Raw genomic sequence first — 57,671 nt, 5'->3', positions numbered from 1 at the left:
CGTCGCGGGAATGTGCGACGACGCTATGCGCGATGGCGTCGGGCAGCGAGCCGTCCGTGGTGGCCGCGCCGTCGATGATGCGAGAGGCGGGGATGCGCGTGAACACGATGCGCGAGCCGATAACCGTGGCCATGGGCCGGCCCGTGAGCTCCATCCCCGCGAACGGCGTGTTGCGTGCCTTGGAGTGGAAGCGCTCGGGGTCGACGGTCCACTCGGCGTGCGGGTCGAGCAGCGTGAAGTCGAGCGGCGTGGCGGTGTCGTCGGCCGACAGGAAGTCGCTGGTGGTCACACCGGTATGCGCCACGGCGGCGAGGTCGAGCAGGTCGCGGCGCGCGTGCAGCGGCTCGCGGCCATCGGCGGCATCCGCACCGTCGGCCACCGCGGCATCCGCACCAGCGGAGCCAGGCCCGGCGGGGGCATCGTGGACCCTCTCCCCCGCCTCGTCGGCGAGCGGCGCGAGCAGGCTGTCGGCGGACGGCTCGGCGGAGCCCAGGAGGCGCGCCGGGGCGACGCTCATGAGCTCGATGAGGCGGTCGTCGTCGATCCAGCCGCCCTCCACAAGAACCGTGCGGCACACGCCGTACGCGGTTTCGAGGCCGATGATGCCGTTGGGCGCCTTGAGCATGCCGAGGGCCTTCTCCTCGGCCGTGTGGGGCGCGTGGTCGGTGGCGATCATGTCGACGGTGCCGTCGGCGATGGCGCGCAGCGTGGCCTGGCGGTCCTCCTCGCTGCGCAGCGGCGGGTTCATCTTCGCCATCGTGCCCAGGCGCTCCACCGCGGTGTCGTTAAGAGCGATGTAGTGCGGCGCCGTCTCGCAGGTGACGGGAAGGCCCTCGGCCTTGGCGGCGCGGATGAGGTCGAACGACGCGGCGCAGCTGACATGCTGCAGGTGCACGTGGCAGCCGGTGCGGCGCGCCAGGTCGATGTCGCGTTCGATGATCGCGGTCTCGGTGCTGGCGGGGATGCCGGGCAGGCCGAGCCGGCGGGAGGTCTCGCCCTCGGTCATGACACCGGACTCGTGGTGCTCGCAGTGGTCGATGAACGGCACGCCGGCCTTGAGGCAGTTGGCGGCCACTTCGTCGAGGATGTCGGCGGGCACGGCGGCGCCGTCGTCGCTCAGCGCGATGACGGGGTGGCGGAACCCGAAACCTTGCAGGCCGTGCTGCCAGTCGGCGTACTTGCTGGCCTGCGCCCCGTCGCGCCCCGTGGATGCGGCGGCGCACAGCGCGTAGCGCACGGGAAGCTGCACGCCGTTGTCTGCCTCGTAGTTCTCGAGGTAGTCGAGCGACGACCAGCGCCCGTGCATGGCCTCGATGTCGGCGGTGTCGCTGGGGGCCACGGCCGCGCCGTCAAGCGCGGGAACGGTGTTGGGCATGATGAGGACGGTGGTGTATCCGCCGGCCGCGGCGGCGGCCGATCCGGTCACCATCGTCTCCTTGGCGAGCTGGCCGGGGTCGCGGAAATGCACATGCGGGTCGTGCAGGCCCGGCGCGAGCACCATGCCGCGCGCGTCCACCACCACGGCGGAGCCGTCCGGCGCACCGGCCACGGCCCCGTCATCGTCCATGAGGCGGCCTGGGCACACGGGCACGATCGCGTCGACCGTCTGTCCCGTCTCCCACAGCTGCACTCCCAGCAGCTTGACAACGGCGGCTGTCATCAGAACTTCGCCTCCTCGTCGCAGTAGTCGCAGCGGTACTCGGGGCGCCCGCCGACGGTGACGAGGTGGAAGCCCTGGCGGATGTCGCGCTCCGTGGAGGTGACGCAGCGCGGGTTGGGGCAGCGGATGACGCCCTCGACATGCTGGGGCAGCGTGGGCGTGAGCTTCCTGACGATGCGCCCGTCGCGCACGATGCCGACCGTGGCCTGGCGGGCCACGAGGCCGAGCACGTCAAGGTCGATGCGGTCGTCGGCCATGCCCTCGATCTTGATGATGTCCTTCGTGCCCAGGCGCTTCGAATCGGTGTTCATGATCAGCGCGATCTTCGTCCTGGCGGGGTCGACGTTCAGGTACTCGAGCACCTTGAGCGCCGTGCCGGCGGGCACGTGGTCGATGATGATTCCGTTCTGCAGGCTTGTGACTTCCATTCAGGCCTGGACCTCCTGTGTTTGCGAAAAGCCGGGCAGCGGATCGCCCAGCAGGGAGCTTTCGAGCGCCATGCGCATGAGCATGCCGCGGTACACCTGCTGGAAGTACGCGGCACGCGGGTCGGCGTCCACCTCGGTGGCGATCTCGTTGACGCGCGGCAGCGGGTGGAGCACGGCCATCGTGGGCTTGGCGAGCTTCATCTTGTCGGCGTCGAGGATATACGTGTCGCGAAGGCGCAGGTAGTCGTCCTCGTTGAAGAAGCGCTCCTGCTGCACGCGCGTCATATAGAGCACGTCGAGGCGGCCGATGACGTCCTGCAGGTCGTGCACCTCCTCGTAGTCGCACGACGGCGAGGCCTCGATGCGGTCGATGACGTAGCGCGGGGTCTTGAGCTCATCGGGGCTGATGAGCACGAAATGTACGTTGCCGAAGCGGCACAGCGTCTCGATCAGCGAATGGACGGTGCGGCCGAACTTGAGGTCGCCGCACAGGCCCACGACGAGGTCGGTGATGCGGCCGAAGCGCTTCTCGATGGTCGACAGGTCGGCGAGCGTCTGCGTGGGGTGCATGTGGCCGCCGTCGCCGCCGTTGATGACGGGGATCTCGGCCGCGCGGGCCGCGACGAGCGCCGCGCCTTCCTTGGGGTGGCGCATGGCGATGACGTCGGCGAACTGGGAGACGACGCGCACGGTGTCGGAGATGGTCTCGCCCTTGGACACGGAGGTGTTCTGGGTGCCCGAGAAGCCGATGACGTGACCGCCCATGCGCAGCATGGCGGTTTCGAAGCTCAGACGCGTGCGGGTGGAGGGCTCGTAGAACAGCGTGGCGAGGATCCTGCCGTCGCATGCGTGGGCGACGCGTCGGGGGTTCGATTCGATGTAGCTCGCCTTGCGAAGAAGAAGCGAAATCTGGTCGGTCGTCAGATCGTCAAGCGTTACCACGCTTTTGCCGACCAGCTGGGATTCGAGAGCAGCGCAGTCCTGCGCCGTTTGTGATGCCATTGCACGCCTTTCGAAAGACTCTGGGAGGCGGCCACGTGCCGTGACCTCTACAAAGGTAGTCCGCAAACGCGACATGGAACCGCGTCGTTTCCGGTCGTGACGCGCCGTAACAATCGCCCAACGCGAAATCGTGCAATCGTCAAGTAATCTGAAGGAAACACCGCCGACCGCCCGCAGCCCGCCCCGCCCCAGGCCAAGGGAACGCCGACGGAACCGTCCCGACCGACCCGCACCGGTCCCACCCGATCCCCACTGATCCCCACCGATGGGAGGCGCCTTTGGAAATCCTGTCCCTTGTCATCCTCGTCGTCACGGGCGTGCTCGCATCGTCGATCCTGGAACGCTTCATACCGCGCGTCTCCCTGCCGCTCGTGCAGGTAGGGCTCGGAGTCGTGTGGTATTTCACGCCGTTCCTGCCCACCGTGCGCATGGATTCGCAGCTGTTCATGGTGCTGTTCATCGCGCCGCTGCTGTTCAACGCGGCGCGCAGCACCACGATGTCCCGGCTGCTCAAGGTGATCAGGCAATCCCTGTGGCTCGCCGTCGGCCTCGTGTTCCTGTGCATCGTCGCCACCGGCCTGACGCTGCACGGCCTGTGGCCGCAAATCGGACTCGCCGCGGCCCTCGCCCTCGGCGCGGCCCTGGCGCCCACCGACGCCGTGGCCGTCACGCAGATGAGCAGCCAGGCGCGCCTGACGCAGACGCAGACCGAGACACTCAAGGGCGAGAGCCTGTTCAACGACGCCGCATCCATCGTGAGCTTCGAATTCGCCGTCGTGGCCGCCACCACGGGGCGGTTCTCCCCCGCCCGCTTCGCCCTCGAGGTGGTTATGAGCTTCGTCGGCGGCATCCTGTTCGGCCTCGTCATGGGCTGGCTCATCGACCGCATCGTCATGCTCCTGCGCAACCACCGCCTCGAAACCACCACGAACCGCATCACCATCGAGGTGCTCACGCCGTTCCTGACCTATTACCTCTCCGAGCGCCTTGGCTTCTCCGCCGTGCTGTCCGTCGTGGCCGCGGGCCTGACCATCCAGTTCCACCGCCGCGGCTTCGGCGCCGACATCGCCAGCGTGAACCTCGTGTCGAACTCCGTGTGGGAGTTCCTCGAGTTCAACCTCAACGGCGCCGTGTTCGTGCTTCTCGGCATGCAGCTGCCCATCATCTTCCTCGACGCCTCGCAGGGCCTCGTCCCCGACGTGCCCACGATCATCGCGGCGGCGCTGGCGCTCACCGTGGTCTCGCTGCTTGTGCGCTTCGCGGCGGTGACGGCGATGCAGCGCATGCAGCCCGACCCCGCGTGGGCGGTGGCCGTCGGCGCGGATCCGCGCGGTGCATCCGATTCCACGGCTTCGCGTCCCTTGGACGCGCAGATCAAGGCCGCGCGCAAGGAGCGGCGCCGCTCCGCGCTCGTCATGACCTTCGGCGGCGCGAAAGGCGCCATCACGATCTCCCTGGCCTTCACGCTGCCCGCGATGGGCGCCACATCGCAGGGCGAGAGCATCCGCTGGATGCTGTGGGCCATCGCCGCCGTCTTCGTCATCGTGTCGCTCGTGCTCACGAACATCATGCTGCCGCTCCTAGCGCCGCGCACCGACCTTAACGCCGCGGAGCTGACCGAGGCCAAGCGCCTCGTGCTCAACACCACCATCGAGCGCCTCGCGCAGACCGACACGCCGGAAACCCACCAGGCGCTGCAGCGCGTCATGAACTCCTACCTGTACCGCATCGAACGCCTCGAGGACACGCACCACTCCACGCTGCAGATCGAGGCGGACCAGCGCCTGCGCCATGACACGCTGACATGGCAGATCGCGTGGCTTCACGATTACGACGAGGCGCATCCGGACGCGCACGAGGCCACCGGCGACATCATTTCGAATATCACGTCCACGCTGGAGAAGAACAAGGATTGCTCGCGGTTCCATCGTCTGCCCGCGCGCATCAAGCGCACCGTCATGCACCTGCGCGTGGCATGGCACCGCCTGCGCAGCCGCCTGCACCCCTCGCTGGCCGGAGGCGACAAGCACGCGCATGACACGGTGGTGGTGCATGACGCGCTGCTCAAGGCCACGATCAACCATCTGTTCGGGCTCGTCAACGACCCGTCCTACGACACCGAATGCGTGATGGCCCTCATGGGCGAATACCGCGCGGCGTATGTGAGCATCCCCTTCATCGGGGCGGGCATCGACGAGCGCGAGCGCATGTCGCGGCAGGTTTCGCAGGTACGCGCAGACGCATTCCGCATCGAGCTCGAGGTGGTGCGCGACATGCTCGACGAGCAGCGCATCACGCGCGAGCAGGCGCATATCATGCGCCAGAACGTGCACCTCATGCAGGCCGATCTCGGGTACTGACGGGCGGGGCGGCTTCTACCCCGCCCCCCTACTCCTCCGCGTAGAACAGGCGCTCGGTTACGGCGCGGCAGCGGCGCATGAGGCCCAGCAGCTCGTCGGCGAAGGCCTGGCCGGAGTTCGCGGGGCGCCCCAGGCACGCCGCGATGCCGCCGAGCGCGTAGGTGTCGTCGGGAATCACGTCGGCTCGGTTCGTGCGGCCGGTCCACAGCATATTCGCGTTCCTTGTGTTCGTGCACAGCCACCAGGTGCGGCGCAGCACGTCCGCGTCGTCGCCGGCCACGAGGCCCGCGCCTTCGAGCGCGTCGAGCGCGGCCATCGTGCCCGTCGTGCGCAGCTCGGGATGCGCGCCGGCATGCGTGAGCTGGAGCAGCTGCACCGTCCACTCCACGTCCGATAGGCCGCCCATGCCGAGCTTGACGTGCCGGTCGCGGCGCACGCCGCGCGGCAGGCGCTCGGCCTCCATGCGCGCCTTGAGCGTGCGGATCTGCTGGAGCTCGGCGTCGGTCAACGGCGCCCCGGGGTAGCGCAGCGGGTCGGCGATGTCGTGCAGGAACCGCTCTGCGAGCGCCTGGTCGCCGGCCGCGTACCGGGCGCGCAGCAGCGCCTGGTGCTCCCATGTGTCGGCCCAGGACGCGTAATACTCGCGGCAGGAATCGTAGGACCGCACGAGTGCGCCGTTGCGGCCTTCCGGCCTCAGGTCCAGGTCGAGCTCGATGGGCGGCTCGGTGGTCTGCGGGCCCATGAGGATCTGGCGCGTGCGGTCCTCCACGGCGCGTGCGAAGGCGTTGGCCTGCGCCGGATCCGCGCCGTCGGCCGGCTCGTAGATCACGATGATGTCGGCGTCGGAGCTGAAATTCACCTCGCGGCCGCCGTAACGCCCCATGCCGATGACCGCCACGGTGGCGGGGGCATCGTCGAGGCCCTCGGCCTGGAGCCTTTCCGCCGTCGACCACGCGAGCGCGGCGTGCAGCGCGGCATCGTAGACATCCGTCATGGCCCCGAGGCTGTCGGCGCTGGAGACCACGCCGTTGATCCAGCCCAGGCCGATGCGTTCGATCTCGTGGCGGCGCATGGCGCGCAGCGACGCGGAGAAGGCCGCCATGTCGCCGGCGTAGCGGTGCAGGGCGCTGGTGCAGCGCACGTCGAGGCTGGCACGGGAGCGCGGCTGCAGCTCCTCTTCTCCGCCGAGCCATGTGACGGATTCGGAGGATTTGACGAGTGCGTCGCCGAGGAAGCGCGAGTTGGGCAGCACGCGGCATACGCGTGTCAGGGCGGTGGAGGAATCGCGCAGGAAGCCGAGGTAGAGCGAGCCGGTGCCGAACGATTCGACGAGGCGGCGCCATTGGAGCAGGCCCATGTCGGGGTTCTGGCCGCGCGCGATCATCTCGAGCACGCCGGGCAGGAGGATGCGGTTGATCTTCGCGGCGCGCGAGACGCCTTCGGTCAGGGCCTGCACGTGGCCGATGGCGGCGTGCGGGTCGAGGAAGCCCAGGGACGAGAAGCGGTCCTCGATGGCCTGGGGCGTCAGGCTGATGGCATCGTCGCTCATCTGCGCGACGAGCGGCAGCATGGGGCGGTAGTAGATGTCGAGATGCAGCTGGCGGATCTCGCGGCGTGTGGAATCGTAGGCCTCGACGAGCTGGTCGCCGCGCATGCCGACGGCGCGGGCCAGGCGGCGCAGGTCACGGTTGCGGTCGAGGTCCGGCAGGCTGATCTTGCGCGGCGTGTCGAGGCCGCCGCGGCTGGCTTCGCCGAGGTCGGGGAACAGATGGGTGCGGTGGAACTGCCACATCTGCTGGCGGTGTTCCATGACGCGTTCGAAACGATAGTCGCGCGAGAGGCGTTCGGCCTGGCGGCGGCTCACATAACCGCCGGCGGCGAGGGCCTTCAGCGCGTCGAGCGTGGCGCGGCGGCGCAGCGTCTCGTCGGTGCGCCCGTGCACGAGCTGGAGCATCTGCACGGTGAATTCCACGTCGCGCAGGCCACCGCGGCCGAGCTTTATCTCGCGGTCGCGCAGAGCGGGCTGGATGTAGTCCTCCACGCGGCGGCGCATGGCCTGGCAGTCGGAGACGAAGTTGGGGCGGGCGGAGGCGGACCACACGAAGGGTTGCATGGCGGCGAGGTAGGCCTCGCACACGCCTGGGTCGCCGGCCACGCCGCGTGCCTTGAGCAGGGCCTGGAACTCCCAGTTGTCGGCCCATTTCTCGTAATAGGCGCGGTGCGAGTCGACGGTGCGCACGAGCTGCCCGGCCTTGCCTTCGGGGCGCAGGGCGCCGTCGATCTGCCACAGGGCGGGTTCGGTGACGCCGGGGATCGGGTCTTGGCAGATGCGCTGCATCTGCGTGGCGATCTTCGTTCCCAGGCGGTTGAGCGCGTCGCCATGCGGGGCGTCGTCGCCTGCGGGTTCCACGGCGTAGATGAGGTCGCAGTCCGACATGTAGTTCAGTTCGCGGGCGCCGAGCTTGCCCATGCCGATGACGGCGAACAGGCAGCCGGACGCGCCGTCCACGACGCTGCGCGAGATGGCGAGCGCCGCCTCGATGGCCGCGTCGGCGGCGTCGGAGAGGGCCAGGCTCACCTGGGGCTGGACTTCGAGCGGATCGGGGGCGGAGACATCGTATGCCGCGATGGCCGCCATCTGGCGCCAGTAGCGGCGGCGCATGCCGTTCGTCGCCTCGGCCAGGGGCAGCGTGGCGACGGGATTCGCATCGGCCGGGTCGGCGCCGGCGGCCTCGAGCAGGTCGGCGCGGCGCTTCTCGCGCGTCCAAGAGCGCGAGGCGTAGGCGTCGCCCGTCACGGCGTCGAGGATGTCGGAGCGGGTTTCCATCAGGCGGCCCAGGTAATCGGATGCTCCGAGCACCCGGATGAGGCGGCGGAACGCGGAGGCGTTGCCGAAGCAACCGGGCTGCGTGCGGCCGGACTCCACAAGGTCGGCCAGGTGGCGCAGCGCGCAATCGGGATCGCAGGCGTGCTGCAGCTCGTCGACCAGCGCATCGAGGTACTCCCCCGGCAGCCCCGAGTCGGCGATGCGCCCGATCACCGCCCTCGCCTCCCCGGCATCGCTCACACCCGCGCGAATAAGGTCCATGGACGAGATTTCCGAAGCGTCTTTCATACCCGCCATTCTATTCCCGCCCCGTTATGTCCGGTCGGACAGGGCGCGGGGCGCAGGCTCGGGCATGTGCGCGGGCGGGGGGGGCATGTGCGCGGGCGGGGGCGGGACGGCGCGGTCGCAGGCGGGACGGCGCGGTCGCGCAGCGGACTGCCCACCCCCATAACAATGTGATGGCTTACGGACACAAAACGATGGAAAACGGGGCGAATCCACCCGAAAATGTCCGCAACCCATCACACTGTTGCCGAATTCATAACAATGTGATGGCTTACGGACACAAATCCACGATTTTCGGGCCTAAACCCTTCGAAAATGTCCGCAAGCCATCACATTGTTCCCGACATTGTTCCCGAAACCTCACTCCGTCCCGAGACCGCGGCGGGCGAGGATATCGGAGGCGGGATAGCGCTGGCCGCGCCATTCGCGCAGGAACATGCGCTCCGTCATCGTGTCATCGTCCACATGCGGAACGCCAATCGCGGCCAGCTTGTTCTGCAGCGCCACGCGGTCGTATACATCGGACATGCCGAAGCGCACCACAAGGATCCCCAGCATGTTCAGCGCCGTCTCCCTGTCTTTCTCCCTGATGAGCACGTCCTCGACGTCCCGACCGCCGCGCATGGACTCGTCCTTGTATTTGCGCATGCCGTCGAGCTCCCCCGCAATCGTTCTTCCCGAAGCCACGCGCCACAGGAAATCGGGCCGGATCTCGCGCCGCGTGGACGGATCGCGGAACGTGCGCTGGACTTCGGGCGCCGCGAACCCCAGCTCGAGCATCGCCGCACGTGCCCGCGACTCCCCTCCGTTCTCGCTGCGCCCGCTCGCGTATTTCAACAGCAGCCGCGCGAGACGGATGCCAGGCGTCCTGCGCTGGAGTTCGCTGCATCGGTCCATGAAGGCCTTCATGGAGCCAGGCTCCACAAGCCCCTCGCGAAACGCGGCATCCCAAATCGGCAGGGACTCCGAGAAACGCAGGTCGCGCGCACAATCGAGCAACACGCGCTCGGGATGCAGCACGCGGCATCCTTGCGCCTCGCGCAGGTCGGCAAGATCGCGCGCCGGATCAAGCACGGTGTGCACATGCACGAGGCCATGGTCCGGCTTGGATACCGCCGCGCCCCGGGAGCGCGCCACATGCACGCGCCGCTGCAGGGCGTAGCTATCGTCAAGCCCCAGCAGATACGCCGCCGTCGTGGATGAGAACACGTACTCCGGGTGCATGTCCGCCACGGTGAAGATGATACGATTCGTCCGCTCGGCATCGCTGAGCTCACGCCATTCATCGGGCAGCGCGAACGCATGCCGGATCGGTGACACGAGCAGACCGCCGCGGCGGCATCGTGCCAGATAATGTTGCTCCGTTGCATCGTCGGACCATGCGAGCCTGTGCCTGTCGCGGGCCCGAACGAGAGCGGGATGGTTCCCAACGTCCATGGCGTCCCCGTTCGTCGAAGGTTCGATTCCCCCGCGCGAACACGATGCCCGCACGGGGCACCAGTTTCACAAAGACGCCCGCCGCGCCACAAGGCATTACGCCCTGCGCGTACGGAACAGTTACGGGACAAGGGGCAACGGCTACCCACCCCCATAACAATGTGATGGCTTACGGACACAAAACGATGGAAAACGGGGCGAATCCACCCGAAAATGTCCGCAACCCATCACACTGTTCGAGAAGGGGGTGCCGGACACCCACCCCGACCCGGCTCAGCGGGACGGGGGCTCGAAGAGGTCGCCGACGTTCTGCCAGATGCGGCGGGTCACGCCGGGGTGGTTCATCGTGTACAGATGCACGCCGTCGACACCCTGCGCCACGAGGTCCGCGATCTGCTGCGACGCGTACACGATCCCGGCCGCGCGCAACGACTTCTTGTCGTCCTGCCAGCGGTCGAGCATGCGGTCGAGCGCGTGCGGGATGCGTGCGCCGCAGATCTTGCCCATGCGCCGCACCTGCCCCACGTTCATCACCGGCATGATGCCCGCCTCGATCGGCGTGTCGATGCCGGCCTCGCGCGCCAGCGAGATGAAGTTAAGGAAGTCGGAGTTGTCATAGAACAGCTGCGAAACCAGGTGCGAGACGCCCGCATCCACCTTCTTCTTCAGGTTCTCCACGTCCTGAGAGAGCGACGTGGCCTCGGGATGCCCTTCGGGATAGCACGCGCCGTACACGTCGAGGTCCGGGTGTGTGGAGCGGATGTACGCGGCGAGGTCCGACGCGTGCTCGAACACGCCGGCCGGCTCGCGGCCCTCCACGCTGTCGCCGCGCAGGGCGAGCACGCCGCGCACCTTGGCCTGCTCGAACAGGTCGAGCGCCTCGTCGGCGCCGTCCTTGTCGAGGTACTGCGCGGTCAGATGCGCCACGACGGGAATATCATATTCCTGCCGGATGGTGTTCGAGATACGCGCGGTGGCGGTGCGGTCCGACTGCTTGCCCGTGCCGTAGGTGACGGAGATGAAGTCGGGGTCGACGCCCTGCAGGCCGTCGAGGGTGTCGTAGATGGTGCCCACCGCGGCGTTGCGCTTGGGCGGGAAGACCTCAAGCGAGAAAATCGGGGAATGGTCGGTGCTCATAAAACCTCCGATGCTGGAACTACACGATGGCGCCGCCGCATACAGCAGGCCGCGGCCAAAACCGCGGCCTGCCCTATCCGCGCCGGCATGATCGCGCCGACGCGCTGCGCGCACGGCGCCATCGTGCGAAACCCGACGCTACGCGCCGAGCTCCTCGCGAACCTTCTTCGTGGCCTCCACGAGGTTCTCGAGGCTCGGCCACGTCTCCTCGTCGCCGCGGGTCTTCAGGCCGCAGTCGGGGTTGACCCACACCTTCTGCACGTCCATCTTCTTCAGGATCGCGTGGATCTTGCCGACGATCTCGTCGACGGACGGAATGCGCGGCGAGTGAATGTCGTACACGCCGGGGCCGGCCTCGGTTTCGAAATGCGCCTCGTGGATGGCGTCGAGAACCGTGAGGTCGGAGCGGGACGCCTCGAAGGAGATGACGTCGGCGTCCATATCATCGATGGAGCGGATGATGTCGTTGAACTCCGAGTAGCACATATGCGTGTGGATCTGCGTGTCGGGCTTGACGCCGGAGTGCACGAGGCGGAACGCCGGGATGGCCCAGTCGAGGTACTTGCCGTACCAGTCGGAGCGGCGCACCGGCAGCTTCTCGCGCAGCGCGGCCTCGTCGATCTGGATCACGCGGATGCCGGCGGCCTCGAGGTCGAGCACCTCGTCGCGGATGGCGAGCGCCAGCTGCGTGGTCTGCAGCTCGTGGGAGACGTCCTCGCGCGGCCAGGACCAGTTGAGGATCGTCACCGGGCCGGTGAGCATGCCCTTGACCACATGCTTCGTGCGGGACTGCGCATAGGAGCTCCAGCGCACGGTGATCGGACGGGCGCGGGAGACGTCGCCCCACACGATCGGGGGCTTGACGCAGCGCGTGCCGTAGGACTGCACCCAGGCGTTGCGCGTGAACAGGAAGCCGTTGAGGTTCTGGCCGAAGTACTCGACCATGTCGTTGCGCTCGAACTCGCCGTGCACGAGCACGTCGAGGCCCACCTGCTCCTGGTGCCTGATGCATTCGTCGATCTTGGAGGCGATGAAATCGTCGTAGGTCTTCTGGTCGATCTCGCCCTTGCGGAAGCGGGCGCGGTACTGGCGAACCTCGCGCGTCTGCGGGAAGGAGCCGATCGTGGTGGTCGGCAGCAGCGGCAGGCCAAGCTCGGCGCGCTGCGTCTTCTGGCGCTCGGCGCGGGCCGGCTGGCGGGTGTAATCGTCGGCGGTCAGGGCGGCCACGCGGTTGGCCACGGCCTCGTCGGGCTGCACGCGCGTGCCGTCGAACAGAGCCTGGTTGGCGCGCAGCACGTCGCTGCCCTGGCGCTCCTCGTCGGAGGCGTCGGCGAGGGCGGCGATGTCGGTGAGCTCGCCGAGCTTCTCGACGGCGAAGGAGAAGTGGCGCAGCACGTCGTCGCCGAGCGTCGGCTCGTTGGCCGTGGTGAACGGCACGTGCAGCAGCGAGTCGGCGGTGGAGACGACCACGTTCTTCGTCACCTGGCGCACGGCGTCGAGCGTGCCGAGGCTCTGCGCGTAGTCATTGCGCCAGATGTTGCGGCCGTTGACGACGCCTGCGAAAATCGTGACGTCATCGGGCACGGTGAAGGTGCCCAGCGCGTTGAGGTTCTCGTCGCGGCCTTCGATGAGGTCGAGGCCTACGCCGTCCACATGCAGGTCGAACAGCGTGTCGAGCGAATCGGCGATATGCCCGAAATACGTCTGGACGAGCACCTTGGGCGTGTTCTCGGCGGCGCGACGCGCTGCGAGGATGGGCGCGTAGAGTGTGCGGAACAGATCGAGGTCGCCCTCCTCCTTGTCGAGCACGAGGTAGGGCTCGTCGAGCTGCAGCCAGGAGGCGCCGAGCTCGGCGAAGCGCGTCTCGATCTGCGCGTAAGCCTGCGCGGTGGCCGACACGATGGCGTCGGTCAGCTCGAGGTCGGCGGCCTGCGGACCGCGGGCGAGCTTGAGGAAGGTGTAGGGGCCGATGATGACGGGCTTCGTATCGACGCCCTGCTCCTTGGCCTCCTGGTACTCGTCGAAGGGCTTGGTGCCGGCGAGGCGGATCTCGGTGTCCTCGCCGATCTCGGGAACCAGATAGTGGTAGTTGGTGGTGAACCACTTCTTCATGGGCTGGGCGGTGACGTCGCCCTGCTCGCCCTGGTAGCCGCGCGCGACGGCGAAGAGGGTGTCCTCGGCGCCCAGGCCCAGGTCGCGGTAGCGCTTGGGAACCACGTTGAGGAGGATGGCGGTGTCGAGCATCTGGTCGTAGTAGCTGAAATCGTTGCTCGGGATGAGGTCGATGCCCGCGTCCTTCTGGATCTTCCAGTGCTTGGCACGCAGCGACGCGGCGGTGGCGCGCATCTCATCGAGACTGGAGGAACCCTTCCAGTAGGCTTCGATGGACTTCTTCAGCTCGCGGTTCTCGCCGATGCGCGGGAATCCGATGACAGATGTGACTGCGCTCATGTGTCGACCTCTTTTCATTGGTTACGGGGAACAATGAAAAGCTAGCAAGTTTCGGCCGAAGTGCGGTAATCCACCGCTTTTGCATGTCGTTATAAACGAAGTCTATAGGTGCGGGGTTTTGCTTGGTGTGGGTTTATATGCACGATAACACCGCCCGGCCCGGTTGTCACGGGTCGGGCGGCGTGGAGGCGGCCGGCGCGAGGTAGCACGGGCGGCCGAGACGCACGGCTAGTCGAGGTCGCCGGCGCGCACGAATGCGAGCGGGCGCCCCTCATGCAGCCCCCATTCGGCGAAGGGCTTGTCGGACCCCAGGATCGCGACCGATGCGGGCGAGAAACCGAGTCGCATCTCCCCCAGCACCTGCGGCTTGCCCTGGTCGGGGTCGACGAGCCACTGGGCCGCCTCCGACACTGTCGGCTCATGGCAGACGATCAGCAGCACGCGATGCGTGGGCTTCGTGTGGTCCATCTCGTCGAGAAGCGCCTGCATGCCGCCCTCGTACAGGTCCATGTGATACGCCACGGTCGGCTTGTCTCCGAAGACCTGGAGCATGCGGTCGGTTGTCTGGCGCGCACGAGTGGCGGCCGACGAGGCGATGACATCGGGAACGAGGCCCATCTCCTCGAGCGCCTTGGCCATGCGCTTGGCCTGTTTGCGGCCCTTGTCGGTCAGCTCACGCTCCGCGTCGCCGCCCTGGGACATCGCCTCGGCCTTGCCATGCCGCATGAGAACCAGCACATGGGGCACGTCCGCCGCCTGCTTGCCGATTTTCTTGAGATTGACCATGACCGAAACAGACCTCCCGCAGGCAGCCCCCGCCTGCACCGGGCGCGTTCGCGCGCGGACCGCCCGGCGCGACATGCAGGCCGGCACGGGAACGTCGTGATGGAACGCGGTGTTGCATAAGGTGATGGCGCGAACCGACGCCGCGCCTTGCTCTATGCTACACCGTTCGACGGGTCACGTTCGGCACCTCACATGCATTCGCCGCCGCGATGGAGTCAGACTCCATCGTGTTCTTCGCCCCTTCTCCTTCCTCTTCATCCCCCTCTCTGAACAGGTCCTCTCCCTGAACAATGTAATGGCTTGCGGACAAAAATCCACGATTCCCGGGCCCGAATCGCCCGAATCGGTCCGAAACCCATCACATTGTTCGGGAAAGACCGCCCCGCACACCCCCGAGCCGCGAAAACCGCCTTCGGCGGGTGCCACGACACCCGCCCAACGGCATTCCAAGGGGAAATCGTCGAAAACCCGGCCAAAATCGTCTTCGGCGGGTGCCCGCACACCCGCCGAACACCATTCCAAAGGGAAGATCATCGGGAACCAAGCCGAAATCGTCTTAAACGGGTGTCGTCACACCCGCCGAACACCATTTCGGCCACCCAACACCCTGCAAACCACCCGAAATCGTCTTCGGCGGGTTCCACGACACCCGCCCAACGCAATCCCCGACCAATCCGATAACAATGTGATGGCTTGCGGACAAAAATCCACGATTCCCGGGCCCAAATCCCCCGAATCGGTCCGAAACCCATCACATTGTTATATGGGGGGGGAGGCGCTGGAAGCCAGAGCAGCGCCGAAGCACTCAGACCTCGGAGGATCGGCGGGTGAAGGAGACCTGCTCGTCGAGGTCGCGGATCACCTTGCGCACCTTGCGGTCGGAGATGTCGCGCAACTCGAGGCCACCCATGTCATCGACGTCGGTGTATACGTCCTTCGTGGCGCGCTCGCGCTTATGCAGCGCGGCGAAACCATTGGCCATGGCGCGCGTGACGAGAAGGAAGCCGGTATGACCGATCATCTGGTGGTTGGGGCGCACGGCCAGGCCCTCCACCTTCCACGTGCGCTCGAGCGTCTCCTGCACGTCGGGTTCCGTCCACTGCCCCGATGCGCGCACGGCCTCGGCGAGGCGGCTAAGTTGCGTAGTGGTGGTGACGTAGGCGGTGAGAACGCCGCCGGGCGCGATGACGCGATGCGCCTGCTCCAGGCGGTTCCATGGGTCGAGCATGTCGAGCACGATGCGGTCGAACGATGCGTCCGGCAGTCCGGCGGCGACGGAATCGAAATCCCCCACGAGCAAATCCCACCACAAGGGACGCTCCCCGTAGAACACCGTGGCGTTCGCCTCGCAGATATGCGCGAATTCAGGGCGCAGTTCGATCGTGGTCAGGTGTCCGGACGCCCCGACGGCCTCGAGCAGGTTGATGCCCATGGCACCGCTGCCGCCGCCCGATTCGAGCACGCGCATGCCGGGACGAATGTCACCCAGCTGGATCACCTCGGCGATGTCCTTGGGGTACATGATCTGCGCGCCGCGCGGCATGGACAGCACGTAGTCGGCCAGCCTGGGCCGCATGACGCAGTACTCCCAGCCGCCGATCGCGCGCGTGCCCTTCCACGGCTTGTTCCCGCGCGTCGCCTGGATGTGCTGCGGGTCGTCGTTCTGCTCGCCCGATGCTTCCTGCTCGCGCGCCTTGCTCCGGGTGACGATGACGGAGCCTTCCTTGACGCCGATCACGTCATTATGCACGATGAACCCGTGCTCGGTCTGCGTGACGCGACCGGGGACAAGCTGGATCGTGACCATCTTGCCCTTGCGGTCGGTGAGCTGCACTTTCTCGCCCGCGCACAGCGGTCCTCGACGAATCATGGTGTCCTTTCGAATTTGTGGACTGCCTGTCGGCCGTCTTGCGAAACCCGGCCTTGCGAAACCCGCGCGGCGCTACGCCGCGTACGCCGCCCAACGCGTGCCGGTGTGCACGACGTGCAGCGGCATGCCGAACAGGTGCGTCATGCGCTCGTCGGTGAAGCCGTGCTCGAGGTCGCCCGTGTACACGATGGTGCCGGGCTCGGGGTCGCCGTCACGCACGATGACGTTTGCGGCCTGGACCTCGGAACCGGACATACGCCCCATGATCGCCAGATGGTCGAAGCCCTCCGGGATCTCCTCGAGGCGGTGGGTGACAAGTACCATGGCGCGCGGCGAATCCTCGAAGGCGATCTCGCGCAGAGAGCGGATGACGAGCTCCCTGCCGCCCAGGTCGAGGCCGGTGGTCGGCTCGTCGAGGATGATGAGGTCGGAGTTCGCCATCAGCGCGCGGCAGATCATGACGCGCGTGCTCTCGCCCATCGATAGGCGCCACATCTGCTTGCCCGCCAGATACCCGATGCCGAAGCGTTCCATGAGGCCCCGGGCCTTGGCGTACTCCTCTTCGGTATAGGTGTCGCGCCAGCGTCCGGTGACGGCGTTGAGCGCCGTCACCACCGCGTCGAGCGGGTCCTCGTCGTAGGGGAACGAGTCGGCGAGCTCGGCCGAGGTCACGCCGATGCGGTTGCGGTAGGAGAATACGTCGACGCGCCCCAGGCGATTGCCCAGCACGTCCACGGTTCCCTCGGACGGGAAGCCGCGCGTGGCCATCATGGAGATGAGCGTGGATTTGCCGATGCCGTTGGGGCCGAACAGCACCCACTTCTCCCCCGGCTGGATGGTGAGGTTGACATGCGTGAGGATGACGCGCTTCTTGCGTCGGAACTCCACGTCCGTGAGCTTCACGGCCGGCTTGCCATGGTCAATGTCCATCTGTGTCCTTTCGCCGTCACGGTCTGTGGTCGGTTTTTGTGCGGTCTGTCGGTATCATGCGGTCCGGCGGCATGTGCGGTCGGTCTACGATTGTTCCACCGCACCCACGCGAACGGGCGGCCGAGGAATCCCCCTCCCGGCCGCCCGTCGAATCGTACATCGTCGGATCAGACGGCCGTGCCGTTCGAATCGACGTTAGGGTTGTCGGAGGGCGAACCGCTGAAAAGGAACAGCGACAGCACGCCGATGATGAAAATGGCGCTGACGGTGACGATGGCCCACATCGGCTTGTTCGGCAGGAACATGACCACGATGAACGCGATGGCCGACAGCACGATGAACAGCCAGCTGAAGAAACGACCCCAGCCGCGCGCGGTCTTCGGCGCCGGCGCCTTGGACGGGTTGCGGGAGGCGTAGTCATCGGGGGTCACGTCGTGCTCGGGCGACGACGTGCTGGCGCTCGGCTTCCACTCGTCCGTTCCGGATTCCTGGAGGTGGAGCGCGCGGTCCTGCAGGGCGGCCTCGTCGATAACCCCTGCACGGCTACGGCTGCGCGGCTGCGTCGCCGTGCCCTGTCCGCGCCTCGACCTCTTTGCCTGGGCGCGTCGTTCTGCTCTGTTAGGCATGACTTCTCCTTTGTGTCTCGAGTCTGTAGACATGATACAGCCTTTCGGCCCGGCGCGTCGGTTCCACGGCCGCGCCCGCCACGCGAAAGCGCCGCAGAAACCTCCACGATGCCCCCACAATTACTTCGCGATCCCCCGCGAAGCCGCCTTGAAGCCACCTCGAAACCGCCTTGAAACGGCGCAGGGCCGGGGTTTAGGACCCCGGCCCTGCGGAATGCGCGGAATGCGTCGACGGACTGCGCGTCAGCGGCGCGGCAGGCTCATCGGGCGCGTCGACGATTCAATCGGGCTGGCGAGCTCCGACGTACCGTTGAGGTACTCGTCCACGGCGTGGGCGCAGCTGCGGCCCTCGGCGATGGCCCACACGACGAGGGACTGGCCGCGGCCGGCGTCGCCGCAGGCGAACACGCGCGGGTTGGACGTCTGGAAGCCCTGGAGGCGCGCGATGTTGCCGCGGTTGTCCTTGTCCAGCGGCAGCTGCTCGTCGAGCGTGGCGGTGTCGGGATGCAGGAAGCCGACGGAGATAAGCACGAGGTCGGCGGGGATCTCGCGCTCGGTGCCCGGCTGGTGCGTGAACGGACCGTTCTCACCCGGCGCCACGTCGCAGATCCTCAGGCCCTTGACGTGGCCGTTGCCGTCTGAGACGAACTCGAGGGAGTCGACGTTGTAGATATAGGTGCCGCCCTCCTCCATGCTGGAGGTCTCCTTGTACAGGCGCGCGAAGGTCGGCCACGGCTGGTTGCCCGGACGGTCGGTCGGCTCCTTCGGCATGATCTGGAGCACGGTGACGTCCTTGGCGCCCTGGCGGATGGACGTGCCGAGGCAGTCGGAACCGGTGTCGCCGCCACCGATGATGACGACGTGCTTGTCCTTCGCCGTGATGTCGTTGACCGGCGTCAGGCCACGCACGCGGCGCGTGGCATCGGGCAGGAAGTCCATGGCGAAGTGGATGCCGTCGAGCTCGCGGCCCGGCAGCTTCATGTCGCGCGGCACGCGCGAGCCGATGGCGACGACCACGGCATCGTAGCGGCTGTACAGGTCGTCCCAGGTGATGTCCTCGCCGATGGTCGTATTCGTGACGAAGCGGGTGCCCTCGGCCTCCATCTGCTTGATGCGGCGGTCGATCAGCGACTTCTCGAGCTTGAAGTTCGGGATGCCGAAGCGCATGAGGCCACCCAGCTCCTCGTCGCGCTCATACACGACGACGGTGTGGCCGGCGCGCGTCAGCTGCTGGGCGCAGGCGAGGCCCGCGGGGCCGGAGCCGACGACGGCGACGGTGAAGTCGGTCAGGCGCTCCGGGGGCAGCGGCTTGACGTAGCCCAGCTCCCACGCCTGGTCGATGATGGCCTGCTCGTCGTTGTGGATCATGGTCGGCGGCTGGTGGATGCCCAGCACGCAGGCCGATTCGCACAGCGCCGGGCAGATGCGTCCGGTCACCTCGGGGAAGTTATTGGTCTGGGAGAGGCGGTTGTACGCGTCCTCCCACTTGCCCTGGCGCACGAGGTCGTTCCACTCGGGAATCAGGTTGCCCAGCGGGCAGCCGGTCATGCAGAACGGCGTGCCGCAGTCCATGCAGCGCGAGGCCTGCGTCTGGGTGAACGGCGTCAGGCCATGCTCGGCGTGGACGTCGAGCCAATCGTTGATACGCTCCTCGACCGGGCGCTCCTTGAGCTCCTGGCGCGTGCGCACCTTGAGGAATCCACGGGGATCAGCCATGTCAGCGTGCTCCTTCCATAACGTGTTCGTAAACCTTTTCCCACGCACCGGGGGCGTTGAAGTCGACGCCCTTGCTCTCGGCCTCGTCCATCGCCTCGGTCATGGCGAGGAACTGGCGCGGCACGATGCGGGTGAAGCGGGTGCGGGCGTTGTCCCAGTCGGCCAGGAGGTCGGAGGCGATCTGGCTGCCGGTCTCCTCGGCGTGCTTCTTGACGAGCTCGTGCACGACGGGCTCGGTCTCGTCGTCGAGCGGCTTGAACTGGAGCGCGCCGTTGGCGACGGACGCAGGGTTGACCTTCGACTTGTCGAGGTCGAGCACATACGCGTTGCCACCGGAGAAGCCGGCGCCGAAGTTGCGTCCGGTCCTGCCGAGCACCACCACGGTGCCGCCGGTCATGTACTCGCAGCCGTGGTCGCCCACGCCCTCGACGACGAACGAGGCGCCGCCGTTGCGCACGGCGAAGCGCTCGCCCGCCAGGCCGCGGATGAACATCTCGCCGCTGGTGGCGCCGAAGCCCGTGACGTTGCCGGCGATGACGTTCTCATGCGCGTCGATGACGGCCTCCTCGTCGGGGCGCACGATGATGCGTCCGCCCGACAGGCCCTTGCCGGCGTAATCGTTGACCTCGCCGTAGATGCGCAGCGTCTCGCCGTGCGGGATGAACGCGCCGAAGGACTGGCCGGCGGAGCCGTGGAAGGTGATGTCGATCGTGTCGGTCGGCAGGCCCGCCTCGCGGTAGCGGCGCGTGATCTCGTAGCCGAGCATCGTGCCCACGGTGCGCTGCACGTTGCGAATCGGCAGCTCGATGCGGACCGGCTCGCGGTTCTCGAGAGCGTCGGCGCTCATCTCGATGAGCTTGTTGTCGAGCGCCTTCTCGAGGCCGTGCTTCTGGTCGATGGTGTGGTGCAGCTCGGTGCCCGGCACCGGGCCGGCCTGCACAAGCACGTTGGACAGGTCGATGCCCTTGGCCTTCCACGCGCTCACGGCATCGGTCTGGTCGAGGCACTCGACGTGGCCCACGGCCTCCTCGAGCGTGCGGAAGCCGAGCTTGGCGAGGATCTCGCGCACTTCCTCGGCGAGGTACATGAAGTAGTTGATCACGTACTCCGGCTTGCCGCGGAAGCGGGCGCGCAGCTCCGGGTCCTGCGTGGCGATGCCCTGCGGGCAGGTGTTGAGCTGGCAGGCGCGCATCATGACGCAGCCCTCCACGATAAGCGCGGAGGTGGCGAAGCCGAATTCCTCGGCGCCCAGCAGGGCGGCGATGACGATGTCGCGGCCGGTCTTGAGCTCGCCGTCGCACTGCACGACGACGCGGGAGCGCAGGCCGTTGAGGATCAGCGTCTGCTGCGTCTCGGACAGGCCGATCTCCCACGGGGTGCCGGCGTGCTTGATGGCGTTGAGCGGGGCCGCGCCCGTGCCACCGTCGCCACCCGAGATGAGGATGACGTCGGCGTGGGCCTTGGCCACGCCCGCGGCGATCGTGCCGACGCCGAACTCGGAGACGAGCTTGACGTGGATGCGGGCCTTGGGGTTCGCGTTCTTCGCATCGTGGATCAGCTGCGCCAGGTCCTCGATGGAGTAGATGTCATGGTGCGGCGGCGGGGAGATGAGCTCCACGCCCGGCGTGGCGTGACGCACCTTGGCGATCCACGGCGGGACCTTCGCGCCGGGCAGATGGCCGCCCTCGCCGGGCTTGGCGCCCTGGCCGAGCTTGATCTGCAGGTCGGTGGCGTGCACGAGGTAGTCGCTCGTGACGCCGAAGCGCGCGGAGGCGATCTGCTTGATGCGGCTGCAACGCTCCGGATCGTCGAGGCGCTCGGTGGATTCGCCGCCCTCGCCCGAGTTGGAGCGGGCGCCGATGCGGTTCATGGCGATGGCGAGCGTCTCATGCGCCTCCTGGCTGATGGAGCCGTAGGACATGGCGCCTGTCGAGAAGCGCTTGACGATTTCGCTGGCCGGCTCCACCTCGTCGAGCGGAACGGACGGGCGGGTGGTCTTGAAGTCCATGAGGCCGCGCAGCGTCATGATGCGGCGCGAGGTGTCGTTGACATGCTTCGTGTACTCCTTGAACATGCCGTAGTCGCCGCGCTGGGTGGACTGCTGCAGCAGGAAGATGCTCGTCGGGTCGTTGAGGTGCTCCTCGCCCGTGCGGCGCCACTTGTACTGGCCGCCGGTGCGCAGGTTGCGGTGAGGGCGGGCCGTCCACTGCACGGGGTACGCCACCTGATGGCGGGCCGCCACCTCGTCGGCGATCTCGTTGATGCCGATGCCGCCGACGCGCGTCGGGGTGCCGGTGAAGTACGTGTCCACGAGCTCCTGCGAGAGGCCCACGGCCTCGAACAGCTGCGCGCCGCGGTACGACATGATCGTGTCGACGCCCATCTTGCTCATGATCTTCATGACGCCCTGGCTCATGGCCTTGATGACGTTCCTGACGGCCGTCTTCGCGTCCACCTTGAGGTATCCGCGGTCCGAGAGGTTCTCGGCCGATTCAAGCGCCAGGTACGGGTTGACGCAGGCCGCGCCGTAGGCGATGAGAAGCGCCACGTGGTGGATCTCGCGCACATCGCCGGCCTCCACGGCAAGCGAGACCTGGGTGCGCGTGTGGCGGCGCAGCAGGTGGTGGTGCACGGCCGAGGTCAGCAGCAGCGACGGGATCGGCGCCCACTCGTGATCCGAGTTGCGGTCGGAGAGGATGAGGAAGTTCTTGCCGTCCTCGATGGCCTTGTCGACTTCCTCGAAGATCTCCTCGAGGCGCGCGGCGAGTGCGTCGCCGCCGCCGGCCACGTGGTACAGGCCGCGCACGACGAGCGGCTTGTAGAAGCCGCCCAGGATCGGCGCGCGGTCGAGGCGCTTGAGCTGGGCCATCTCGTCGGAGTCGATGACGGGCAGCGGGATGACGACCTTCTTGGCGTGCAGCTCCACGTCCTCGAGCAGATTGGCCTCGGGGCCGATGGCGGATTCGAGGCAGGTGACGATGTCCTCGCGCTCCCAGTCGAGCGGCGGGTTCGTGACCTGCGCGAACTTCTGCGTGAAGTAGTCGAAAAGCATGCGGTCGTGGTTCGACAGAACCGCGATCGGAGCATCGTTGCCCATGGCGCCGAGCGGCTCGCGGCCGGTGTTCGCCATCGGGGTCAGCAGGATCTTGAGGTCCTCCTCGGTGTAGCCGAAGGCGCGCTGGCGGCGCTGCACCGACAGGTTGGAGTGGCGCACGTGCTCGCGCTGCGGCAGCTGCGACATCTTCACCGTGTTGTTCTCCACCCACTGGCGGTACGGGTGCTGGGAGGCGAGGTCGTGCTTGATCTCGTCGTCCGGGATGATGCGGCCGGCGGCGGTGTCGATGAGGAACATCTTGCCCGGCTCGAGGCGGCCCTTGCGCACGATGTGCTTCTGCTCGATCTCGTTGAGCACGCCAGCCTCGGAGGCGAGGACGACAAGGCCGTCGTCGGTCACCTGCCAGCGGCCGGGGCGCAGGCCGTTGCGGTCGAGCGTGGCGCCGACGAGCGTGCCGTCGGTGAACACGATGTCCGCCGGGCCGTCCCACGGCTCGATCAGCGTGTTGTTGTACTCGTAGAAGGCGCGCACGTCGGGGTCGAGGTCCGGGTTCTTCTCCCAGGCCGGCGGCACCATCATGGACACGGCGTGCGGCAGGCTGCGGCCGGCCAGGTGCAGGAGTTCGAGCGTCTCGTCGAAGGTGCCGGAATCCGAGTAGCCGGGCGTGTTGATAGGCAGCAGCGGGGCCATGTCGCCGAGCAGTTCGGAGCTCAGGCGGCCTTCGCGGGCGGACACCCAGTTGCGGTTGCCCTGGATGGTGTTGATCTCGCCGTTATGCGCCAGGAGGCGGAAGGGCTGGGCCAGCGGCCAGCTCGGGAAGGTGTTCGTGGAGAAGCGGGAGTGAACGATGGCGATGGTGGTGGCCATGTCCGGATCCGACAGGTCGAGGAAGAAGGGCTGCAGCTGCTTGGTGGTGAGCATGCCCTTATATGTGATGGTGCGGCACGAGAGGGTGGCGAAGTAGATGCCGATCTCATGCTCGGAGCGCTTGCGCACGCGGTAGGCGCGGCGCTCGAGCGCCAGGTCGGTGAGCTTGCCCTCGGGGTCGGCGAACACCGGCATGTCGAAGCTCGGCATGGAGCTCAGGGCGCCCAGGCCCAGGCCGTCGGGGTTGACCGGCACGGCGCGCCATGCGAGGGTCTCGAGACCCTCCTCGGAGGCGATGCGCGTGATGTCGCGCTGCTGAGAGGCGCGTTCGCCCGCGTCGCGCGAGAGGAAGGCGATGCCGGTGGCGTAGGCGCCCAGGGCGGGCAGTTCAACGCCGGTCACCTTGCGCAGGAAGGCGTCCGGCATGGCCATGAGGATGCCGGCGCCATCGCCCGTGTTCTCCTCGGCGCCCACGGCGCCGCGGTGGTCCAGGTGCTCGAGCGCCTCGATGGCGTCGTCGACGATAGCCCGCATGGGCTTCTTGTTCAGAGTGGTCACCATTGCCACACCGCAGGCATCATGTTCGGCCGACGGGTCGTACATGCCCTGCGGGGCGTGGACACTCAAATCTAGCGGTGCATTCGTCACAGTCATCACCTCGGGTTTTGAACGGATAGTGCTCTGGGCCTCGCTGTCTCGCCGGCGATCGGGGTTACCCCGGCCCAAGTCTTTTTTATAGTATTACCCGCACGCTACAGTGCCGGCCGCTGTTTTATGCGGTTCCGGGAGGGTTCCTTCGAATTGCGCAGCCTTGGAAACAAGCCCTAAAACGGCCGTAAAACGCCCGTAACCTACCCCATGCGGCCGAAACATGGACGTTACACAAACGTAACGAAAGACCACATGATGGTTGATTTTTATACGATTTCGCTGTGAATTTCACGAGAATCGTAACGTTCGGCGTTCCACAATGTGGCCTTGCGCTTCTCGAAGGGGTGTCGGTGGCGTCTGCTCGCGGTCGGTGCGCGACGACTACTGGCGGTTGTAGTAGGCGACGCCGTCGTCGGGGCGGAAATACGTGCGGATGCAGCCGCGATCCGACACGACCACGAAGTTATTGCCCGACTGCTGGTAGTACACGGTGTCGTCGTCCTCCGACTCGGGCTTGTGCATCGTGTCGGGCGCCTCGACCACTTGCGCGGCGGCCTGCTCGTAGTCCTCGGGCGAGGCGTAGCCCATCTCGCGGCCATGCTTGTCGTAATGCTGGTCGAGGCCACCGACCGTGCAGAAGGAGATGTCGGAGGCGGTTGCGGAGCTGCCGGCATCGGCCGGAGCGTCGGAAGTCGCCGCAGCGGTGGCGGACGATGCGTCCTGGGTTGCCTGGTCCTCGGATGTCTGTCCGTTCTCGGATGCGAGCACGGAGGCCGCTGCGGAAGCCAGCGCATCGTCCGATGGATCGGTCGAAACGGAGGCGGACGAATCCGACGGGGACGAGGAGACCCACGATTGCGCGATCTGCTCGAGCCCCGGGATTCCGCCCGAGGCCACCGCGGCGACGAGGAAGGCGCCGGCGACGATCACGGCCGCGACTCGCCGCCCCGTATGCCGCTGTGACCTGCCGTGCCTGGTATCATCGTCGAAATCGTTATCGACATCGTCGTCGCGGTTATCGTACCGGTTCGTGTTCTTCGATGCCATGCTGCGTCCCTTCTTCCTTCTTTTTATGCTGCCTTCCTATGGTAAGCGATTCCATGCCGTCCTGCGCGGACATCACAGGCGTCACAGGTAACAGAGAATACACACGTTTCCCAAAACACAAACCTCCCACTTCGACGAAGGGTGTATCGGTCGCCGAAGAGGGAGGTTAGCGGTGTGGAATCATTGCGGGTGCGTGAATCGCCTCGCTACAGCGTCAGGGACTCGAGCCAGGAACGGATGGCGGAATCGGATGCAGAGGATGGGAAGCGCTTGCCGCCCAGCCATTGGGCGCCTTTTGCCATGTCTTTGACATCGGATTCATTGCCGAACGAGGAGCTTGACGAGGTGACGAACGCCGCCAGCTTCTTGCCGGTGAAATCGTTGGATGTGAGGAAATCGTCGATCGGCCATGCGGCGACGCCCCACCATACCGGGGCGCCTATGAACACCACGTTGTAAGAATCCCAGTCTGGCACGGATGTGTCCTCGAGCTTCACAGATTGGCGCTCGGTTGGGTCATTCGCCTCGCGGTTGACGCGACTTCCCGGATCACGCCAATCGAGGTCGGCCGCCGTGTATGGTTCCGCCGCCTTGAGTTCATGCAGCGTGGCTCCCGTCGCCTCGGCAATGGTCTGCGCCACACGACGGGTGCACCCGCTTTCCGTGAAATAAACCACCAATGCCTTCATATCGCTCTCGATTCTTGAATCGTTTGAGTCATCTCACTCACTGTGATTGTTTGCCTGAACCGTCCGATCCTGGTTCCAGACACTCGACGGGCCGCCGGTCATGCCGCGAGCGCGTCGTATTCGGCGTCGCTGACCGGCTCAAGCCATTCGTTGCTCATGCCTTCGCCTGGCAGCATGAAGGCAAGGTGCGAGAACCACGAATCCTTCGCGGCACCGTGCCAGTGCTTCACTCCGGCTGGCACCTCCACCACATCGCCGGGAAGCATGTGGTGCGCCGGCTGGCCTTCGAACTGGCACCATCCTTCGCCGTCGACGCAGATGAGGATCTGCCCGCCGCCACGCGCGGCATGGTGGATGTGCCAGTTGTTGCGGCATCCGGGTTCGAATGTCACGTTGTGGATGGCGAGTGGATCGCCGGGTGCGCTTATCTGCTTGAGGTAGGACCGTCCGGTGAAGTATTGCGCGTAGCCGTCGTTTGGTTCGCCCATGCCGAAGAACCCGCCGTGTTCCTCCTGCTCTGCCGCGTCATGCGTGGCATCGGAGGCATACACTTCCTTTGCCATCGGGAATGCCGCCCATGCGTTCGGCCAGCCTGCGTAGAAAGCGATGTGTGTGAGAATCGATGCCATTTCGTCACGGGTCACGCCGTTGGCGCGGGCGGTCTGAAGATGGTATGTGAGCGAGGAATCAGTGATGCCTTTGCCGATGAGGGTGCTGATCGTGATGATGCTGCGCGTCTTAGGCGAGAGCGTGGGGTCGTTCCACACTTCGCCGAAGAGCACGTCGTCGTTGTAATGGGCGAACTTCGGCGAGAAATCGCCCAACTGATCGTGTCCTGCCGTTTGTTTGATCATTGTGTACTCCTTGATGGTTTCGCTGGATGCCTGTCATCCGGCTATATGTGAGTCTCTGTGCGTGGACGAAGCTCATGTGTCGGCTGGATCCGGCACATGGGGTCGGATATGGTCGCCATTGCCGCTGTCACTCATCATCCTTGTCCTTGCATCCGGCGGCCGTTTCGCTTCCAGTTGCCTCCTGGGTGTCTGGGATCCTGTCGGGTTCCATGCCGGGGGCTTCGTCGACATGGACGGCGGATTCAGTACCTGCGGCGATGGCGGTGCGATAGTACCAATCTTTGAAATCGAGCTCCCGCAGGTAGAACTTCAGTTGCTCGATCTGGTCGAGCACGGCCTGTCGCTGCGCTTTGATGAGCTCATAGCGTTGTTCGAGCGAAGCGTCGCCCTCCTCGCACAGCTGCGCGTATTCCCTGATCCGCCGTATGGGCATACCCGTGTTTTTCAAACACTGCAGCACTCGCAACCACGGAAAGTCCTTGTTGCGGAACACGCGCACGCCGTTGATGCGCTCCACGTGCGGCAGCAATCCTTCGTGGTCGTAGTAGCGCAGCGCGGACGGGGCGACGCCCATGATCTGCGCGACCTGGGATATCGAATACGCCGGTTCATCGTCGGAACCATACGCATCGGTGGACGATGAGGAGAGGGACCGCCCCACACTGTCCGTCACCGCGGCGCCCGCCATCGCATCGTCATGGGCGTCTGGCCTACCGCTGCTCATGCCCTTCCTCCGTATACGGGCCAGAAACTCTGGTCTCCGTAGTCCTTGATGTGTTCCATGCCTTCAAGGGCCTCCATGTCTTCGTCGGATATCTCGAAATCCACTTGCGCATTGGTGCGCATATGGTCGGGGTTCGCCGTCTTGGGAAGCGGCAACAACCCCAGCTGCAGGTCGTAGCGGATGCACAACTGCGCAGGGCTCACCCCGTAACGCTGCGCCATCGATGCGATCTGGGGGTTGTCCAGCACCACACCGTGCGCGATAGGCGAATACGCTTCGACGAGTATCCCCTGCTTCTTGCAGTAGTCGATGACGTCCCACGGGGTGTTGGTGATATGTGCAAGGACTTGGTTGACCGCAGGCGTCACTGTGCAGTTGTCCAGGATGTTGTCGATGTCGTGCACCGTAAAGTTTGACACGCCGATCGCACGGATCTTGCCAGCCTTGTAGGCGTCCTCGAGAGCGCGGTACGCCTCGACATTGCCTTTCTCATACCGGTCGGACGACTGGTTGACGGCGCTCCAAGGCTGGGGGCTGTGGATGATCATCATGTCGATATATCCCAGGTCGAGTTTGCGCAAGGATTCTTCAATGGCGGCTGCCGCTGAATCATAGTCTTTGCATTCCGCGGCGAGCTTGGTCGTCACGAACACCTCGGCACGATCCACACCGGATTCGCGCACACCGCGTCCGACCTCCGCCTCGTTGCCATATGCTTCGGCGGTGTCGATGTGACGGTAGCCGATTGCAAGCGCCGCCTTGACTGCATCGGTCGCCTGCCGCCCTTCGATGAGCCATGTGCCCAGCGCAAGCTTGGGAATCGTCACCCCGTTGTTGAGGGTAAATGTCTGGGCCAATGCCGAATCCGCCATGGTGCGGTCTCCTTTTCATATCGTCTTGTAGCAAGCAGCGCAGCGATTCATGCAGTGCCTTTCCTCAGGATTGGCATCCAGCCGCATTTGCTTTCGATAACATCACGGTAGGGCTTAAAGCACACTTTAAGTCAAAGCGCGACACGCCGACGGGAGGAAGGAGAAATGGAAAGGAAGGAAAAGGAGAAGGAAGTAAGGCAGGGCAAGCAGAAGGAGAAAGAGAAAAAGAAAAAAGGAAAAGGAAAAGGGAAAAAATAGAGAAGAAACGACGTGAGAGACGAAGGAAGCGATGTGAAAAGAGACAGAGAAAAGGAATAAAATGACATGGAAAGAAAAGGGGAAGCGCGCCGGCACAATACACTGGTGGCATGCGCTGCATCACCGTCGATGCCATGCACGTCGATGCCATGCACAGAACGCAACCCGCAGCACGCAAGACTTGCCCGAGGGCAATCCGCCAGAAACAACCGCTGAAGGACAAAAATGATGAATGAACTACAGTCCGGGGACCCGCAAGACAACCGAAACGATCCTCATTCAACAGGCAGCGCCGCCGAAACTGCTTCCGACACCATCGCCAACAACACCCCCGATACCACCAGCACCAACACCGCAACCGGCATCTCAACCGATGCCACTGCCACGACCAGCGAATACACCAACGACACAGCCACGACTGCCACCACTAACTCCGACGCCAACGACACCACCACAACCGCCGCAACCAACGCAACCAACGCGACCGCCACCCACATTCACTTCCCATTGCGCCAGACTGCGACGGCAATCGTGTGCATCGCCGCGTTCGCCAGCCTGTGGTACGCCCGCGCGGTCTACAACACGCACACCGGCACGTCATTCTGGCTGTTCTGGGTGGCTCTTGCGCTCGCCCTTGGCGTGTGGGCTGCGGCCATCTGGTTCCATTGGTGGCGAGTGCTGCCCAGCGCGGCGCGCATTCCCATCGGCATCGTGCTATGCGTCGCACTATGCAGTTTTGGCATGTCGCAAGCCGCCATCGTCTCTCACATGCGCGACGAAGGCAATCGGAACCTTGATTACATCATCGTGCTAGGCGCGCAGGTCTACCAAGGCTCCCCCAGCCTCGTGCTGCGCTACCGACTTGACAAAGCAGCCGAATACTTGCGCGCAAACCCTGGCACGACGTGCATCGTCTCGGGCGGGCAGGGCCCCAATGAACCGTATGCGGAGGCGCGAGGAATGGCGGATTATCTTGAGCATGACGCCGGCATCGATGCATCGCGCATCATCGAGGAGCCCAATTCCTCCACGACCGTGGAAAACCTGCGTAACAGCCGCGCAATCATCGACAGCGCCAACAACACAGGGAGCAGCACCAGCAGCACCGTGTCCGAGCCTTCCATTGGCATCGTCACCAACGACTTCCATGTATTCCGTTCCCTGCAAATCGCCCATGACCAGGGTTACACGGATGTGCGCGGCATCGCGGCGGGCTCCCCACGCGACATGCTCCTCAACAACATGGTGCGCGAGTCCTTTGCGGAAGCCAAATATCTGATCAAGCGCTGACTGACTGCCCGCCGCCTTCCCTGCCTCGCTGTGCACGCCGCCGCATCACCCGCTGCCAGCCGTGCCCGGCCTCAGAGGAACCGGCCGGTGAGGCTGTCGGGGTTGCGGCGGATGTCATCAGGTGTGCCTTGGGCGACGATGCGGCCGCCTTGCACACCTCCGAGCGGCCCCATGTCGATGATCCAGTCGGCGTTGCGCATCACGTCGAGGTCGTGTTCGATGACGATGACGGTGGCGCCGTGGTCGATGAGCGTTTGGAACACGTCCAGCAGCGTAAGCACGTCCTTGGGGTGCAGGCCGATCGTCGGCTCGTCGAACACGAACAGCGAATCGTCCTGGGCGCGCCCCATCTCGCTGGCGAGCTTGAGGCGCTGCGCCTCGCCGCCGGAGAGCCCGGGCGTCTGCTCCCCGATCGTGAGATAGCCCAGCCCCAGGTCGTGTAGCGTCTGCAGACGCTGGCGCAGCAGCTTGAGACCGCGGCCGGAATCGAACGCTTCGAGCGCTTCATCCACGCTCATGCGCATGAGTTGCGGCAGACTGTATTCAACCGTGCCGCCGAACGGGCGTCGTATCGCATCGGCCTGCTTGCCGTAGCGCGACCCATGGCAATCGGGGCAATCCACCTGCACGTCGGGCAGGAACTGCACGTCGAGCGAAATCTGGCCAGTGCCGTCGCATGTGGGGCACCGCAGCCTTCCGGTGTTGTATGAGAAATCCCCTGCCTTGAATCCCAGCCGTTTTGCGTCGTCCGTGCGCGCGAACGCCTTGCGCAGCTCGTCGTGGATGCCCGCGTAGGTGGCGACAGTGGAACGCACGTTGATACCGATCGGCGTGGCGTCGATGAGCTTGGCATGCCTGATTCCCGGCGCCGAAAGGCTCTGCACATGCGCAGGCAACGCAACATCAGCCGAATCCACAGAATCAGTTGAACCGGCCGAATCCGCGGCCGCCTGAAGCGCCGGCACCAGGCTTTCGAGCACCATCGTCGTCTTGCCGGACCCGGACACGCCGGTCACAACGGTGAGCCTGCCCTTGGGGACGCGCACGTCCAGCGGATGCACGGTGTGGATGGCACGGGTGTGCATGGCTATCGTGCCCATGTCGAACGCCTCTCCCTTCGGCACCACCGGGCGCACACGCTCCGCGGCAGGTTCCCCGTCCCCGGACTCGACCTGCCGCGCGAGGAACGGGCCGATCACCGACCGGGCATCGCCCGCCAGGTCAGGCACAGTGCCCTGCGCGATCACACTGCCGCCGTCCGCTCCGGCGCCTGGCCCCATCTCGACGATCCAATCGGCATGGCCCAGCACCTGCGTGTCATGGTCCACCAGCACCACGGAATTGCCGTCGGCAACCAAATCGTCCATCACACCCACCAACCCTTGCAGGTTGTACGGATGCAAACCGATGGACGGCTCGTCAAGCACATAGAGCACCCCGGTCGTGCGGTTGCGCACGGCGCGGGCGAGCTGCACGCGCTGACGCTCGCCGGTCGACAACGTGGAGCCGGCGCGGTCGAGCGACAGGTAGCCCAGGCCGAGGTCCATCAGGCGGCGCGCCGTATCAAGGAACGAATCGCAGATGTTCTTTGCCATCGGGCGCATCTTGGCAGGCAGCGAATCCGGCACGCCCTTGACCCACTCGATGGCATCGCCCAGCGTCATCGCGGTGGCATCCGCCAGCCCGATGCCCCGCAGCCTCGGCGCCCGCGCCGCCTCGCTCAGACGCATGCCATGGCAATCGGGGCACGTGCCGTCCTTCAGGTATTTGGCGACGCGTTTCATGCCACGCTCGTCCTTGACCTTGGAGAGCGCGTTCTTGACAGTGTTGACGGCGCTGTAGTAGGTGAAGTCGAGCTCACCGTCCTGCTGGGCGTTTTTGCTCACGTAATGGATGTGCTTCTTGACCATGGGGCCGTGGTAGACGATCTCTTTCTCACGGTCGGTCAGGTCGCGGAACGGCACGTCGGTGCGCACGCCCATCTCGCGGCACACATCCGTCATGAGCGACCAGATGAGGCTGCCCCATACGACGACGGCGCCTTCGTCGATGGTCTTCGACTGGTCGGGCACGAGGGTGGATTCGTCGACGATGTGCGCGATGCCGGTGCCTTGGCAGGTCGGGCAGGCGCCGCGGCTGTTGAAGGCGAGGTCCTCGGCGCCGGGCGCTTCGACCTGCGCGCCGCATTCGGGGCAGACGATCGGCTGCATGGCGGCGACGGCGAGGGTGGGCTCGACGTAATGCCCGTTGGGGCAGCGGTGGCTTGCCAGGCGCGAGAACATGAGGCGCAGGCTGTTAAGCAGTTCGCTCATCGTGCCGAAGGTGCTGCGGATGCCGGGCACGCCGGGGCGCTGGTGCAATGCGAGCGCGGCGGGCACGTAACGCACGTCGTCGACGTCCGCCCGTTCGGCCTGCGTCATGCGCCGGCGCGTGTAGGTGGAGAGGGATTCAAGGTAGCGGCGCGAGCCTTCCGCATACAGCACGCCGAGCGCGAGCGACGACTTGCCCGATCCGGAAACGCCGGCGATTCCCACGATCTTGCCGAGCGGCACGTCCACGTCGATGTTTCGCAGGTTGTGGACGCGCGCCCCGCGCACCTCGATGGCGGCGGGCCTGCGGGCGGATGTCGCGGTTGCGGAGGTTGCGCTGGTGGGTGCGGGGCGTGCGGATTGCGTGGGGTTTGACAGGTGGATATTTGACGATGACATCGGGTGTTCGTTCACAGCTACCTCCAAGACACTCACAGCCGCCTCTAAGATTTGTGGCTCAATCCTTGCATGGTACCGTGACCATTCGGAGCCTGACCTTCCGCAGGAATCCGGTAGGCTGATCCGGCGGGATGGTCGGAGATATGCTGAGCACCGTGAACACAGCGCAACCGAATGCACCACGGGTGGCGCCGTGATGGCGCGATGAGACGGGATTCATCATGGAACGATTGACGGGGCAGCAAGTCTACAACAAACTGGTCGAAGCCTATGGCAAGCCGCGATGGTGGCCGGGCACGCCGTACGAAATCATGGTCAGCGCCGTCCTGGTGCAAAACACAGCGTGGACGCAGGTGGAGAAAGCGCTTGCCGCATGGGGCGAACCCGAGCCTGCCAAGGTACTGGAGATGCCTGTCGAACAGCTGCAGGAGACGATTCGCCCGTGCGGTTTCATGAAGGCGAAGGCGGCGACGATCCGCAACGTCAGCGAATGGTACCGCGGGTATGGATTCGACATCGAAAAGGCGCGGGCGACGAGTCTGGATCGGCTGCGGCGCGAACTGCTGGGACTAAAAGGCATCGGCGCGGAAACCGCGGACGCGATGCTCGTATTCGCGCTACACAAGCCGTCGTTCGTCATCGACGCCTACACGCGCCGCTTCCTTGACCGCATGGGATACGGATTCACAGATGACAGGCAGATCCGCCGCTTCTTCGAATCCGGCCTGCCCGCCGATTACCAAATCTACGGCTGGTACCACTGGCTGCTGCTCGAACATGGCAAGAACCACTGCGGCAAGCAGCCGACGTGCGACGGCTGTGCGTTCAGCACAGTGTGCCCTGGACGGATTCTCTAAGCCTCCCCCATCGGCACCCCATGATGAAACCGCATCACATGGCGCGCCATTGCGTGGTCTCCCCTCCACTCACAGGTAATCGAAGAGGCGCTCGATGATGAGGTCGTTGAGCAATCGGCCGCGCAGCGTCGGCACCGCAAGCGAACCAGACGGCCTAGGCACCAAGTGAATCAACCCCTCGGATTCCAGCTGCCGCCATGCCTCGAGCGGGATGATTCCGGCGAAGCGCGACGTGTCGAAACCTTCATGCAGACGCAGACCGAGCATCAGCGTCTCCTCTGCATCCTGCCGCGCAGTGATCGCCTCGCTGCCCGCCCATGGCACCGTGGCTGTGTTGATCTGGTGGGCCCATGCGCGGGGATGCGCGGTGTCCCAGGCGCGCATGCCCACCGCAGGTATATTACTCAGTGTTACATGCTCCGCGTTATCCGCGGAACCGCGCTTCTCGAAGCGGTAGTGGGAATGCGCGCCGGGGCCGATGCCGGCCCAGTCCACGTTGCGCCAGTACCCCAGGTTGTGCCGTGATTCGAAGCCGGGCCGCGCCCAGTTGCTGATTTCATACCATGTCAATCCCGCGGCGGCGAAGGCCTCGTCGGCGATCTCGTATTTGGCGGCCTCGTCATCGTCGCTGGGCTTGGGCAGCCGGCCGGCGGCGATCATGCGGCCCATCGTGGTGCGCGGCGCAATCGTGAGCGCATACGCAGATATATGATTCACGCCCAGATCCACCGCGGCGCGCACCGACGTGCGCCAATCCTCGAAGCTCTCCCCCGGCGCGCCGTAGATCAGGTCCACGCTCGAACGAAGCCCGCAGGCATCCGCCGCGCGCACACCTGCCTCGACGTTCGCCGGCGTATGGCGACGATCCAGGGTGCGCAGCACCGAGGGAACCGCGGACTGCATGCCGAAGGAAATCCGCGTGAACCCGCCGTCGGCAAGACGCTTGATGTAATCGGCATCCACGGTGTCGGGGTTCGCCTCGGTCGTCACCTCGGCGCCGGGCTGCAGGCCCCAGATGCGGCGCACCGCATCAAGCATCTCGACGAGGTCATCGGCCGGCAGAATCGTGGGCGTGCCGCCTCCGAAGAACACACTCCCCGCCGGCGGCTCATCAAGGCCGCGCTCCTCCTGCCACGCGCGCACCAACTCCATCTCGCGCACCGCCATACGCGCGTAATTACCGCGCGAAGCGCCCTCACCGAGGTCCGGCGCCGTGTATGTGTTGAAATCACAGTATCCGCAGCGCCTCAGGCAGAACGGCACATGCACGTAGACCTCGAAGGGCGAAGGTGCGGCGGGACCGGAGGCGGGAACGGATGCGGCGGAGACACCCGCAGCAGCGGCATCGTGGGCCACGCCCTGCGCGCCCACCGTCAGTTCCCCGCCTTCTGCGCGGCGCGAATCTTGTCCTTCGTGTCGCGGTCGGTCGGCTCATCCGTGCTCAGCGCGGCGATGAACGCCTCCTGCGGCACCTCCACGTGGCCGAGCATCTTCATGCGCTTCTTGCCGGCCTTCTGCTTCTCGAGCAGCTTGCGCTTTCGGGTGATGTCGCCGCCGTAGCACTTGGCCAGCACGTCCTTGCGCAGCGCGCGGATCGTCTCTCGCGCGATGATGCGCGAGCCGATGGCCGCCTGGATCGGAATCTCGAACTGCTGGCGCGGGATGAGCTCGCGCAGCTTCTTCGTCATCATGACGCCGTAGGAATACGCCTTGTCACGATGCACGATGGCGGAGAACGCGTCCACCTTCTCGCCCTGGATGAGGATGTCGACCTTCACGAGATCCGCCTTCTGCTCGCCGTCCTCATGGTAGTCGAGCGACGCGTAGCCGCGCGTGCGGCTCTTGAGCTGGTCGAAGAAATCGAACACGATTTCCGCAAGCGGGATGCGGTAGTGCATCTCCACGCGCTCCGTGCCGATGTACTCCATCGTTCCCATCTGGCCGCGATGATCCTGGCACAGCTCCATCACCGAGCCGATGAACTCCTTCGGCGTGATGATGTCGGCCGCCACCATCGGCTCCACGATGCTCTTGACCTTGCCGTCGGGGAACTCGCTGGGGTTCTTGACATGGTGCAGCGTGCCGTCCTCGGCCGTGACGTCGTACTCCACGTTCGGCGCCGTGGAGATGAGGTCGAGGCCGAACTCGCGCTGCAGGCGCTCCGACACGATCTCCATATGCAGCAGGCCGAGGAAGCCGCAGCGGAAGCCGAAACCCAGCGCCACCGACGTCTCGGGCTCGTACACAAGCGCGGCATCGTTGAGCTTGAGCTTGTCCAGCGCATCGCGCAGCTCCGGGAACTGCGCGTTGTCGATCGGGAACAGACCCGCGTACACCATCGGCTTGGGGTCGCGGTAGCCGGGCAGCGCCTGGGCCGCCGGACGCGCCTCCGTCGTAATCGTGTCGCCCACCTTCGACTGGCGCACGTCCTTCACGCCGGTGATCACATAGCCCACCTCGCCGGCGCCCAGCGAATCCGTCGGCGTCATATCCGGCTGGATCACGCCCAGCTCGATCGGATCGTGCGTCGTACCCAGGCCCATCATGCGGATGCGCTCGCGGCTGTGCAGCTCGCCATCGACCATGCGGATGTAGGTGACGATGCCACGGTACGAGTCGTACACGGAGTCGAAGATGAGAGCGCGGGCCGGCGCGTCGGGGTCGCCGGTGGGTGCGGGCACCTCCATGACGATGCGGTCGAGCAGGTCGGCCACGCCCTCGCCGGTTTTGCCCGACACGCGCAGCACGTCGGAGGTGTCGCAGCCCAGCAGGCCGGCGATCTCCTCGGCATGCTTGTCGGGCTCGGCGCTCGGCAGGTCGATTTTGTTGAGCACGGGGATGATGGTCAGGTCGTTGTCGATGGCCATGTACAGGTTCGACAGCGTCTGTGCCTCGATGCCCTGCGTGGCGTCGACGAGGAGCACGGCACCCTCGCATGCGGCGAGCGCGCGGGACACCTCGTATGAGAAGTCGACGTGGCCCGGCGTGTCGATCATGCCGAGCGTGTATTCCTGCCCGTCGAAGGTCCACGGCACGCGCACGGCCTGAGACTTGATGGTGATGCCGCGCTCCTGCTCGATGTCCATGCGGTCGAGGAAGCGGTCATGCATCTCGCGCTGCGGCACGACGCCCGACATCTGCAGGATGCGGTCGGCGACCGTAGACTTGCCATGGTCGATATGCGCGATGATGCAGAAGTTGCGGATGAGCTCCGGGTTGGTGGAACCGGGCTTGTTTTTCTGTTGCATCACTGAGCGTTCTCCTTGTCCACGACCGCCGGAAGACGGATACCGGCGTCCACACATACGTCCTCACCCGTCGGTTGCGTGCGGCGGGCATATCCAATTGTTCCAGTCTAACGGCTTGGGCAGGCAACGGCGGCAGCGCGTTGCGCAACCGCCGCCAAACTACCGTCACGCACCCGCCTTCCGCCAATCCCCGGCAGGCTACCGGCCTAGAATCAAACGCGGGAGGGCGACCTTCCACTCCCTGTCGGTCTTGTTGTCATACCAGCGCACCACGTAACCCACGTCCGCCTTGAGCACATGGTATCTGCCCGTTCCTCCGCGCCTGCACACGTATCTGTTGATTTTCTCGTTCATGCTTCGCGACGGCCGGACCGTGGCGTGCGTACCGTCGCCGCAGTCCAACACGAACCGCAGCGACCCGCCTCCGTCCCGCGAATCGATGCGCCCGTGGAGCGCGTCGCCCGCCTGCAGCCCGCCAATCGCCCGCTGCGCCGCGTCACTCTCCACGTCACCGAGCCGGACATCGCGCAGCGAGCATGCCAGCATCACGTTCCGCGGCTCCCCGTAGTCACGCGAGTCGCGCGTCACACGCACCCCGGCCTTCGCGAACGGCTCGTCAAGGTCGTGCAGCATTGCCGAGGAATCACACAATACCAGCGAATGGCGGGCGCGCGTCATCCCCACATACAGAAGGTTCACGGCCTGGATGTCGGCGGGCGTGAATCGTTCGGTCACCTGGCAGTAGACGGTGTCGAACTGCCGCCCCTTGGCCTTGTGGTAGGTCGACACGATGACGTCCGAGCCCTCCGGCTGCATCAGTTCCGCCACCGTGGTGTTCGCCAGCATTTCTTCCAAGTCGGACCGATAGATGGTTCCGACGCTGTCGGCGTAGCGTTGCAACGCACCGGTTACGTCTTCGACGACGATGCTGCGAGAGAAACGTGCGCGCAGTCGATCAAGAGCCTCGCGATAATGCTCGGTGGGAATCACCATGTTATCGTCCAGGGATTCGAGGAAGACGGCGCATTCCTCGAGCATCTCGGCGCGGAAGCCAGCGTGGTCGTCGATGAACGTCACGGGAACGCCGCGATGCTGCAGCTCGCAGTAGACCGTGGCGACATCCTCGTTGGTGGGAACGAGCACGGCGATGCTTCCCCCGCCCGCCGTGCCAGAGCTTTCCACGCCGTGGCTTTCCGCGCTGTGTCCATCCTGCGCGTGGGTGGCGTGCCAGCGTTCATCGACCCGTTCGATGACCGACGTGATGCTCGGATGGTCGAGGACGACATGCTCCACGCTGCCCTGTTCGCGGCTGTGGGCGTGGCAGCGTGTCGTCTTCAGGCCGTGGGGTTTGAGCGTGAGGAGTGCATTGGCCGCCTCGACGATGGATGTGTCGCTGCGATAATTCACAGATAGCTCGATGATGGTGGCGTCATCGGCGAGCGCCGCGTTTTCGGGCACGGCACCGCCCGGCTGCCCGGCAACGGCGGGAGGAGCGGGCTCATCGGGGTCGTTGGCGGCGGAGGCAAACTTCGCCATGTAGGCGCTGTCGGCCCCACGGAACCCCATGATGGCTTGGTCGTCGTCGCCGACTGCGATGACACGCATGTCCGTGTTGCGGCGCATCAGCGCGGCGACCAGTTCGTATTCGTCGGCTGACATGTCCTGGGCTTCGTCGATGACGAGACAGGTTTTCGTGCACACCGATTCATCGATGCCGGCGTCCGGGTCGTTGAGTAGCGCCGCCGCCTGCCGTTCGATGGTGTCTGCCTGCTCGAGGTTGCCGACGCGGCCTGCCACGTCGAATGCGAAGGCATAGAAGGTGCGTATGCCGACGTAATACGACATGTCGCCGATGAGGTCGTACAGGCGGTGGGCGAATTCCATGGCGGCGGCGTGCGAGAAGGTGAGCATGAGCAGCTGCTCGGGCTTGGTGTCTTCCAGCAGCACCAGGCTTGCCAGCTTGTGCACGAGGGTCATCGTCTTGCCGCTTCCCGGCCCTGCGGCGACCACGATCACCCGGTGCGTGGCGTCGTCGATGACGCGACGCTGCTCCTCGTTGAGGCCGGCGAACAGAAGGTCGTACCGTTGTTTGGTCATGCCCAGCGACAGTCCGGCACGGTCGCTTTTGCTGATGTATGTGTCAAGGAACGTATCGTGATCCATGGCGAAGTAATCCGCGGCGAAGCGCATCGCCCGGTCGTGGTCGTCGACCATCATCGAGGCGAAGCGGCCGACCAAGTGAATCTGCTCGATCCTGTTGCGGTAATAGGCATCGAGCTGCGCGTAGTCCTCTTTGCGGTAACGGCGCCGGTTGTCCGTTTCGACGCGGGTGATGCGCATACCGTTGTAGATGACCAGGAAGCCGCCTTCGATATCCAGCTCCCCTGTCCTTTCCAAATACAGCACCGCGCGCCGCACGTCCGTCAGGTTCACGGATGGGGCGGTCGTGGCGTCGGATGCGCCGGCGGCAGGCTCCGAGACGGGTGTAAGTCCGAATCCCTTAAGGTGCGGGCTAAGGTCGGACGTGCCCCCATCCGTCGCATCATCGGCGGCGCAGCAACGCTGCAAATCGACCAAAGAGAACACGACGTCGATGCGCTCCCCAGCGTTTTCGCCGCGGGAACGCATCTGGGCGAGCTGCGTATGGGCCAGGTCGGTCACATAATCGTCGATGCTCCGGGCGTGGCGTTGGCGTTCCGAGACGCGTTGGGCGAACGTCTTCCCATCGATGCCGTCGGCGAACGTGATGTCGATGGAGGATGCGTTGGGATGCGCGGGCTTGCGGATGTAGCGCGCGTCGATCCACGAAGCGACGATGGACTTCACCTTCGGAACGCTGCTGGTGGCGATTCCCGCTTCCAGCGCGGCCTCATTGGCCTCCTTGTATTCCACTGACTGACCGTCGTGCACGTGGCGCACGAGGAAGTCCACGAGGAATGTCTCCAAGGCGTTCATCTCGCTCAACGTGCCTCGGCGCGAACGCCCCGACGCCTTGCCTCGTCGCACGTAGGCGTGCATGTCGGTGTCGTTTCGCAAGATCTTGAGGCGTTTCATCTCGTCGATGTCGTCACGCACCCGTCCCTTGGGCAAGGCGAGGCAATCGGCGAGGTAGTCCACTCGGCTTTCGGCCTCCCCCTGCATGCCCTGGCCCGTGTGCTTGCTGGAGAGCAGACGGGAGAGTATGCGCACGCATTCCTCGATCCGCTCGGGGCCCATGCCGCTGTTTGGCTTTTCGAGGATGCTGCGCGCGGACGGGATGTCGTCGACGGCAAGGCTGTCGGCGAAAACGCGGGATGCGTTGATGCCGCGTGTGATGTATCCGGATTGCTCCAGTGACATGAGCGCCGCCCGCACGCGCGTCTCCACGTCGTAGGACGTGTTGCTCCACCCGGCTTCGCGGGCTATCTCCAAGGCGCTGGCGGTGAACGACATGCGCCCGTGATGGCGACTGTCGCTCAGATACTTGATGGCCTGCCATACCTGCTGGATCTGGTTGATGGTGATGCGGCTTTGATTGAGCATCTGGAAGTGCACGTCCAGGTCACGCGCGTTGTACAGGATGATGCAATCCGCGTCAAGCCGCTCATCGCGTCCCGCCCTGCCGGATTCTTGGACGTAGTCCTCCAAGGATTCGGAGATCGTGTAGTGGATGACCTGCTGCACATCCGACTTGTCGATCCCCATGCCGAACGCCTTGGTGGCGACCATCACGTTGACGCGGCCGCTGAGGAAAGCCTCCTGGCTGGTCATTTTCTCAACGACGGACATGTCTCCGTGGAATGCGCATGCCGGGATTCCGTCGCGGCTGAGCCTTCGGGCAAGTTCCGTGGTCTGGCGGCGCTTGGCGACGAAGACGATGGTCGGCGGGCAGGGATCCTTCTTTTCGATGAGCTCGCGCAGGGCCCGGTAACGGTGCTCGTCGTCGGCGTCAACGGGGATGACCTGATAGTGCAGGTTGCGCCGTTGCGCGGTTGTGGCGAACAGCCGCAGGTCCCTGCCCGTCTGGTCGTGAAAATAAGTGCGGATGTCGGCGATGACCTGCTGCTTGGCAGTGGCGGTGAAACAGGACACAGGTATGCTCCGCCCCACGTGTGATTCAAGCTGCCTGATGAATTCACCGATGTACCAGTAGTCCACGCGGAAGTCCTGGCCCCAGGCGGAGAAACAGTGCGCTTCGTCGACGACGATGCGCGTGACGTTCCGTGATTGCACCAGCCGCTGAATCGTTGGCGACCGCAAGGATTCCGGCGCGATGTACAGCAGGGAGGCGATGCCACTTCGGACCCGTTCGATCTGATTGGTGCGCTGCACGGGGTCTAGCGTGCCGTTGATGGTCGCGGCTGCGGTGATGCCACGCCGTTCCAGCGACGCAACCTGGTCGACCATCAAGGATTGCAATGGCGAGATGACGATGGTCAGCCCGTCCACTCTCTGCCCGTCGATGATCGCCGGCAGCTGGAATGTCAAGGACTTGCCGCCGCCGGTGGGGAAAACCGCCATGATGGACTCCCCGTCGATCGCCGCTTGCACGGCCTGCCGCTGCAGGTCCTGCCCCTGCCACGTGCGGAAGGATTCGAAGCCGAAGACACGGCGCAATTGCACGGTGGCGTCGAGCATGGTGGTGCAATACCGACACGATGGCGACGAGCAGCGCGTGCGGCACAACGCATCCAGCACGCCTGTAATTCCCGGGAAACGGCGAAGGGCCCACTCGCTGATATGGCGCTTGTCCACCGGTGCCAGCGCGTAGGCGAGCGCATAGGCAAGCTCCACCGGCCGGTCCATCGCCAGCCGGGCAAGATCGGCCGATTCACACAGGCAGGGATCTGGCAGTGCCGCGATCTCCTCCTCCATCGCCTGCGCGGCAAGGTTCGCCACGTCCGGCAGCAGCTTCACGCCGTCGCTCACGGCTTGCGGATCGACAGGCGCGTCGCCGACGGCAGCCGATTGCGCGCGGGCGCCATGGCGCGCTTCCTGTGCGGCATGCGCTGCACCGCCGCGATCGGAAGCCGCGGGCGCGCCATGCCGCGGGGCCTTCCACGCTTCGATGGCGCACGCCTCGCCCGCCTGACGCAGCAAGGCGTACCATCCGCGAAAATACGGGTGGTGTTGCAACAGCAGCGCATACACCATCCGCATCGTCTCGTCCAGCGACGCGTATTTCTGAATCTCTTGCAAAAACAGATCGCGGCATTTATAGGCATCCGTCAGCGGATTGTTGAGCGCATCGTCGCTTATTTTCTCGGGTTTGCCCAAGGCATGGCTGGCTTTGCTTGGATACAGCAGCGCGGACAGGGGCAGCGTGTCGATGCATTGGCGAATGCCGGCGGCGGTCAGATCGTCGCCGATGGCTGCCATGTCGAAATCCACGAGATTGTGGCCCACCGCCCACGACGCCCCATGGATGAAATTCCTGAACGCCTTCCTGTCGGGCGCATGGAACTGTGCGAGACGCGACGGCACATGCGGCGTGCGACGATGCAGGAACCCAAAGAAACGACCCATCCTCTGCGTTGCATGCTGCGCCTGAGTGGGAGGCTCCTGCTGCTGGGCGAAACGCGCCGTCAGATATTCCACCACATCGGAGCCGGTGCGCAATGCACCGATGTCACACAGCTTCCCCGGAACCGAAGCCTTCTCGCCGGCCGATGACGGGGCGGGAGCCGATGGTTTGCGCATGTCACTGGCGTTGGAGTCGGACCGATCGGCTCTGGCATCCTGCGCGGCGCGAGTGTTTTCGGTATCGACATAGACCAGCGTGGAAGCCCCTGACATTACTCATCCTCTCTGGCATCGCCTTCGACACGTGCACCCGCGAGTCGGCTGCGCATAAGCCGCCCGGCTTCATCGTCCGCGGGTTTCCGTCACCTTACGTCCGTTCGCCGACATCATGCGGGCTTGAGCCTTCGCGCGCAGGCTCAGCCTCGCGCGCAGGCTGCGAAGCTTGCAGCGGCTCCCCTTGCAGCTGCTCCCCTTGTGCGGATTCCCCATGAGCGCGCTCCCCCTGTGCGGCCACCCCTTGCACAGATTCGCCGTGCACAGGTTCGCCTTGCTGGGAACGCGAGGAAGCATGCGCTCCGCGACCTGTGCGGGGGCGCTCGGGCATGTGCAGGGCCTCCCGCCGGGGCATCGCGCCCGGAAGGGTGATGTCGAAGCGCACCGACAGGACGCGCATCACCACCACCAGGATGATGATCGCCACGTCGACGACGATCTCTCCCCGCGGGCTCACCAGGCCATTGGCTCGGGCGCGGCTGCTGACAACGGTAAGGACGCTGCCGACAAACGAGGGGAACGCATACCAGTGGCGGTCTCGTACCACCGTCGGCACCTCGTTGAGCAGCACGTCCCTGATCAATCCGCCGGCGAGGGCGGTGAACATGCCCAGAAAGACGGCAGCCATGCCGCTGGTGCCATACATGAGGGCCTTCTGCGTGCCGTTGACGGCGAACAGGCCCAGCGCCAGCGCATCAAGGACGATCATCGACCAGTGCATGCGGTCCACTTCCGGATGCATGACCGCCACGATCAGCCCGGCGGCAAGGGCGGTGATCACCATGCCTTTGTCGGATATCCCTACGGGAGGCCGCGCCCCCAGGATGACGTCGCGGACGAGACCGCCGCCCAACGAGGTCACCCACGCGGTCAGAAGGATGGCGAAGAGGTCATAATGCTTGCGCACGGCGGCAAGACCGCCGAGCAAGCCACAACAGAACACCGCCAAGTACTCAATGCCATAGAAAAACGCATTGCTTTCCAATGTCACCTGTGTCGCTTCCATCGCAACCTCCGCGTTATCGCCCGCACACGGGCTTGGTACGGCACGGGGCGCTGGCCACGGCAATCGTTCGCCGCCGATTGCCGTCGGCGCGGGGTGCGCGACGAAGCGCGCGGAAGCACGCTGCCCGGGGCGAATCCGCCGACTTTTTCGCAATATCCCCTCAATAGTAGCGTAGGTTATGGTATGATATCCGTTCGTATGGCCGTTGAACAACTGTAAAACTCGTCAAAAGGAACTACATTGGCTAACATCAAGTCTCAGAAGAAGCGCATTCTGACCAACGAGAAGGCGCACAAGCGCAACGTCTCCGTCAAGTCGGAGCTCAAGACCGCCGTGCGCAGGACCCGCGAGGCCATCGCCACCGGCGACAAGGCCGCCGCGCAGGCTGCCTACGCCGTCGCGTCGCAGAAGCTCGACAAGGCCGCCGGCCGTGGCTTCATCCACAAGAACCAGGCCGCGAACCGCAAGTCCGCCCTGGCGAACGCCATCAACCAGCTGTAAACCAGCCGGTCGCGCTCTTCACATAGGCCCCGCCCCCATCGGCGGGGCCTTTTTGTTGCTCCGGGTTCGGTGCCAGTGCGCGGCGCGGCGCGCGGCGTCACGATTCGGGGCCCACGATTCACGAAACGATTCCGGATCCGGCAACAGTCGGCCTCACTGGTTGGTGGACTGCCAGCGAGAGGCACCGTTCACGATCCCATCGTTGGGAACACTGGGCCTCCTCCCCAACAGTCGGTCTCCCTGGTCGATGGACTGCCAGCGAGAGGCACCGTTCACGATCCCATCGTTGGGAACACTCGCCTTCCCCGCCAACGGTCGGCCTCACTGGTCGATGGACTGCCAGTGAAAGGCACTGTTCACGATTCCATCGTTGAAAACACTCACTTCTCCCGCCAACAGTCGCTCTCACTGGTCGATGGACTGCCAGTGAAAGGCACCGTTGGAAAAGAATCCACCCATTCCCAACGATCTCCGCTCCAACGGTCGGCCTCACTGGTCAATGGACTGCCTGCGAGAGGCACTGTTGACGATTCCATCGTTGAAAACACACACTTCTCCCGCCAACGGTCGGCCTCACTGGTTACTCGCGTGCCAGCGAAGGGCACCGTTACCGTCGCGAGCGCACGCGCCGCCACCTCATAACCCGCGCACGGATATGAGAACGCGGCCACCGCACTGAGGCGATGGCCGCGCATCGAAGGGGGCGTGTTGAACCCGGTGGCATGCCATGAGTCAGACAAGTGTCCGTCCCCGGGGCAGCACCTCACCGGAGCGGAACGGTCACGGAACCGTCGCGGATCCGGACTCATCCGGCCGCAACGGTCTCGCAACCGGTTCATCGGCGCCCCGGCTCACATCGGGCTCCCCCGCCTCACATATGGATCACGCCGAACGCATTGAGCACGGAGCTCACCAAGATGATCACGAGGAACGCGATGCACACGTACTTGACGACGAAGTTGTACACCTTCTTGCGCTTGAACGGCGCGCCATCGTACGTCACCTCGTCCTCGACACCCTTGAGCGTGACGGAGCGCAGCACCAGCAGGCAGATGGCGATGGCGGCGATCGGCATCATCACGGAGTTCGTGATGAAGTCGAAGAAGTCGAGGAAGTCCATGCCGAGCAGCTTGACGTTGCCAAGCACGTTGAATCCCAGGCTGGAGAGTGTGCCGAGCACGATGTAGATGCCGCCGTACGTGAGCGTGGCGATCGGACGGGACATGCCGAGCTCGTCCTGGAACGTGGAGACGGCGCTTTCCATCAGCGAGATGGAGCTGGTGAGCGCGGCGAGGAACACGAGCAGGAAGAACACGATGCCGATGGCCATGCCGAAGCCCATGCTGCCGAACACCTTCGGCATGGTGATGAACATCAGCGACGGACCCGCCTTGAGCGTCTGCGACGCATCATTGCCATAGAAGGCGAATACGGCGGGAATGATCATAAGACCGGCGAGCACGGCGATGAGAGTGTCGAAGAACTCGACCTGCGTGGTGGACTTCTCGATGCTCACGTCACGCTTCATGTACGAGCCATACGTGATGAGGATGCCCATGGCGCAGGACAGCGAGTAGAACATCTGGCCGATGGCGGTGACGAAGGTCATCCACGACACGTTCTGCATCTGCGGGATGAAGAAGTACTTGATGCCATCGATGGCTCCGGGGCGCGTGCACGAATAGATGCACACGACGACGGACAGCACAACGAGAACCGGCAGCAGCACCTTGGAGACGCGCTCCACGCCGTTCTGCACGCCGAAGAAGATGACGGCAATCGTGCAGACGGCGAACACGAGGAACCAGAATTCCACGGACGTGCCGCTGGAGATGAAGTTCGTGAACGCATTGTCTCCGCCCAGCTCCTTGACCTGCCCCTGCATGTAGGAGAACATGTAGTAGAGCACCCAGCCGCCGATGACGGAGTAATACGGGGCGATGAGCATGGGGATGATGGCGTTGATCCAGCCGCCGAAGCTGTGCGCCTTCGTGTTGCCGAAGTGGCGGAAGGCACCGACCGGGCTTTTCTTGGTCTTGCGGCCGATGACGGTTTCCGACGTGATGAGCACGTAGCCGAAGGTGTACACGCTGATCAGGTAGACGATCAGAAACACGGCGCCGCCGTATTTAGCGGCGAGGTACGGGAACCTCCAGATGTTGCCCAGGCCGATTGCCGAACCGGCGGCGGCCATCACATAGCCGATGCGCCCGGTGAAGCTCGCCCTTTTCTCACCCTTATCCACGGCTGTGGTTTCGGTGTTTGACATTCTTTCTCTCTTCTCTATGGGGAACGTTGCGTGAGGCTCTCAGCAGCACAGGGATTGTGCATGTCGCCGACAACAGCGCACAACCATCCGTACCAGCCATGTCATTGATGGAACCATGTCATTCATGCATCCGTGTCACTGATGTCGTTCATACCATTCATGCAACCGGCATCAGACGGACTTTACGAAAACCAACGCTGGGCGCACTCACGTCCCGGAAGCCTGATGCAAGGCAATCGCCATGCCGTGTAGGCATCCGAATTATGGCGCGGCAACCATGGGTCGCCTCCCCACGCATTGTGTGCGTTGTCGGAGACACTGACGCGAAGATTCCTCCCCCGCGTTTTGTGACGCTGGGCGAATGCTTGCGAACCGCTTAACCGCACCCCAACGTAATGCGACACGCCGAGATTGTCAACCATCCAGGCCATTCGTGGACGACTGCGCGACGCATGGCGGAACGGGAACGGCACACAGGAACGCGCGCAGGGGCACGCGTAACACGGAAACGGCAGGCATGCAGGCATAGAGGCACGCGCACGCGAGATACAACAAACGACAAACAGTTCGGGCTTCCAGCCCCGCAAGGCTGGAAGCCCGAACTGCAATGGCTTCACTGAAGTGATTCAGCGTATAGATCGTGGTTCAGCACACCATGATCTCTGCAAAATCGTGACCTCTGCGAAACCGTGGCCGCGACGAAACCGCGACGGCCACGGAAGCTATGCCACGGTTCACATGACCTTCCACATCCAGTTATGCGGGTCCTCGACCTCGCCGAGCTGGATGCCGAGGAGCTGGTTGCGCAGCTTCATCGTGTACTCGCCGGACTGGCCGCCGTTGACCTCGACGTCGAACTTCTCGGACTTGAAGCGACCGATCGGGGTGATGATGGCGGCGGTGCCGCAGGCGAAGACCTCGGTGACCTCGCCGGACTTGATGTCCTCGAGCAGGTCGTCGAGCTTGATCATGGTCTCGACCACGTCGCGGCCGTCATCCTGGATGAGCTGGATGAGGGAGCGGCGGGTGACGCCCGGAAGGATGTTGCCCGTCAGGCTCGGGGTCTCCACGTGGCCGTCCTTGTGCACGACCATCATGTTCATGCCGCCGAGCTCCTCGAGGTACGTCTTGGTGGCCGCGTCGACGAAGCACACCTGCTGGCAGCCGTGGTCGATGCCGTTGTACTCGCCGATGAGGGAGGCGGCGTAGTTGCCGCCGCACTTGGCGAAGCCCGTGCCACCGGGGCCGGTGCGGAACCACTTGTCTTCCACCCAGATGCTCACCGGCTTGACGCCGCCCGGGAAGTACGGACCGGACGGGGACGCGATGACGCAGTACTCGACTTCCTGCGCCTTGCGCACGCCGAGGAACGGCTCGGAGGCGAACATGAACGGACGCATGTACAGCGTGTACTCGCGGCGGGTCGGGACCCACTTGTGGTCGCGCTTGATAAGGGCGGCCACGGAACCGATGAAGTCATCGACGGGAAGCTCCGGCAGGGCCAGACGCGTGGCGGAGTTCTGGAAACGCTCGGCGTTGGCGTCCGGGCGGAAGATCCAGATGGAGCCGTCGGCGTGGTGGTAGGCCTTGAGGCCCTCGAAGACCTCCTGAGCATAATGCAGCACGGATGCGCCCGGGTCGAGCTTGAGCGGTGCGTACGGCTCGATGCGGCGGTCGGTCCAGCCTTCGCCGGCGGTCCACGTCATATGGGCCATGTTGTCAGAGAACAGCTGGCCGAACTTCGGCTTGTCGATCAGCTCCTCGCGCTTGGCATCCGGCGTCGGGTTGTCGTTCGGCAGGACGGTGAACTTCGCAGCGAGCTCGTTAAGAGCCGCGGGATCGTGATGAGAATTCTCAGTCATACCTTTACTTCTTTGCTTTGCTCGTAAACACGGCATCGCCGTTTTGCGGCATTTTCGTTATGGTGGGGCGGCGCTTGTGACGCCGCGTGATGGTGTTACTCTCTCACATCCTCCCGGGCGCGGAGCGGGACGGTTCACATTCTGAAAGCCGTATCCGCCATGCGGACGGTCGCGGCGCATGCGGTCGGCGCGCAGTCGGCGCGCGGTGACGCGCTCGGCGCATGGCAACGCTGTGCCTGGCAGCGCCGTGCGGCCATGCCATGCAGGTGTGGGGAGTTCCTCCACTCCACGATGATAGCCGCCCTCCCCGCTCTGGGCCACCCGCCGACGCGACAGGCGGCTCAATCGGCGAGTCAGAAGACACCGCGCCGCACAGCGAACAACGAAAGGCACAGAACGAAACGGACCGCCGCGGAAAACCGCGACGGTCCGTTTTGAATACCGATTGCGCCGTGTGGCGCGCGAATCAGGCCTTGTCGGCGTCGGCAGCCGGGGCAGCGGCCGCGGCATCGGCGGTGGCGTCGGCAGCCGGGGCGGCCGTCTCCGGCACATCCTCTTCCGGCACCTCGACGGACACGACGGACTCCTCCGGGTTCACGTGCTCGGCGAGCTCGGCGCCCTCCGGCAGCTTGACGTCCTTGGCGAACACCTTGTCGCCGTCCTGCAGGCCGTCGACGGAAACGACGATGCGCTCCGGCAGGTTGGTGACGTCGGCGCGCACGGCGAGCTCCTGGATGTCGACGAACGCCACGGCGGCGCCCTTCGGCGTGCCCTCGACGAACACCGGCACCTCGACGGTGATCTTCTCGCCGGCGACGACCTCGTAGAAGTCGATGTGCTCGATGATGCGCTTGACCGGGTTGCGCTGGACGTCCTTGACGACCGCGTGCTTGGTCTGGTCGCCGAACTTGATCTGGTACAGGGCGTTCGTGTGGCGCAGGGCATTGGTGGTCTCGCGCATCGGAAGCTCGATGTAGACGGGCTGGTTGCCGCCCGCGTAGATGGTGGCCGGGATGAGGCCGGCGACGCGCATGCGGCGCGCAGCACCCTTGCCGAACTCGGTACGCTCAGTGCCATTGAGAACGATGGCTGCCATGATGTGTTTCCTCCATGCGGAATTCCGCTGTTTCGGGATTTGCTTCAACACATCGACGAGTCTTGAGAACGCGCGGAATGCGCCGCGCGGATCTAGAAGCCCAGTCGATTACGGAACCGCCGACTGCGGTTCCCTCGCCAAAGCGGGCGTGCTCGTGCACGCACCAAGGAAGTAACCTACCACGCGGCGCCGACCGGCGCAACATCGCGGAACCGATGGAGCCATCGTGGATCCTTCCACGCCCGTCGACCACAGCGCCGGCATAGCAAAACAGCGCCGGCATAGCAAAGCCGCCGCGGCGGATCCATGCGGGACCCACCGCGGCGGCTTGCCAAACCGGCGTCACGATGAAGCGGCGCCGGCGCAGAGGCGGATATCAGGCGTCGAGCTCCTTGAGCGCGGCGATGATCTCCTCGAGCTCCTTCTTGGCGTCGCCGAACAGCATCTGCGTGTTGTCCTGGAAGTACAGCTCGTTCTGGATGCCGGCGTAGCCGGTGCCGCGGCCACGCTTGATGACCACGACGTGCTGCGCCTTGTCGACGTCGAGGATCGGCATGCCGGAAACCGGCGTGCCGGGCCTGCGGGCGGCGGGGTTCGTGACGTCGTTGGCGCCCACCACGAGCGCGACGTTGGCCTGCGGGAACTGCGGGTTGATGTCATCGCGGTCGACGAGCTCCTCGTACGGCACGTTGGCCTCGGCGAGCAGCACGTTCATGTGGCCCGGCATACGGCCGGCCACCGGGTGGATGGCGTACTCGACCTCGATGCCCTTCTTCTCGAGCATCGCGCCGAGGTCGGCGAGGTCGCGCTGGGCCTGCGCCTGCGCCAGGCCGAAGCCCGGCACGAAGATGACCTTCTGCGCGTAGGCGAGCTGCATGGCCACGTCGTCGGCGGAGGTCTCCTTCATCGTGCCCTGCGGACCGTCGCCCGCGGCGGCCGCGGCATCGTCACCGCCGAAGCCGCCCAGGAGCACGGCGCTGAGCTTGCGGTTCATGGCCTTCGCCATAAGCACCGACAGCGTCATGCCGGACGCGCCCACAAGGGCGCCGGCCACGATCAGCGCCACGTTGCCAAGCGCGAGGCCCGACATGGCGACGGCCGTACCGGTGCACGCGTTCAACACGGAGATGACGACCGGCATATCGGCGCCGCCGATCGGGAACACGAAGAGCAGGCCGTAGATGAACGACAGCGCGAGCGCCACGATCGCCCAGAGGCTGCGCTGGTCCGGCTGCGCGCACAGCAGCACGAACGACGCGATGATGGCGGCGATGTTGAGCAGCGTCAGGAAGGTCTTGCCCGGGATGTGGGCGGGCTTGCCCGACAGGATGCGCTGGAGCTTGCCGGCGGCCACGAGCGAGCCGGAGAACGTCACGGAGCCGATGATGACGCCGAGTCCCGCGGTGATGAGCAGGACGAGGCTGACCTCGTCATCGGTGGTGTTCATGATGTCGTTGAGCGCGACGAGGGCCGCGGCGCCGCCGCCGACCGTATTGAACAGCGACACGAGCTGCGGGAAGTCCGTGGACTTCGTCTTGGTGGCCAGGCGCACGCCGACGATGGCGCCGACGAGGATGCACGCGACCACGACGATCAGCGCGGTGACGTTGAAGTCGGCGGTGAAGCGCTTGCCCTCGGTGTCATAGAAGAAGCCGACGAAGGCCATGATGACGGCGATCACCATGCCCAGGATGGACACGTGGTTGCCCTTGACGGCGGTCTTCGGGGAGTTCATGTAGTGCAGGCCGCGCACGAAAAGCACGGAGGCGAACAGGTACACGAACCACTGGATGATTTCGAATGCTGTCACGGTGCGGCCTCTCCTTACTTCTCGGCCTTGGCGTCGGACTTGGCCTCGACGTCCTTCTTCGGCTTGAACATCTCGAGCATGCGCTCGGTCACCACATAGCCGCCGACCACGTTGATGGTGCCGAGCAGCGCCGCGAGGCCCACGAACACGAGGGCGAGCGGGGTGTCCGCGTGGGCCGCCACGATGATGACGCCGACGAGCACGATGCCGTGGATGGAGTTGCCGCCCGACATCAGCGGCGTGTGCAGGGTCGCGGGGACCTTGCCGATGACCTCGATGCCGATGAGCAGGGCGAGGATGAACAGGGTGATGGAAACGACGATGGTATTCATGCGGTCTCTCCTTTACGCCTTCTTGGCGGCGTCGGCCTGGGCGTCGGCCGCGGCCTGGGCGGGGCGGCCGGCGACGACCATCTTGTCGTCGAGCTCCTCGGACAGGTCGACGGACAGCTTGCCGTCGCGGATGAAATGGGTCAGGACGTCGGCCACGTTGCGGGCCAGCAGGTTCGACGCGGTGGTGGACACCTCGCTCGACAGCGTCGGGGCGCCGATGATCTTGACGCCGTTGTCGGTGACGATGGTCTGCTCGGGCACGGAGCCGGGCACGTTGCCGCCCAGGTCCGAGGCCGCGCAATCCACGATGACGGCGCCGCGCTTGAGGCCGTCGACGCCGGCCTTGGTCAGGAGGACCGGAGGCTTGCGGCCGGGCACCTTCGCGGTGGTGATGATGACGTCGAAGCCGGCGGCCTTCTGGTCGACGGCGGCCTGCTGCTGCGCCTGCTCCTCGGGGGTGAGGGCACGCGCGTAGCCGCCTTCGCCCTGCCCCTTGGAGAAGTCGAGGCCAAGGTCGAGGAACTTCGCGCCGAGCGAGAGGACCTCGTTCTTCGAGGCGGGGCGGACATCGTATGCCGTCACGACCGCGCCGAGGCGGCGGGCGGTGGCGATGGCCTGGAGGCCGGCGATGCCGGCGCCGAGGACGAGCACCTTGGCCGGGCGGATGGTGCCGGCGGCGGTGGTCATCATCGGGAAGAAGGCGCCGTACTCGTTGGCCGCGACGAGGGCGGCCTTGTAGCCCATGACGGAGTTCTGGCTGGTCATCTCGTCCATGGACTGGGCGGAGCTCAGCTGGCGGGGCAACTTCTCGATGGCGACGGCGACGAGGCCGTGCTGGTTCAGGGACTCGACGTAGTCCTTGTCGGTGAACGAGCCGAGCATGCCGATAACCCACGAGCCCTTGGGGAGCTTGGCGATAAGCGCGTCGTCCGGGCGGCCCACGAAGCCGAAGGCCTGGGCGCCGGCGATGACGCCGTCGCGGTCTACGACCTTCGCGCCTGCCTTGGCGTAATCGTCGTCGGAATACAGGGCGGCCTCTCCCGCGCCCTTCTCGATCAGGCATGTGACGCCGGACTTCTTCAGGCGCGTCACGATGTCAGGCGTCAGCGCCACCCTTTTCTCATGATCCGAGGTCTCGTTGAAGACGCCATAGGCCACTGTTGCCTGTGACTGATCTGCCACTGGATCCTCCTCCTTACACAATACGAACGGCCCCTCACGGCAGAGGGCACCGTGGCCGATAATAACCCACTTTCCCAGACCCCGAGGCGTGCGCACCAGACAATGGACACCCCCGGTCCATGCCACGGACGGCGGACGGCCCGGAACAGCCGCGCGGGGGTGACCGCCATCGCATACGAAAAACCTCCGGTGGGGCGAACCCACCGGAGGTTATCGAAAGGATTTGCCGCCGCACCCCTGTACAATTCATGAAGGACAAATAGAAGAGGAGATACCGTGACATTCTTCCAATCCATCAAGTCCTCCGTCGCAGGAGTGGCACAGCGCGCCCATCGCCTCGGAAAGTACTCCGACACCGACACTCCCGACTATGACGAAGACGTCACCCCCACCTCGGCCATCGACACGTCGAAGCTGCCGTACGAGGCGTGGTGGTCGAAGGACTATCCGACGACGACGTACATCGACGAGAAGACGGGCCTGCTGACCTCGCGCACCGAAGGCGTCGACAGCATCGACGACGATGCCACCGTCTACACGCTGTACGAGGACCGCGCCCGCCGCATGCCCGACGATCCGCTGTTCTCGTACAAGAAGGACGGCCAGTGGGTCACGATGACCGCGGCCGAGACGCTCGCCGACATCCGCCGCGTCGCCAAGGGCCTCATCCACATCGGCCTCGAGAAGGGCGACGCGATCGCCTTCATGTGCCACACGAGCTACGAGTGGGATGTCTTCGATGCCGCGGCACTGGCCGTGGGCGCGGTGATCGCCACCGTCTACGACACCGACTCCGCCGAGCAGATCCGCAATATCGCGAATAACTCCGACGCCCGCGCCGTGGTGGTGGAGACGCGCGACATGGCGGCCAAATGCGAAGGCATCGAGGAGGACTGCCCCACCGTCCGCCGCGTCGGCTGCTTCGAGAACGGCGACCTCGACGCCCTGCGCGCCTACGGCGACGCCATCGACGACGCCACGCTCGACGCGCGCATCGCCTCGATCCACAAGACGGACCTGTGCTCCATCGTGTACACCTCCGGCTCCACCGCCGCGCCGAAGGGCGTCGAGATGACGCACGAGCACTACCTGCAGCTCGCCTACAACCTGCAGGCCTTCATCCCCGACATCGTGAACGACCCCGACGGCTCGATCCTCATGTTCCTGCCGCAGGCGCACACCTTCGCCCGCGCCATCAACTACGGCGTCGTCGGCGCGCAGATGCACGTGTACATCGCCACCGGCATCAAGACGCTGCTCTCCGACCTCCAGGTGGCGCGCCCCACCGCGCTGATCGTGGTGCCGCGTGTGCTCGAGAAGGTGTACAACGCCGCTTCGCAGAAGGCCGGCCGCGGCCCCAAGGGCCTCGTGTTCGCCTCCGCCGTCGAGACGGCGCGCAAGTACATGCGCCAGGTGGCGGCGAACGGCCACGCGAGCCCCGTCACCGCCGCGCACCGCGCGATGTACGAGCAGATTGTGTACTCGCAGCTCAAGTCCGCCCTCGGCGGGCGCATCAAGTGGCTTGTGTGCGGCGGCGCCCCCCTCGACCCCGAGCTCATGACGTTCTACCGCGGCGCCGGAATCCCGGTATACGAGGGCTACGGCCTGACCGAAACCACCGCGCCGTGCGCCTTCGCCCCGCTCGGCACGCCGTTCCGCGCCGGCAGCGTGGGCGTGGCGTTCCCCGGATTCTCCGTGCGCCTCTCCGAGGAGGGCGAGATCCAGCTCAAGGGCCGCAGCGTGTTCAAGCGCTACCACAAGAACGACGAGGCCACCGCCAGCTCCTTCACCAAGGACGGCTGGTACGCCACGGGCGACCTGGGCCGCCTCGACGTGGACGGGTTCCTGTACATCACGGGCCGCAAGAAGGACCTCATCATCACGGCCGGCGGCAAGAACGTCTCCCCCACTCCGATCGAGGAGGCCATCCAACGCTGCTCCATCGTGTCGCATGCGCTGGTGCTCGGCGACAAGCGCCCGTTCATCTCCGCGCTTATCACGCTCGACACGGATGTTCTGGGCGACTGGCTCGAGGCCAACGGCCTGAACCGCTCCATGCCGATGGAGGAGGCTTGCACGAACGGCGCCGTGCGCGCCGAGGTGCAGAAGTACGTGGACCTCGCGAACGAAGGCGTCTCCCGCGCCGAGTCCGTGCGCAAGTTCATCATCGTGCCCGAGGACTTCACGCAGGAGAACGGCCTCATGACCGCCTCCATGAAGGTGATCCGCCCCAAGGTGCTGCGCCGCTACTCCAGGCTGCTGGATACGCAGATGTACGTTCCGCGCAAGTAGGCGCGGGCGGCGCATCCATACGATGTTCCCGACGCCGTGCCGGACCTTCCTCGTCGGAGGCCCGGCACGGCGTCTTTTGTTTCCGCGCCGTGTGTCCGCACGGTGTCTCAGCGCATGGGGAGGCGCACGCGGCGACGTCACGCGCCGGACACACCCGCGGGTAGAATTCAGATGGGATATGTGGCATGGCCACACACCAATCGGACCGCCGAGCGCCGAGCGTCCAACGACGCCCAGCCCGGAGGCCACGGTGACAAGGAGGTTGAGATGAGCGCCAGGAATGGAGCCAAGGAGGGCACGGTCCGCGTCGGCGTGCTCGGTCTGGGACGCATCGCCGCGCATATGGGCGAGACGCTGCGGAAGATGTCCGACGATCCGCGCTACCACACGCTTGTGGAGCCCTACGCCTGCGCCACGCATGATGATGCCGACCGCGCCGCCGACTGGGCGGAAACCTATGGATTCACCCGCTCCTATGGAAGCTACGAGGAACTGCTTGATGACCCCGAGGTGGACCTCGTCTACATCGCCACGCCGAATGTCTTCCACAAGGACCAGGCCATCGACGCCATGGAGCATGGCAAGAACGTGCTCGTCGAGAAGCCGTTCGCCATCAACATCGCGCAGGCCGAGGAGATGATCGAGACATCCCGCGACAACCGCGTGCTATGCGCCGAGGCCATGTGGACGCGCTACATGCCGAGCCGCACGATGCTCACCGACATGCTCGCCTCCGGTCGCATCGGTCGCATCGTGCAGATGCACGCGGATCTGTCGTATCCGCTCACGCATAAGAAGCGCATGACCGACCCGACTCTCGGCGGCGGCATCCTGCTCGACTGCGGCGTGTACGCCTTGAATTTCGGCGGCATGATCTTCCCGAACGCCACGGTCACGCGCATGCTGTCGAACGTGGTTATGTCGCCCGAAGGCGTCGACCAGACCTTCCAGGCGGCGGCCGTGCTCGACAACGGCGTGCTCACGTCGTCATCCGCCTCCATGCTGTGCGCCTCGCCGCGCCTGGGAATCATCCAGGGCACCGAGGGCTACGCCATCGTGTGGAACATCAACAATCCCGAGGCCATCGACGTGTACGACGCCAACCACCGTCTCATCGACCACCTCGTGCCGCCCGAGCAGCTGACGGGTTACGAGTACGAGGTCGCGTCGGCGGCGCAGGCGATTCTCGACGGGCGCATCGAATGCCCGGAGATGCCGCATACGCAGTCGCTGCATATGCTCGGCGCGCTCGACGACCTGCGCGCCGATTGGTCCATGCGCTACCCGTGCGAGTGACGATTACTGATACCGCGCATCAGCACGTCAGCGGCATATGCGAAGGGCTCCTCCCCCATTCGGGGAGGAGCCCTTCGCATATCAAGGCCAGGTGCCGGGCCGCTCTTACGCCTGCCGCCAACCGTTCGGCGCCAGCGACGGCACCGTCCGATCACATGAAGCCGAGGCGGTCGAGTTTCTTGGGGTCGGACTGCCAGTTCTTGGCCACCTTGACGTGGATGTCCATGGCCGACTTCATGCCGACGATGCGGTTGATGGGCGTGCGCAGCTTCTTCTTCACGCGCACGATATGCTCGGCCTTGTGGCCGATGACGATCGGCTTCTGCGAGGGGCGCTCCACGTAGATGGAGATACTCACGCGCGCCTTGCGTGGCGCCTGCGTCTGCTCCGGGGTCGGCTGCTCCTGCTTCGCGGCGTCGGCGGTTGCACCGTCAGAAGCCGCATCGTCGGCCGCAGCGTCCTCGCCCTCGCCGCCGTTCTCCTCGTCGTCCTCGTCCTCGGGGTAATCGATGGAATCGACCACCACGGCAAGGGAATGCGGCAACTCGTCGGTCAGCTCCTCGAGCATGACGCCGCGCACGAGCTCGGCGATCTGGGACTCCTTGGACTCCTCGCTGATCTGCTCGGTCGGGTACAGCTGCGGCCCTTCGGGCAGTGCCTCGACCAGCACGCGCTGCACCTCGTCCATATTGTCTTTGTCAAGCGCGGACACAGGCACGATGTCGGTGAAGTCGGCGAACTGGTCGATCTCGACGAGCTTGGCCATGAGCTGGCTGCGCGACAGCATGTCGATTTTCGTCAGGATGCCGATGACGGGCACGCGCCAGGACCATGCGCCGGAGTCGTCCTTGGCCGCGAACTGCGACCTCAGGCGCGACAGGATGCGGCGGTCGCCCGGGCCGATCTCCTGGTCCGCGGGCAGCAGAAAGGCGATGGCGTCCGCGTCGGCGAGCGAGGCGTCCACCATGTCGTTGAGGCGCTGGCCGAGCAGCGTGCGCGGGCGGTGGATGCCCGGCGTGTCGACGAGCACGATCTGCGCATTGTCAAGCGTGAGGATGCCGCGGATCACCTTGCGCGTGGTTTCCGGTCGGTTCGAGGTGATGGCCACCTGCGTGCCCATCAGCGCGTTGATCAGCGTGGACTTGCCGACGTTCGGCCGCCCGACGACGGCCACGAAGCCGGACCTGTGCGGTTCCGTTCCCGCCGGGTTCCCGGCCGCGGCCTTGCCTGCCGCGTCCATTCCCGCGTCGCCTCCGGCCTGAGGTGCTGTGGTGCTATTCACGATTGTCGTCGTCCTTCCGTTCCTGCTTCGTATCGTCCGAATCATTATCCTCCGGGGTCTCGAACTCGTCCCCGGCCGGCTCCACGAGAATCGTGGAGACCTTCTTGCGGCGGCCCGCGGAATCCACCGCCGTCAGCCTGATGCCGCGCGTCACCGCCGACGAGCCGACGAGCGGCACGCGCCCCAGCGCCTTCGTCAGCAGGCCGTACACGGTGTCCACGTCATCCTCGTCGAGGTCGATTTCGAAAAGCTCCTCGATGTCGGACAGCGGCGTGCGCGCCGGCACCTTCCACGATTTCTCCCCCACCTTCTCCGGCTCGGTGTGCTGGGTGC

36 protein-coding genes and 1 pseudogene (2 of these 37 cut by a window edge) are annotated in these 57,671 nt (G+C 65.3%); 6 read left to right on the top strand and 31 right to left on the bottom strand.

Annotated elements, in window-relative coordinates:
- The 3 genes in view from PSRA_RS05815 to pyrB are tightly spaced (each overlapping or abutting the next) and all read right to left on the bottom strand, a layout consistent with a single transcriptional unit that may run on beyond the window.
- Positions 1-1,660, bottom strand: partial view of a dihydroorotase gene (locus PSRA_RS05815; RefSeq protein ID WP_094660960.1) — the 5' portion only. Its footprint begins 17 nt before the window's first position; only the first 1,660 of its 1,677 coding nucleotides appear in the window; the start codon lies at positions 1,658-1,660; its stop codon lies off the left edge, out of view.
- Positions 1,660-2,088 (bottom strand): aspartate carbamoyltransferase regulatory subunit, encoded by a 429-nt coding sequence (locus tag PSRA_RS05810; RefSeq protein ID WP_094660959.1) that lies wholly within the window; start codon positions 2,086-2,088, stop codon positions 1,660-1,662. Before PSRA_RS05810 ends, PSRA_RS05815 begins: the two co-directional genes overlap by 1 nt.
- Entirely contained in the window at positions 2,089-3,045 is a 957-nt protein-coding gene (gene pyrB / locus PSRA_RS05805) for an aspartate carbamoyltransferase (RefSeq protein WP_211280495.1), read from the bottom strand.
- Between the two features lie 323 nt (positions 3,046-3,368).
- On the opposite strand from pyrB, the gene PSRA_RS05800 reads away from it, so the two are divergent.
- Positions 3,369-5,450 (top strand): cation:proton antiporter, encoded by a 2,082-nt coding sequence (locus tag PSRA_RS05800; RefSeq protein ID WP_158216336.1) that lies wholly within the window; start codon positions 3,369-3,371, stop codon positions 5,448-5,450.
- 28 nt (positions 5,451-5,478) lie between these two features.
- Here the strand turns inward: PSRA_RS05800 and PSRA_RS05795 are convergent, their stop codons facing one another.
- The 15 genes from PSRA_RS05795 to PSRA_RS05725 all read right to left on the bottom strand — a co-directional run bounded on the left by PSRA_RS05795 (position 5,479) and on the right by PSRA_RS05725 (position 28,274).
- A complete protein-coding gene (locus PSRA_RS05795) occupies positions 5,479-8,565 on the bottom strand; it encodes a bifunctional [glutamine synthetase] adenylyltransferase/[glutamine synthetase]-adenylyl-L-tyrosine phosphorylase (protein WP_094660956.1) in 3,087 nt (1,028 codons plus the stop codon).
- A gap of 357 nt (positions 8,566-8,922) precedes the next feature.
- Positions 8,923-9,999, bottom strand: a complete 1,077-nt coding sequence (locus tag PSRA_RS05790; protein WP_094660955.1) for a hypothetical protein — start codon at positions 9,997-9,999, stop codon at positions 8,923-8,925.
- 273 nt (positions 10,000-10,272) lie between these two features.
- Positions 10,273-11,136: a methylenetetrahydrofolate reductase [NAD(P)H] gene (gene metF, locus PSRA_RS05785; protein WP_094660954.1), complete on the bottom strand. Its 864-nt coding sequence runs from the start codon at positions 11,134-11,136 to the stop codon at positions 10,273-10,275.
- Between the two features lie 138 nt (positions 11,137-11,274).
- Entirely contained in the window at positions 11,275-13,587 is a 2,313-nt protein-coding gene (metE, locus tag PSRA_RS05780) for a 5-methyltetrahydropteroyltriglutamate--homocysteine S-methyltransferase (RefSeq protein ID WP_094660953.1), read from the bottom strand.
- Between the two features lie 228 nt (positions 13,588-13,815).
- On the bottom strand, positions 13,816-14,373 hold the full coding sequence (locus tag PSRA_RS05775) for a SixA phosphatase family protein (protein WP_094660952.1): 558 nt from the start codon (positions 14,371-14,373) through the stop codon (positions 13,816-13,818).
- A gap of 805 nt (positions 14,374-15,178) precedes the next feature.
- The gene (locus tag PSRA_RS05770) at positions 15,179-16,243 is read right to left on the bottom strand and encodes a tRNA (adenine-N1)-methyltransferase (protein ID WP_169712482.1); all 1,065 of its coding nucleotides are present in this window, start codon (positions 16,241-16,243) and stop codon (positions 15,179-15,181) included.
- Positions 16,244-16,315: 72 nt separating this feature from the next.
- Positions 16,316-17,173 (bottom strand): ABC transporter ATP-binding protein, encoded by an 858-nt coding sequence (locus PSRA_RS05765; RefSeq protein WP_094660951.1) that lies wholly within the window; start codon positions 17,171-17,173, stop codon positions 16,316-16,318.
- Positions 17,174-17,340: 167 nt separating this feature from the next.
- Positions 17,341-17,799, bottom strand: a complete 459-nt coding sequence (locus PSRA_RS05760; protein WP_094660950.1) for a hypothetical protein — start codon at positions 17,797-17,799, stop codon at positions 17,341-17,343.
- Positions 17,800-18,042: 243 nt separating this feature from the next.
- Positions 18,043-19,515 (bottom strand): glutamate synthase subunit beta, encoded by a 1,473-nt coding sequence (locus tag PSRA_RS05755; protein ID WP_094660949.1) that lies wholly within the window; start codon positions 19,513-19,515, stop codon positions 18,043-18,045.
- A gap of 1 nt (position 19,516) precedes the next feature.
- Positions 19,517-24,091, bottom strand: a complete 4,575-nt coding sequence (gene gltB / locus PSRA_RS05750) for a glutamate synthase large subunit (protein WP_094660948.1) — start codon at positions 24,089-24,091, stop codon at positions 19,517-19,519.
- A gap of 378 nt (positions 24,092-24,469) precedes the next feature.
- Positions 24,470-25,135: a hypothetical protein gene (locus PSRA_RS05745; protein WP_094660947.1), complete on the bottom strand. Its 666-nt coding sequence runs from the start codon at positions 25,133-25,135 to the stop codon at positions 24,470-24,472.
- A gap of 206 nt (positions 25,136-25,341) precedes the next feature.
- Positions 25,342-25,812 carry a flavodoxin gene (locus PSRA_RS05740; RefSeq protein ID WP_245834920.1) on the bottom strand — a complete coding sequence of 157 codons (471 nt, stop codon included), beginning with the start codon at positions 25,810-25,812 and terminating at the stop codon, positions 25,342-25,344.
- A gap of 110 nt (positions 25,813-25,922) precedes the next feature.
- Positions 25,923-26,678 carry a carboxymuconolactone decarboxylase family protein gene (locus tag PSRA_RS05735; protein WP_094660945.1) on the bottom strand — a complete coding sequence of 252 codons (756 nt, stop codon included), beginning with the start codon at positions 26,676-26,678 and terminating at the stop codon, positions 25,923-25,925.
- Between the two features lie 127 nt (positions 26,679-26,805).
- On the bottom strand, positions 26,806-27,402 hold the full coding sequence (locus tag PSRA_RS05730; RefSeq protein ID WP_211280488.1) for a MerR family transcriptional regulator: 597 nt from the start codon (positions 27,400-27,402) through the stop codon (positions 26,806-26,808).
- Complete coding sequence (locus PSRA_RS05725) at positions 27,399-28,274, bottom strand: aldo/keto reductase (RefSeq protein WP_094660944.1); 876 nt, start codon at positions 28,272-28,274, stop codon at positions 27,399-27,401. The genes PSRA_RS05730 and PSRA_RS05725 overlap by 4 nt, the downstream gene beginning before the upstream one ends.
- A gap of 483 nt (positions 28,275-28,757) precedes the next feature.
- Between PSRA_RS05725 and PSRA_RS05720 the strand changes: the two genes are divergently transcribed.
- Positions 28,758-29,822, top strand: a complete 1,065-nt coding sequence (locus PSRA_RS05720; protein WP_245834919.1) for a YdcF family protein — start codon at positions 28,758-28,760, stop codon at positions 29,820-29,822.
- Positions 29,823-29,893: 71 nt separating this feature from the next.
- Here PSRA_RS05720 and PSRA_RS05715 read toward each other — a convergent pair whose 3' ends face one another.
- Positions 29,894-32,530 carry an excinuclease ABC subunit UvrA gene (locus tag PSRA_RS05715; RefSeq protein ID WP_245834918.1) on the bottom strand — a complete coding sequence of 879 codons (2,637 nt, stop codon included), beginning with the start codon at positions 32,528-32,530 and terminating at the stop codon, positions 29,894-29,896.
- 221 nt (positions 32,531-32,751) lie between these two features.
- Between PSRA_RS05715 and PSRA_RS05710 the strand changes: the two genes are divergently transcribed.
- Positions 32,752-33,387 (top strand): endonuclease III domain-containing protein, encoded by a 636-nt coding sequence (locus tag PSRA_RS05710; protein ID WP_094660943.1) that lies wholly within the window; start codon positions 32,752-32,754, stop codon positions 33,385-33,387.
- Positions 33,388-33,456: 69 nt separating this feature from the next.
- Here PSRA_RS05710 and hemW read toward each other — a convergent pair whose 3' ends face one another.
- From hemW to PSRA_RS05690, 4 genes and pseudogenes are all read right to left on the bottom strand, one after another.
- Positions 33,457-34,656: a radical SAM family heme chaperone HemW gene (gene hemW / locus PSRA_RS05705; RefSeq protein WP_245834928.1), complete on the bottom strand. Its 1,200-nt coding sequence runs from the start codon at positions 34,654-34,656 to the stop codon at positions 33,457-33,459.
- A gap of 104 nt (positions 34,657-34,760) precedes the next feature.
- Complete coding sequence (gene lepA / locus PSRA_RS05700) at positions 34,761-36,635, bottom strand: translation elongation factor 4 (RefSeq protein WP_412154802.1); 1,875 nt, start codon at positions 36,633-36,635, stop codon at positions 34,761-34,763.
- A gap of 198 nt (positions 36,636-36,833) precedes the next feature.
- The gene (locus PSRA_RS05695; RefSeq protein WP_094660941.1) at positions 36,834-42,410 is read right to left on the bottom strand and encodes a RecQ family ATP-dependent DNA helicase; all 5,577 of its coding nucleotides are present in this window, start codon (positions 42,408-42,410) and stop codon (positions 36,834-36,836) included.
- Positions 42,411-42,756: 346 nt separating this feature from the next.
- Positions 42,757-43,416, bottom strand: a pseudogene (locus PSRA_RS05690) (trimeric intracellular cation channel family protein); the annotation flags it as partial.
- 240 nt (positions 43,417-43,656) lie between these two features.
- Between PSRA_RS05690 and rpsT the strand changes: the two are divergent.
- The gene (gene rpsT / locus PSRA_RS05685; RefSeq protein WP_094660939.1) at positions 43,657-43,917 is read left to right on the top strand and encodes a 30S ribosomal protein S20; all 261 of its coding nucleotides are present in this window, start codon (positions 43,657-43,659) and stop codon (positions 43,915-43,917) included.
- 871 nt (positions 43,918-44,788) lie between these two features.
- Here rpsT and PSRA_RS05680 read toward each other — a convergent pair.
- From PSRA_RS05680 to PSRA_RS05655, 6 genes are all read right to left on the bottom strand, one after another.
- Positions 44,789-46,186 carry a sodium-dependent transporter gene (locus tag PSRA_RS05680; RefSeq protein ID WP_211280487.1) on the bottom strand — a complete coding sequence of 466 codons (1,398 nt, stop codon included), beginning with the start codon at positions 46,184-46,186 and terminating at the stop codon, positions 44,789-44,791.
- Positions 46,187-46,920: 734 nt separating this feature from the next.
- Positions 46,921-48,048 carry a branched-chain amino acid aminotransferase gene (locus tag PSRA_RS05675; protein ID WP_094660938.1) on the bottom strand — a complete coding sequence of 376 codons (1,128 nt, stop codon included), beginning with the start codon at positions 48,046-48,048 and terminating at the stop codon, positions 46,921-46,923.
- A gap of 466 nt (positions 48,049-48,514) precedes the next feature.
- Positions 48,515-49,144, bottom strand: a complete 630-nt coding sequence (locus tag PSRA_RS05670) for a 50S ribosomal protein L25/general stress protein Ctc (protein ID WP_094660937.1) — start codon at positions 49,142-49,144, stop codon at positions 48,515-48,517.
- Between the two features lie 376 nt (positions 49,145-49,520).
- Positions 49,521-50,879, bottom strand: a complete 1,359-nt coding sequence (locus PSRA_RS05665) for an NAD(P)(+) transhydrogenase (Re/Si-specific) subunit beta (RefSeq protein ID WP_420820560.1) — start codon at positions 50,877-50,879, stop codon at positions 49,521-49,523.
- Positions 50,880-50,968: 89 nt separating this feature from the next.
- Positions 50,969-51,286: an NAD(P) transhydrogenase subunit alpha part 2 gene (locus tag PSRA_RS05660; RefSeq protein ID WP_094660935.1), complete on the bottom strand. Its 318-nt coding sequence runs from the start codon at positions 51,284-51,286 to the stop codon at positions 50,969-50,971.
- 12 nt (positions 51,287-51,298) lie between these two features.
- Positions 51,299-52,468, bottom strand: a complete 1,170-nt coding sequence (locus PSRA_RS05655) for an NAD(P) transhydrogenase subunit alpha (RefSeq protein WP_094660934.1) — start codon at positions 52,466-52,468, stop codon at positions 51,299-51,301.
- A 276-nt stretch (positions 52,469-52,744) separates the two neighbouring features.
- Here PSRA_RS05655 and PSRA_RS05650 point away from each other — a divergent pair, with 276 nt between their 5' ends.
- Positions 52,745-54,760 carry an AMP-dependent synthetase/ligase gene (locus tag PSRA_RS05650; RefSeq protein ID WP_094660933.1) on the top strand — a complete coding sequence of 672 codons (2,016 nt, stop codon included), beginning with the start codon at positions 52,745-52,747 and terminating at the stop codon, positions 54,758-54,760.
- A 267-nt stretch (positions 54,761-55,027) separates the two neighbouring features.
- On the top strand, positions 55,028-56,056 hold the full coding sequence (locus tag PSRA_RS05645) for a Gfo/Idh/MocA family protein (protein WP_094660932.1): 1,029 nt from the start codon (positions 55,028-55,030) through the stop codon (positions 56,054-56,056).
- Positions 56,057-56,207: 151 nt separating this feature from the next.
- Here PSRA_RS05645 and era read toward each other — a convergent pair whose 3' ends face one another.
- On the bottom strand, positions 56,208-57,296 hold the full coding sequence (era, locus tag PSRA_RS05640; RefSeq protein ID WP_094660931.1) for a GTPase Era: 1,089 nt from the start codon (positions 57,294-57,296) through the stop codon (positions 56,208-56,210).
- 34 nt (positions 57,297-57,330) lie between these two features.
- On the bottom strand, positions 57,331-57,671 hold the final stretch of the coding sequence (locus PSRA_RS05635) for a hemolysin family protein (RefSeq protein WP_094660930.1). Its footprint extends 1,057 nt past the window's final position; only the last 341 of its 1,398 coding nucleotides appear in the window; the start codon falls outside the window, past its right edge; the stop codon is at positions 57,331-57,333.

This window comes from Pseudoscardovia radai, assembly GCF_002259605.1.
GTDB classification, from domain to species: Bacteria; Actinomycetota; Actinomycetes; order Actinomycetales; family Bifidobacteriaceae; genus Pseudoscardovia; species Pseudoscardovia radai.
This window is presented reverse-complemented; position numbering and strand designations above follow the sequence as displayed.

Bases quoted from the DNA above. Each gene is read 5' to 3' on its own strand.
- PSRA_RS05810 (WP_094660959.1), bottom strand. From the start codon at position 2,088: ATGGAAGTCACAAGCCTGCAGAACGGAATCATCATCGACCACGTGCCC.
- PSRA_RS05795 (WP_094660956.1), bottom strand. From the start codon at position 8,565: ATGAAAGACGCTTCGGAAATCTCGTCCATGGACCTTATTCGCGCGGGT.
- PSRA_RS05790 (WP_094660955.1), bottom strand. From the start codon at position 9,999: ATGGACGTTGGGAACCATCCCGCTCTCGTTCGGGCCCGCGACAGGCAC.
- metF (WP_094660954.1), bottom strand. From the start codon at position 11,136: ATGAGCACCGACCATTCCCCGATTTTCTCGCTTGAGGTCTTCCCGCCC.
- metE (WP_094660953.1), bottom strand. From the start codon at position 13,587: ATGAGCGCAGTCACATCTGTCATCGGATTCCCGCGCATCGGCGAGAAC.
- PSRA_RS05775 (WP_094660952.1), bottom strand. From the start codon at position 14,373: ATGGTCAATCTCAAGAAAATCGGCAAGCAGGCGGCGGACGTGCCCCAT.
- PSRA_RS05770 (WP_169712482.1), bottom strand. From the start codon at position 16,243: ATGATTCGTCGAGGACCGCTGTGCGCGGGCGAGAAAGTGCAGCTCACC.
- PSRA_RS05765 (WP_094660951.1), bottom strand. From the start codon at position 17,173: ATGGACATTGACCATGGCAAGCCGGCCGTGAAGCTCACGGACGTGGAG.
- PSRA_RS05760 (WP_094660950.1), bottom strand. From the start codon at position 17,799: ATGCCTAACAGAGCAGAACGACGCGCCCAGGCAAAGAGGTCGAGGCGC.
- PSRA_RS05755 (WP_094660949.1), bottom strand. From the start codon at position 19,515: ATGGCTGATCCCCGTGGATTCCTCAAGGTGCGCACGCGCCAGGAGCTC.
- gltB (WP_094660948.1), bottom strand. From the start codon at position 24,091: ATGACTGTGACGAATGCACCGCTAGATTTGAGTGTCCACGCCCCGCAG.
- PSRA_RS05745 (WP_094660947.1), bottom strand. From the start codon at position 25,135: ATGGCATCGAAGAACACGAACCGGTACGATAACCGCGACGACGATGTC.
- PSRA_RS05735 (WP_094660945.1), bottom strand. From the start codon at position 26,678: ATGATCAAACAAACGGCAGGACACGATCAGTTGGGCGATTTCTCGCCG.
- PSRA_RS05730 (WP_211280488.1), bottom strand. From the start codon at position 27,402: ATGAGCAGCGGTAGGCCAGACGCCCATGACGATGCGATGGCGGGCGCC.
- PSRA_RS05725 (WP_094660944.1), bottom strand. From the start codon at position 28,274: ATGGCGGATTCGGCATTGGCCCAGACATTTACCCTCAACAACGGGGTG.
- PSRA_RS05720 (WP_245834919.1), top strand. From the start codon at position 28,758: ATGATGAATGAACTACAGTCCGGGGACCCGCAAGACAACCGAAACGAT.
- PSRA_RS05715 (WP_245834918.1), bottom strand. From the start codon at position 32,530: ATGTCATCGTCAAATATCCACCTGTCAAACCCCACGCAATCCGCACGC.
- PSRA_RS05710 (WP_094660943.1), top strand. From the start codon at position 32,752: ATGGAACGATTGACGGGGCAGCAAGTCTACAACAAACTGGTCGAAGCC.
- lepA (WP_412154802.1), bottom strand. From the start codon at position 36,635: ATGCAACAGAAAAACAAGCCCGGTTCCACCAACCCGGAGCTCATCCGC.
- PSRA_RS05695 (WP_094660941.1), bottom strand. From the start codon at position 42,410: ATGTCAGGGGCTTCCACGCTGGTCTATGTCGATACCGAAAACACTCGC.
- PSRA_RS05680 (WP_211280487.1), bottom strand. From the start codon at position 46,186: ATGTCAAACACCGAAACCACAGCCGTGGATAAGGGTGAGAAAAGGGCG.
- PSRA_RS05675 (WP_094660938.1), bottom strand. From the start codon at position 48,048: ATGACTGAGAATTCTCATCACGATCCCGCGGCTCTTAACGAGCTCGCT.
- PSRA_RS05670 (WP_094660937.1), bottom strand. From the start codon at position 49,144: ATGGCAGCCATCGTTCTCAATGGCACTGAGCGTACCGAGTTCGGCAAG.
- PSRA_RS05665 (WP_420820560.1), bottom strand. From the start codon at position 50,879: ATGAACTCCCCGAAGACCGCCGTCAAGGGCAACCACGTGTCCATCCTG.
- PSRA_RS05660 (WP_094660935.1), bottom strand. From the start codon at position 51,286: ATGAATACCATCGTCGTTTCCATCACCCTGTTCATCCTCGCCCTGCTC.
- PSRA_RS05645 (WP_094660932.1), top strand. From the start codon at position 55,028: ATGAGCGCCAGGAATGGAGCCAAGGAGGGCACGGTCCGCGTCGGCGTG.
- era (WP_094660931.1), bottom strand. From the start codon at position 57,296: ATGGACGCGGCAGGCAAGGCCGCGGCCGGGAACCCGGCGGGAACGGAA.